The sequence below is a fragment of the Streptomyces sp. NPDC058985 genome, assembly GCF_042740985.1.
In the GTDB taxonomy this organism is placed as follows: Bacteria; Actinomycetota; Actinomycetes; order Streptomycetales; family Streptomycetaceae; genus Streptomyces.
This window is the reverse complement of the sequence record NZ_JBHYJX010000053.1, coordinates 1-55,025: the sequence shown is the minus strand read 5'-3', so window position 1 is coordinate 55,025 and position 55,025 is coordinate 1. Positions and strand designations below refer to the sequence as shown.

Below are 55,025 nucleotides of genomic sequence, written 5' to 3'. Positions count from 1 at the left end.
GCACGGCCTCCGGGGTCTCCGGGATCTCCGGGTTCTCCTGGGTGAGCTCCTCCGCCACGGTCATCCTCCTCGATACGGCACTGGACCACCCCCATCGTACGGTCGTACGGAAGGGGGCCCAGGGGCGAAGGGCCTGTTACCGGGGGGTGGCTACCGTCCGTTATCCGTGGCCTCCGAGGCGTCAGTGTCCGTTATTCGAACCGGACGGCCAGCAGGACGACGTCCTCCTCGGAGTCCTCGTCGGCCTTCCCGTCCGGCAGCACGGTGCGCAGGACGTGGTCGGCGACCGCGTCCGGATCGTGGCGCGCGGCCCTCGGTACACCGGCGGCGGCCGCGTGCAGCCGGGCGAAGGCGCGGTCGGCCCGGTCCCCGGTGCGGTGCAGCAGCCCGTCCGTGTACAGCAGAACCGTCTCTCCCGCTTCGGCCTGCAGTTCCACGCTGGGCGCCTCCCAGCAGGCGAGCATGCCGAGCGGCGCCGAGACGGAGGTCTCGACGAACTCCGTGCGCCGCTCCCCGATCAGCAGCGGCGGGCTGTGCCCGGCGCCGGCCAGGGTGATCCGGCGCAGCGCGGGCTCGCAGTAGCCGAACAGCGCCGTGGCCGAACGGGCGGGCTCGGTCAGGCGCAGCAGCAGCTCAAGGTCGGACAGGACGGCGACCGGGTCCTCGCCCTCCATCACGGCGTACGCCCGCAGCGAGGCGCGCATCCGCCCCATCGCGGCGACCGCGCTGGGCCCGGCCCCGGTGACGGAGCCGACGGAGAGACCGAGCGCGGCGTCCGGCAGCGGCAGCGCGTCGTACCAGTCGCCGCCGCCGAGCGGGCCGGTGCGGTGCCGGGCGGCGAGCTGGACGCCGGGCACCCGCGGCAGGCGGGAGGGCAGCAGTTCCTCGGCCATCGTCGCCATGCGGGTGCGCGCGCGTTCGACCTCCAGGAGGCGGGTCAGGTGGGGCGCGGCGTACCGGACGTAGAGGCCGGCCAGGTGGCGCTGGTGCTCGTCCGGTTCGGCGGGTTCGTCGTAGAGCCACGCGGCGGCGCCGAGACGTCCGGTGCCCTCGGCGGAGAGCGGGAGGGCGTAGCTGGCGGCGTAGCCGAGGCGGGCGGCGACCTCGCGGTGGCGCGGGTCGAGGCCCTTCTCGGCCAGCAGGTCGGGCTCGGCGACCCCGTCCTCGTCGACCGGCAGCCCGTCCAGGATCCGCCCGTAGGACAGGGAGGTCCGGGGCACGGTCTCGATGTGGCCGAGGTCGGCGCGGGCCAGCCCGAGGCCGATGGTGGTGTCCGGGCCGAGTCCGTCGGCCGGCTCCAGGGTGACGAGACCGCGCCGGGCGCCCACCAGGGCGGCACCGGCGCGCAGCAACTCCTGGAGGCCGTCGGAGAGGGTGTCCGTACGGACCAGGCGTTCGGTCAGTTCGTGCAGGGTCGTGAGGTCCGAGACCCAGCCGGCCAGCCGGTCCTGGAGGAGGAGGCCGGGGGCAGAGGCCTTGCCCGGGGCGTCGTCGGCGGCGGCCGCGGCGGCAGCGGCGTCCGAGGTGTTCGGCGGGGCGGCCGGGGCGGCGTCGGGGGCGGCGGGCGCGACAGTGTGTGCGGGGGACGGGACCGCTGAATCGATTCCGGCCACTTTCGGAGGGTGCGGGGCGTTCATGGCGTCCGGCTTTCCGACCGGCGCTTACTGCTCAAAAGCATCGCAAACCCCCATGTCATTCTGCGCCGCTAGCAGTGTCTCCACATGTACACGCACTCGTAAGGGGATGTCCAGCATTGTCCTGCCGGGATTCCTGGTGTCCGTGGGGTGCGAGCGGCCTCCTTCCGGAACTCTTGCGGAAAAGCTAGATTGGCTTGAAACTGCCCCAGAGGACGGCTTGTTGCGGTCGACTGGGGGTGCTTCACGGAGCGTCACAGCGGTCGTGATGGGTACGTACTCGGAGAAGGCCGGGGGTGGTTGGGGGCCACCCGGAACCTGGCGACGGACCCGGGCGTCCTATCCACCGACGACCGTGCCCCATCCTCCCGTGGCGGAGGCGGAGAGAAATACGCGGAACGGCAAACGCCAGACTTCGCCACCCCCGCGCCACGCCCATGCTTTTGCCAGACGCAGTGTGGACGGACCGTCACGGACGCAGTCAGTGCTCGACCCACAGGGGTTTCCCCTGCCCTTGGCAGAGGTGTTCCCCGGCAGGGTGCCGCTCGGGGGAGCGCGCCCTGGTGTGGGGGTCGTCCCGCGGCACGGATGTGATGCGCCACCAAGCTACGCACAGCGAATGCTCGACACATGGTGTGAGTGACCACGGTGTTGCCAGGCGTGCAACGGAAAGGAACGAGCGCTCATGCGCGAGATCCTCGGAAGGCGACGCAGGCTCCTGTCCCGGCACGACGACGGGCGGCCTGAGCTGATCGGCGCGGCCCTGACCTACGCGACGCAATGGCAGTGGCCCGTCCTCCCGGGCGTGGCGGCGGACCCGCAGGCGCGGAACCGCTGCGGCTGCCCCGATCCCGAGTGCACGGTGCCGGGCGCGCACCCCTTCGACCCCGGTCTCCTCGCGGCCACCACCGACGCGCGCATGGTGCGCTGGTGGTGGAGCAACCGGCCCTCCGCACCGATCGTCCTGGCCACCGGCGGCGGCGCCCCGTGCGCGGTCTCGCTGCCGGCCCTGCCGGCCGCCCACGCCCTCGCCGCGCTCGACCGCGCCGGCCTGCGGGTCGGCCCGGTCGTCGCCTCGCCCACCCGCTGGTCGCTGCTGGTGCGGCCCTACTCCATGGAGCAGCTGGGCGAACTGCTCTACGCGAAGGATTTCGTCCCCGGGTCCCTGCGTTTCCACGGCGACGGCGGCTACCTCGCCCTGCCGCCGTCCGAGACCGGCGGCGGCGCCGTCCGCTGGGAGCGGGCACCGCTGCCCGGCTCCGCCTCGCCCTGGGTGCCCGACGTGGAGGCCGTGGTGGACGCGGCCGTCGACGCCCTCACTCGTACGGGTGTGAGCGCGCCCGAGTTGTAGCGGTCTCCGGCGCGCGCGGAGGGTCTGTCCGGCCTTCGTCGTTATCGTCCGGACCATGCCGCTTCATGCAGGGGAGCACCGTGCCGCCGCGCCGCGCCGCGCCGGCCTGCACCGCGCCGGGCCGCGCCGAGGGGGGCCGGACAGCCGGCGCGTCCGTCTGTACGGCCTCGCCGGCGTCGTGGTCTGCGCGGTGGTGCTGCCGTTCGCCGTGGCGTCCGCGGGGCCGCCGCCCGGCCCCGGGCCGGACACCCCCGCGGCCGTCCGGCTCCTTTCGCAGGGCGGTGACTCCAAGGCGTCCGACGGCGCCGGTGGTGCCTCCGCGCCGAGCGGGGCCGCCTCTCCCCGTTCGCCGCTGCCGCCCGGTCCGGCCACGGCCGTGCGCTGCGGTCCCGAACTCACCTCGCCCGAAGGCGTCGAGGCGCAGACCTGCGTCCTGGCCCAGGGGCCGGAGACCTGGGCGCGGACCTACTACCGCAATGCCACCGGTGACCGGCTCGAATCCGTGCTGAGCCTCATGGGGCCCGACGGGCGCAGCCTGCGGACGCGGTGCGCCGTGAGCGCCGAGGACGCGCCGGGCACCTGCGAGACACCCCGGGAACGCGCTCGCGGCGGATTGGCCGGATACACCGCGGTCGCGGAGTTCGCGAGCCGGGCCGGGTACGGGCCGCTGCTGCTGCGCACCGGCAGCAACAGGGACACCGGACGCGACGCGGAGGGCCAGGATGGCGCGGGCGCCGGGCGTAGCGGAAGCAACGGCTTCGTCGGGAGCGCCGACCGCGGTCGAAGCAACTCACCTGCAGAAACGGGGAGTTGACCGCCGGTCGCGGTGTGTGCGCGACCCGGGACATGGAAAGACCCGGTTGCTGGCGACGGGGGATGCACCAGCAACCGGGCTACTCGAACGGTAACAAGAGATCGGCTGTTAGCAAATTCGATCTCCTGTTTTCCGGTCACCGACTGGCTTGTCCACGCCGTGAGTTGTGACCGGAGTCACCCATTCCACGGCGGGCGCTCCGGCTGACCGGTCGGTCAGCCGGGCCGGCCCGTGCCGCCGCGCGTCAGCTGAGGGTCACCTGCCGGTTGGTCAGGCCGCCGCGCGCCCGGCGCTCGTCGTGCGTGAGCGGAGCGTCCGCGGCCAGGGCCTCGGCGAGCCGCTCACCGAACTCGGCGGCGGGCTTCTCGACGTCCTGCGCGGTGACCTCGCTCGGCAGGTCCCACACCGGCACGGTGAGCCCGTGGGCACGGAAGGAGCCGACGAGGCGGGTGCCCTCGCCGAGCGACGACCGGCCGGCCGCGTGCAGCCGCGCGAGAGCGTCCAGAAGGCGCTCCTCCTCGTGTGGCATGACCCAGCGCAGGTGGTTCTTGTCCGGCGTCTCGCACCAGTACGCGGCGTCCACGCTCTGCAGCCGGACGGTCGGGATGGCCGCGGCGTTGGCCCGCTCCAGGGAGGCGGTCACCTCCGGCGTGGCGTTCTCCGGGTCCGGCACCCAGAACTCGAAACCCGTGTGGACCTCCGGCTCGAACGTCCCCCCGGGTGCGAGCAGGTCCTGCAGCCGGGGGCCCTCGGCCGGGGCGCGGCGGCCCTGCACCGGGGTGCCCGGCGCGGCCTCCAGCGCCTGCTGGACGGTGTCGGCGAGGTCGCGGCTGATGTCGCCCGAAGCCGTGTCGTTCTGCAGGCCGAGCAGGACCGAGCCGTCGTCGCGGCGCAGGGCCGGCCAGGCCATCGGGAGCACCGTGGCCAGGGTGACGGAGGGGACGCCCTCGGGCAGGCCGTCCCGCAGGGTCAGCTCCACCGTGGCGGCCGGGACCAGCTCCCGCAGGGCCACCCAGTCGCACTCGCCGGGCAGCCCCTCGAAGGGGCGGTGCACCAGCGCGGTCGTGGCCTGCGCGGCCGCTCGTCCGTGGCACGCCTTGTAGCGGCGGCCGCTGCCGCAGGGGCAGGGTTCGCGGGCACCGACGACCGGGATCTCTCCGGCGGTGGCCTGCGGGCGCTTGGCCTTCGTCTGGGGTCGCTTCTTGGCCATCGTGGGTGTCTCCCGGTGGGCGGCTCATCTCGTACGGCGCGAGCCTAGCCGTTCGTGCGGGGACCGACGGGAACCTGTGGACAACGGGGCGTCTGTGGACGGGGGGTGAGGTGGGCCTGCGGGCCTGTGGGCCTGTGGGCTGGGTGGGACTGGGTGGGACTGGGTAACGGGGCAGCTTCGCGAAGCCCGGGCCCCTGGCGAGGCCCGACGACGGGAGTCGGCCCGGCCCGCGTCCCGGATGGCCGCCTCTGTGCCCACCACCGCTGCGCCACCGCACCGCCGCGTCCCCGCGCCTCCGTACCACCGCACCGCCGCACCTCGCAGGTGCGAGGGACGCCGCGCCGAAGTCGGCGGGGTCAGCCGGCCTCTTCGACGGCGTCCGCGAAGTCCAGGCCGGGGATCTCCGACACCGCCGGTGCCGCGATCCGGGTGGCGAAGTCGTCGCGCCGATGTCCGGCCTCCGGGTCGTGCACGTCGTCGTGGACGACGACCCAGACCGTGACCTCGCCGCGCGCCTCGTCCCGTACGCCCCAGTCGTCGGCGAGCGCGGTGATGATGTTCAGCCCGCGGCCGCCGTGCGCGGTGACCGAGGGGGTCGCCGGCGTCGGACGGGTCGGACCGCCGCCGTCCGTGACCTCCACGACCAGGCGGCCGCGCGGGTCCACCTGCCACGCGGCGCGCACGTCGCCGTCGCCGGCGAGGGCGTCGCCCAGCGGGCGGCCGTGCTTGCACGCATTGCTCAAGAGTTCGGACAGGACCAGTACGGCGTCGTCGATGACCGGTTCCGCCACACCGCCGCTGCGCAACTGCTCGCGCATCCGGTGCCTTGCTCTCCCCACGCCCGCAGGGCCATGGGGAACGGCCATGCTCGACGACGTGGGCACTTCCTGTGCCACCACCAACGCCACCCCCGAGACCTCCTTCGCCCCACGCCACGGTGTGGATGCCCCTCTGGCCTGAACCGGAAACCGGCCCGTCCTCGCCCAGTGACGCATTCGACACGGTCGAACACGCAACGAACGCGCCGGAGCACTCCCTGTAATCATGTGGCTGGATTTCGTCGGTGTGGCCGAGACCGGAGAATGCGTCAGACGGGCCGCCGGGTCAAGGCCTGTGGACGAATCGGCCCCCGATTCAGCGCCCGACCCCGCACCCGATCAACGTCCGATCAACGTCCGAGGTGGTCCAGTACCGCGCGCGGCCGGTTGGTGATGATGGCGTCGACGCCCAGGTCCGCGCAGAGGTCCACGTCGTCGGTGTCGTTCACGGTCCAGACGTGCACCTGGTGGCCGGCGCGCTTCAGGCGCTCGATGTAGGCGGGGTGGTTGCGCACGATCCGGATCGAGGGGCCCGCGATCCGGACACCCGCGGGCAGCCGTCCGTCGCGCAGCCTGGGTGAGACGAACTGCATCAGGTAGACCGTCGGGAGCGTCGGCGAGGCGGCCCGTACCCGGTGCAGCGAACGGGCCGAGAAACTCATCACGCGCACCGGGGAGTCCGCGGCCGAGGCCGGTGCGTCGAGTCCGAACCGCTTCAGGAGCAGCAGCAGCCGCTCCTCCACCTGACCCGCCCACCGCGTGGGGTGCTTGGTCTCGATCGCCAGCTCCACCCGCCGTCCGGCGTCGGCCACCAGTTGGAGCAGCCGCTCCAGGGTCAGGACGGAGGTCTCCTCCCGGTCCTCGGGCCGGTGCTCCCAGTCCGGCTGCTCGTCGCGCGTGCGCCAGAACTCGCGGGTCCGGCGGGCCCCGAAGTCCAGCTCGGCCAGATCGGAGAGCTCCAGCGCGGACACCGCGCCGCGGCCGTTCGACGTACGGTTGACGCGCCAGTCGTGCACACAGACGAGATGACCGTCCGCCGTCAGGCGCACATCGCACTCGAGGGCGTCCGCCCCGTGCTCGATCGCCTTCCGGTAGGCGGCCAGCGTGTGCTCGGGGGCCTCCTCGGAGGCTCCACGGTGGGCGACGACCTGAATCCGGTGCTGTCGTGCGTGGGTCACCGCGTCATGGTGCCACCGCGGGCGGGTAGACGTGCCATCGGGTCGAATCGACAACGCGCCCGTTTAGTCTTAAATATCCCATGTAAGGGACGGTCCAGGACCCACAGCAACCGCTTATGGTGCTCTGACGGCCCGTGGGAAAAGCTGATGGCATACAAAAAGGCCAGCACATCCGCATCGCGCCGGACCGTGGACCACCGCGCGTGAGCGTGGCTGAGCGCGACCAGGGTGACCGACACACTGCCGTGGAACTAGGAGAGAAGCTGTGAGCACCGAGAACGAGGGCACCGCGGTACCCCCGGCCCCGTCCGCACCCCCCGTGCCGGTGGACGCTCCCGCTGCCTCCGCCCAGCCCCCTGCCCCGCAGCAGCCCTCGTCCCAAACTCCCCAGGACCCGGCCGCCACTCCCCAGGACCCGGCCGCCGCTCCGCCCGCCCAGGCCCCGGCAGCGCCCCAGGGCCACACGCCGCCCGACGCCTCCTGGCCCCCGCCGCCCCCGCCGCCCGGCACCCCGACGTACGGCGGCGGCGACGATGGCAGTCACGCCGGGCACGGCGGTCACGGCGGACATGGCTTCGGCCAAGGCCCGGGCGACGGTGCGGGAGGCGGCGGCTGGGGAGCCTCGTACCAGCAGCCCCCCGCGCCCAAGCCGGGCCGCGGCCGAGGTGGCCTGCTCGCCGGGATCCTGGTCGCGGCGCTGGTCGCCGGCGGTCTGGGAGGCGGCCTCGGCTACACCCTGGCCAAGAACAACGACGACAGCGGCTCCACGACCGTCTCCGCGTCCGACACCGGCGGCTCCGTCAAGCGCGAGGCGGGCACGGTGGCCGGTGTGTCCAACAAGGCCCTGCCCAGCACGGTCACCATCCAGGCCGAGGGAAGCAACGGCGAGGGCGGCACCGGCACCGGCTTCGTCTTCGACAAGCAGGGCCACATCGTCACCAACAACCACGTGGTGGCCGAGGCGGTCGACGGCGGCAAGCTCAGCGCGACCTTCCCCGACGGCAAGAAGTACGACGCGGAGGTCGTCGGCAACGCGCAGGGCTACGACGTCGCGGTCATCAAGCTGGAGAACGCCCCGTCCGACCTGAACCCGCTCCCCCTCGGCGACTCCGACAAGGTGGCCGTGGGCGACTCGACGATCGCCATCGGCGCCCCCTTCGGCCTGTCCAACACGGTCACCACGGGCATCATCAGCGCCAAGAACCGCCCCGTGGCCTCCAGCGACGGCGGCGCGGACAGCAAGGCGTCCTACATGAGCGCCCTCCAGACCGACGCGTCGATCAACCCGGGCAACTCCGGCGGCCCGCTGCTGGACGCCCAGGGCAACGTCATCGGGATCAACTCCGCGATCCAGTCCACGAGCAACGGCGGCTTCGGCGCCGGCCAGGCCGGCTCCATCGGCCTGGGCTTCGCGATCCCGGTCAACCAGGCGAAGTTCGTCGCCCAGCAGCTGATCAAGACCGGCAAGCCGGTCTACGCGAAGATCGGCGCCTCGGTCTCTTTGGAGGAGACGACGAACGGGGCGAAGCTCACCGAGCAGGGCGTGGGCGGCTCCGACCCCGTCGAGGCGGGCGGCCCCGCGGCCGACGCGGGCCTCAAGCCCGGCGACGTCATCACCAAGCTCGGCGACCGGGTGATCGACAGCGGCCCGACCCTGATCGGCGAGATCTGGACCCACAAGCCCGGCGACGAGGTCACGGTCACCTACGAGCGCGGCGGCAAGCAGCACACCACCGAACTCACCCTCGGCTCCAAGCTGGGCGACGACTGACCCACACCCCCGGACCGACCCGCTACCCTGGTCCCGCGCCACGATCACAACCGGCGCGGGGTGGGTTGCCCGAGCGGCCTAAGGGAACGGTCTTGAAAACCGTCGTGGCAGCGATGTCACCGTGGGTTCAAATCCCACACCCACCGCAGTGTTACGGCCCCTGACCAGGTACGACGGTCAGGGGCCGTCGCCGTACGCGCTACCCGCCGAACCCCGCCGTTCCCCGCGACTTCCCGGCCGTTCGGGCACGGAAGGGGCACGGCTGGGGCATGCCCTGAGGGGCCTGCCGCCTGGGGCGTGTCCGGTCGATCTTTAAGCCTCGGGATTGATTTCACAGTCGGAGTTGGGCCCGGGGTAAATCAGGCTTTGGTGACCGTCATCGAACATCACCAAGTACGGCGGTTCGCCGTTCTGCCCTTTCACCTCGACGATCTCACCGTCCGCTGAGGCGCCCGACTGGCTGCGCATTCGGATTCTGTCGCCGACAGTTGCTTGCATGAGTCGGGCTCCGTTCTTGGGTCGCGTTCTCAGACCGTGCCAGGGGGGAGCGGGCGCTCGTCCGCCCGCAAGGTACGTGGGGGCTCCATCAGCATGCGGGGCTTCAACGCCCGTCGCCTGGTGGCTCGGGTCAGAACTCGCCCGGGTGAGTGACGGCGGTCTACCGCGTGAGCGACCTACCGGCCACGCCGTCACCTACGCGCGGCTGATCGGAATCTCGTACACGATCTCGCAGTGAGCCGCGGGCACCACGATGTCCGCCGTCTCGACGGGCCGTCCCTGGTCGCTGTAGTACGTCCGCCGGATGTGCGTGACGAGAGCGGCTTTCTGGATGCCGAGGAGTGACGCCTCCTCGGCGGTTGCCTGCCTGGGCTCGGGCTGCTCGACGGCATGGCTGACGGTGATGCCGATGGCGGCCATTCGATTCACGACGCCTGCCCCGGCGTGCGGTCCTCCTTCGGGGAGGACGACGAGAGTGCCGGCGGTGAGGTCGTACGGCTCCCAACTGGTCGAGAGCTGCACGGGCCTGCCGTCGGCCAGGAACTCGTACGCGGTTCGGACGCATAGCTCGCCCTCGGCGATACCGAGTCGGGCGGCGACCTCCGCCGGGGCCGGCACCTTGGCGTCGGTCCTGCTCTCCCAGTCGCCCTGCCTGCCGACGGCCTTCATGTCGGCCCGGAACGGCGACTCTTCGGGCTGCTCGCGCGCCGACGACCGCACCACGCGCACGCGCTGCCGGGGCTCGGCGACGTAGGTGCCCGAACCGGCTCGGCCTTCCAGCACGCCTTGGGAGATCAGCAGCTCCTGAGCCCTGCGGACGACGTTCTCGCCCACGCCGTACTCCTGGCCGATCTGCGCGCGGGAGGGCAGCCGGTCCCCCGGTTCCCACACATGCTCCGCGATCCGCTGCCGTAGCTCGTCGGCGATGCGGAGATAGGGCGGCTGCTCAGGCATATGGAAAATCTAGTCCACTAGCTCTAATCTAGTTAACTAGCTTCACTCAAAGTGATCGCCGAGTGACGGAGGCTTCCCTGTGCCCGCTTCGCGAGTGAGCGCGGAGGCCATCGCCGCCCGGTTATCGGCGGTCGGGCTCACCACACGTGTGGAGGAGCGCGACCGGTGCACGTCGGTCGAGGCGGAGGTGCCGGAATCGCTCTCCGCCGCGTCATGGCGGGAGGTCCTGGAAGTCCTGGCGGAGGCCGATCGATTCGGGCTTCACGCCACCAACTTGAACGGCCGCACCCTTTGGGCGGTCGTACGCAAAGCGGCCCCCACGACGGGCGATGTCGGGGGACCGAGCTATCAGCGATAGGAGCTGAGCAGCGTGCTCAACCGTATCCGCCATGCCGTCTCGCTCACCAGAGCGCGGTACTTCCCCAAGGGCAGGCACCGCCGAGCCTTAATGCCGTCTCTGGCGGCTGTGGCGACGCCACCCGCGTTCGCCGTAGAGCCGCCGGCCGTGCCGGAATGGATGCCGGACACCGCTGACCGCCTTCACCTGCTCTTGGGCGAGGACAACGTGCTCGTCCGCCCGTACGTGCTGGCCTGGGAGCGGCAGCGTGCACGCCAGCGTTCGGTGGTTGTGGCACCGCGACTGTCGGCTGAGGCGTTCTCGGCCCTGGCAGGTGTCCGCTGATGCCTCCTCGTCAAGTGTCGGAAACCGCCGCTGATGCTTACCGGTCGACCGCATGCCGGGTCGGCACTCACACGTCCTGTGCGGAAGCGTCGCCGTCCGTGGCGCCAGTCGACCTGCCGGTGATTTACGAGACGTGCCTCTGCCCCTGCCACAGCCACGCCACGCGGTCGGCGGTGAAGCGGTGAGCAACTGGGCCCCCGGGAGTGTGCTGGTATCCAACGTCGAGATCACGGCCGCCACCGTCCTGCGCGGAGACATCATCCAAGTCGGCGGTCGGGCATGCCGGGTGAGCGACCTCTTCCAATTGTCCCAGGGCGCGAAACAACTCCTGTTCGAGTCGGGAGAGCTGCTGACCATCAATGGGCGGACCCGGCTCGTCGCCGTGCGGATGATGAGAAGGCGGTGACGGAGTTCATGACGTCCCGTCGCCTCGTCGTCGCTGACGACCTGAGACGCCAGATCACAACCGGTTGCATCAGACCTGGTGACCGGCTCCCGTCTGAGTCCGCCATGGCCGACCGGTACAAGGTCAGCACGGCGACGCTTCGAAGCGCCCTCGCTGTGCTCCAGGGAGAGGGCCTCGTCGAGAAGATCCACGGCAAGGGCAACTTCGTCCGACGCCCGCTGCGCAGGATCACGTACGTCGGTGGGTGGGGCACGCTGGATCCTCGGACTGCCGCAGACGTGGGCCTGCGCGTGACCGTTCGTACTACCGTGATGCGCGCACGGGGGCACCTCACAGCGCTTCTGAAGGTGAATGACGGAAGCCCACTCACCGAATTCCTCCGCCTCAGCTATGACGGCGAGTCTCCACACAGCCTTGCGCGCATCTACGTACCGCGAGATCTGACGCTGGCCACAGCACTGAGAGACCGGCCCTCAGAGGCGTGGGCGGAGGCCAGCTTCTCTGTGCCGGACCCGCCGCCCGCCGAGGTCCACGAGACGGTGTCTGCTCGCGCCCCAACGCCGGATGAGGCATCAACCCTGCGGATCAACAGAGCCTTGGCTGTCCTCGCGATCACCCGCATTGCGGCAGACAGCACCGGGCGAGTAGTTGAAGCGGCCCTGCTCGTGTTCCCCGGGGACCGTGTCGAGGCCGTATTCCGCACCCACCACGTGATCGAAGAAAGGCAGGCGCACAGATGATGCCGCAGAACGAGTTGCGACTCCTACCGTGGTCGGGGCCGGACGGTAAGCCCTGCTACCTGAGCACGGATGACAGCGGCGGCTACATGTCCCGCCTGGCGGACAACATCGAGGCGGTACAACTCGGGATGGCGGCTGATCTCTTGGAGCAGGTTTCGGCAGTACTCGGTGACCGGGATGCTGGCCCGGATGACGTGCGCCGCATGCTGACCGAGCTGACCGGGGCCCTGCGAAATGTGCTCCGGGTAGCAAACAGCCGCGGTCACCTCCTGGCCGTGAGCGGACTCCAGGCAGGGGCGCTCCGCAGGTGACACTCCTGCCAGCAATCGGATGCCCGTCTACTGATCACTGCATCCGCTGACCAGCGGGCCTGACTAAGCCCACGGCTCTGACCAGTTCAGATGCCGTGGGCTTCTGTCGTTGTCGGTCGGTGTCGGGTGACCTCGTATGGCCCAGGGACGGCCCAAGAGGAGGGCCGCTGCACAAGTTCCGCGCTCGCTGATGTCAACGTTGGATGCCAGCGGAACAGCTCCTGCACGAGGTAGGCCCATTCTCGTTGCCGTCAACCTCCCCGACAGCTAAACCGGAGTTACTGCTGGGTTGACTCAAAGGGCTCACATGACTAGCAGTCCTGCCTTATCATCCGCACATGACTGACATCGGGGTAGACCGTGAGATGCAAGCTCTGCAGGATTTCCGGAGGGCTCTACATCGATTCCAGGATGCAATGGACGCGATCGAGGATCTCTTTTCATTCGCCGAAGAGCACGCCCCCGATCGAATCAAGAAGTCTGATAACTTTGAGATTACTCTCTCTGTGCCCCCAGCTGGCGATATCCCAAAAGATAGAATCCACGCCGCCAATACGGCGCTGTACAATTTCTTCCGTCGGGCGGCAGAAACCATCCCGAACGAAGACCTGAAAGGCGCGGAGGAAGACGAGGGTATCAAGGCCTCCATTAACGGCCTAATGAAGGAGATGACTGCCGAACTGGATGCGGCATCAACCGACAGCTTTGATGCAGGCAAATATGCAATTCAGATGATGCATATGCGTACGAGTAGGAATCGACTCGAAGTCCTGCGTTCTTCCCTCCTTACGACCGCCGTGGGCGATTTCGAAGTTCTCTTTTCCAGCATTGTAGGTATGTATTACCACCTACGTCCAGAGGCGCTTATGAGCAAGGAGGCTCAATTCTCTTGGCAGGAAATCCAAGAGTTTGAGTCGCTCGACGATCTGCGTGAATTCCATGTGCAGCGTCAGGTTGATCAGCTGATGTGGAAGGGGTTGGATGACTGGACAGAGTGGCTTGAAAAGCGACTTAAGATTTACTTCGCAGACATTACGCTAGGCACCGACAGGGTGCGCGAGGTATTCCAACGGCGCCACATCATCGTTCACAATGGCGGCCAAGTCTCAAGGCAGTACTTGGCGAAGGCGCCCGCTTTATCCTCGCGTGACTTGGAGGTTGGCGATAGGCTAAGCGTCAATAAGAAGTACCTTTCAGAGGCACTCGACGAACTCTATTCGTTGGGGGTGCTGATGTCGGGAAATGTCGCAAACAAGCTTTTTAGGCGGTCTGATATTCGATCGGTCATTCATGATCATCTGCGGTCTGATATGGAGGCTCGTTGTCTTAATGGGGAGCGATGGGGGGTTGCAGCGAGGCTATCTTCCGCCTATGTCGACTTGTTCGACTCGGCGGCAGAGAAGACGGCCATGCAGATCAACTATTGGGTAGCCAAGAAGAATGCCGAAGAATTCGATGCCATACGTGGGGATGTGAAGTCCTGGGATGTGTCGTCCCTAAGAGACGACTTCAAGCTCGCCAAAATGCTCCTTCTTGACCAATTTGAGGATGCGTTCCCACTGGCCTGCTCCCTTAGTGAGCGTAGCGACCTGAAGGTGGATGAGTATCTTCACGGCCCGCTGTATAAGGATCTCCGGGAGTGGGTTAGTGCTGAGGGGCTTGAAAGCCCCTTTCCTGAAATGGAGCAAGCTAGGGTTTCCGAAATTGCAGCGATCGCAGAGGAAGCGATCAAAGCGGCCGACGAAGAGAACCCTTGATGCTGCGGATTAGGTGAGAGGTCGGCGGAGCGGCTTTGGGCTGGAGCTGCTTTGGGGCGAGTGATCTTGGCCCCGTAAGCTGATGGCGAGTCGGGCAGTCTGTGGACCTGCCCGTTAAGACACGACGTTGGGGCCAAGATCTTAGAGGCTCGCCCCAAAGTGGCTGCCTAAAGCCGTGGAGCCGACCGCCCCAGCCACGGAGGGTGTCTCCCCACTTCATGCCCGCAGCCGCCGAGCGCGCCGCCGGGCGCGGCCAGCCGGGGCGAAGACAGGAGGCGGGCCGCGCCGTACAGGCGGCGCGCGCCCGCGCCGTGCGCGGGCCTTGATGAAGTAGGGAAAGTCTTATCCCGCTGGGATGAGGTGCTTGCCGTCGTGGCTTCGTACATGGGGACCAGCCCCATCTAGGGCGTCCAGGAGCCTGATCGCGTAGACCTCGGCCATGCGGTCGCTGACCTCGTCGGGTGTGAGCCAGGAGACGGCAGTTGACTCGCTTGAGGTGCGTTCGGTGCCGCCGGAGGGCTTGCAGCGGAAGACCAGGGCGACGATGCCTCGGGTGGTGTTCTTGTAGACGCCGGTGAGTTCGTCGACCTCGACGTGGATGCCGGTCTCTTCCCAGACTTCGCGGGCTACGCCGGCCTCTGGGGTCTCGTTGAGTTCGAGTACGCCGCCGGGGAGTTCCCAGGTGCCGTTGTCGGCTCGGCGGATCGCTAGGAGGCGGCCGTCTTCGCGCACGACGACTCCGGCTACGGATACGGAGTGCAGGGGCGTCGACGTTGCTTCCTGTGGTTGACTCATGTACAGGAGCATAGGAGGCAGAGAAGGACTATGGGAACTGCGGTAGAGGGGGGCAGGTCCGGGCCTCGGTACGTGCAGATCGCGGACGAGATCGTGCAGCAGATCCGGGCGGGTGTGCTCAAGCCCGGTGACATGGTGCCGAGTGAATCGGAGCTGGTGGACCGCTACGGCGTGTCTGGGGGCACGATCCGCAAGGCGATGGTCGAGGTGCGGGCGAGCGGGCTCGTTGAGACCCGGCACGGCAAGGGGTCGATCGTGAAGGACCGGCCGCCGGTGCGGCACCGTTCCTCCGATCGCTTCCGGCGTTCGCTCCGTCAGGGCGGTAAGGCCGCTTACCTCGCGGAGTCCGCGCAGTCCGGCGCCACGGCCAAGGTGAGCGTCCTCTACATCGGCCCCATGGAGGCTCCCGCAGATGCCGCTCAGCGGCTAGGCGTCCCCGCCGGCACTCAGGTGCTCGCCCGGCGGCGCCTCTACTTCCGCAACGGCACCCCGGTCGAGACCGCCTCCTCCTACCTCCCGTGGGACGTGGTCAAGGACATCCCCGAGCTGTTCGCCGAGAACCCCGGCGGCGGTGGCATCTACGCCCGACTCGAAGACCACGGGCATGAGTTCGCGGAGTTCGTCGAGACGCTGCAAGCGCGGCCGGCCTCCAAGGCGGAAGCCTCCGAGCTGGCGCTGAGTCCGGGTGCGCCGGTGGTTCATCTGATCCGGGAGGCCCGTACGACGGCCGGAGTCGTGGTGGAGGTCTGCGACACGCTCATGGCTGCTGATCAGTTCGTTTTCGAGTACCGGATCCCAGCCGACGACTGACGCTCGCTCAACTTCTCGCAACCCGTCGTGACTTCGATGTCGCGACGGGTTGACTCATGTACAGGAGTGATGCACTCTTCTTCATGTCACTCATGTACATGAGTGACGGAGTTCAGCATCTATAGAGGAGTGTTCTGCTGTGCGTCAGATCCCCGTCGACACCTCCGCCGCGACCGTGATGGTCGCCAAGACCCCGCAGCCCAAGGTGCGTGACCGCCGTACCGGCGAGATCGCCACCGACGCCGAGACCGGCGCGAAGCTGATGACCGTGGACGTGATGTTCGCGGCCAACGACGAAGTCGAGATCCTGTCCGTCACCGTCCCGGAGACCGGCATCTCCGGTGACCTGACCATGGGCACCCCGGCCGCGCTCACGGGGCTGGTCGCCCGGCCGTGGGAGAACGAGTTCAACGGCCAGAAGCGGCACGGCATCGCCTTCCGCGCGGTCGCCGTCACCTCGCTGGCCACCACGGGTACAGGCTCGAAGGCGGCCTGAGCCATGGCGTGGCCGACGGTCTTACTGCTGGTGGTCGTCGCCGCTGCGGGTCTCCTGCGGTGGCGGCGTCCCGCCTGGTACTGGATGACCTTCGGGGTCACCTTCGCTGTCGTGCGCGTCCTGGTCCGCTACGCCTCCGTCATGGAGGCCTGCGGGCTGACGGTCCCGCCCTCGCGCTGGCGCCTCATGCTGGCCCGGATGGCCAACCGCCCCGCACCGGAGTCCCGCGCGCCGCGCATCCTGCGGCTGCGGCCCACCCACACCGGCCTGGCCCTCCGGCTCAAACTCCGCCCGGGACAGGACGCCTTCGACGTCGGCGCCGCCTCGGACCGGCTGCGCCACTCCTTCGGGATGTACGGCGTCACCTCCCGTGAGCTGCGCTCCGGCGTGGTCGAGATCCGGATGACCGGCTACGACGTACTCAAGCGGGTGCAGATGCCGGCCAAGACCGACACCCGTCCGATGCGTGTCCCCGTCGCACTGCGGGAGGACGGCTCGGTGCACTACCGCGACTACCGCGCCGTCCCGCACGGCCTGACCCTCGGCGCCACCGAGTCCGGCAAGTCCGTCTATCAACGCAACCTCGTCGCCGGGCTCGCCCCGCACCACGTCGCGCTGGTCGGCATCGACTGCAAGCAAGGGGTCGAGCTGTTCCCGCTGGCCCGACGGTTCTCCGCGCTTGCCGACAACCCGGATACCGCGCTGGAGCTGCTGGAAGCGCTGGTGTCCCACATGCAGGACGTGTATCAGCTCATCCGAGCCGAGCAGCGGATCAGCGTTGCCGTGCCGGATGCGGAGATCGCCGCCGACATCTGGGACCTGCCCGAGGACCTGCGGCCGGTGCCGGTCGTCGTTCTGGTCGACGAGGTCGCCGAACTCGCGCTCTTCGCCAGCAAGGAGGAAGAGAAGCGGCGGGACCGGATCGTCACCGCCCTGGTCCGCCTCGCCCAGCTCGGCCGCGCGGCCGGCGTCTACCTGGAGATCTGCGGGCAGCGCTTCGGCTCCGAACTCGGCAAGGGCATCACCATGCTCCGCGCCCAGCTCACCGGCCGTACCGCCCACCGCGTCAACGACGAGACGTCCGCGAACATGGCCTTCGGCGACATCGCCCCGGACGCCGTCCTCGCCGCCATCCAGATTCCCGCCGAGACACGCGGCATCGCCATCGCCGGGGACTCCACTGGCGGTTGGCACCGCATCCGCGCCCCGCACACCACGCTGCGCCAGGCTGTGAACGTCTGCAACAAGCACGCCGACCGCACCCCCGAGCTGCCCGCCTTGGCGCCCTTCCGGCCCGCGGTCGCTGCGCTGCCCCCGGCCCGCGTGCCGCTGTCCAAGACAGCCCCGGCCACCGCCTGACACCTCCCCCCTCCCACGGTCGGCGCGACCGCCCTTCGCGCCGGGTCCTTACCCCCGCCATGCCTGATCACAGGAAGGAGCCGTGATGGCCCGCCCCGCTCTCCGTATCGACGCCGTACTCGTTCAGGCCGTCATCGCCGGGGCGCTGTCCTTCGCCCACCTGCACGACCTCGCCGCCGCTGCTGGACAGAGCGGTTGGAAAGCCTGGGCCTATCCCGTCTCGGTCGATCTGCTCCTGGTCGCCGCCTGGCGACGGCTGCGGGCTGATGGGCCGTCCCGGTTGGCCTGGTGCTGGTTCCTCATCGCCCTGGTGGCCTCGCTCGGTGCCAACGTCGCCACCGCCGGGCTGCTCGACCTGGGCGACGTCCCGCCTTGGCTACGCATCCTCGTCGCGGCCTGGCCCGCCCTGGCCTTCATGGGCGGGACCCTCCTCGCCCACTCGCCCGCGGACCCCGTCCCGGATCCGCCGGCACCCTCCGTCCCGGTTCCGGACCCCGCGCCCGAAACAGCTGCCGCTGAGCCGCGCCCGGCGCCTGAACCCCCCGTCGGCCCGCAGATCGAGGAAACCCCTGCTCTGCCCACAGCCGTGCCGGTCCCTGCCGCGCTCGTCGACCACGCCCGCAAAGTCGCCGACGACCACCACGCCCGCACCGGCACCCCGATCGACATCGACACCCTCCGCGCCCGACTCGGCGTCCCGCCTCACCTCGCCGACGCCATCGCTGCCCACCTCGGATGACATGACCGCGACACGAAAGGAGATCGACTGACATGCCCGCCCGCGACTTCTTCCACTCCGTCATGCGGATCGGCCCCGTGCAGATCGGCACCCACCGCGATCGCCGGGGCCAGACCAAACACGCCGCTGTGTGCACCAACGACCGCTGTGGTTGGTCCGCCGACTATTCCAGCCAGTCCGCCGCACAGCTCGCCGCCCGCACCCACCGCTGCCGCGTCAGCTAGGAGGTCACCCGATGGACGTCCCGCTCTGGCTCGCGCTCCTCGCCGTCGGCTACCTCGGCGTCAAGCTCATCCGCCCGCCCTGGTGGCTCATCGCCGTACTGCTCCTCGGCGGCTTCCTCATCGCCGACAGCGTGCTGGCTTCCGTCGTCAACGGCTTCGTCAAGTAGCACGACCCGAAGGGAGAACACCGATGCTCCGCCCGAAGATCCCGACCAACCCCACGCCCGCCGGCCACCTCACACCGCCCGTGGTCGTCGAGCCGACCGCCGTCGTGCCGAGCGTGCAGGGGCCGCCTCCGGCTCCGGTCGCTCCCGCACCGACCCGGCCCACGGTGCAGCTCACCCCCGGCACCGCCCTCGCCCTCGTCGGCGGCGGAACAGTCGTCGTCCTGGTCGTCGGCGCCGTGCTCGTCTCGATGCTCCTGGCCGTCGCCATCACCGGCGCCTCGGTCGCCGTCTGTGCCCTTGTGATCCGCTCCCTCATCCACGCGGACGCCAAGCGACGCTGACCGGCCCCCGGGCGGCCTCGATACCGCCAAGCATCCGCCGCCCGGGCGCCGTCCCCAACCGATCTCACAACCGGAAGGAAGCACCCAGCATGGCGCACCGCGCCCCGACCGCGCATGCACCGCTGCTCGACCCGACGACCCTCGGCGACCTCCTTCGCGTCGCCTCGGCCCCCGACTACCCCCGCTGGGAAGACCAGATCCGCCGCACCGGCGGCTGCTCCGACCCCATCCACCTCACCGGCTGGACCCTCCACAAGGACAAGACCACCGGCGAAACCCTGCACCACTACACGACCGCCGTAGAGCCCGGCGGACGCCTCCGTCTCGCCTGCGGCAACCGCCGCGCCTCCCGCTGCCCCTCCTGCGCCTGGACCTACGCAGGCGACACCTACCACCTCATCCGCGCGGGCCTTGCCGGAGACGACCGCCGAGACGTCCCCACCACGGTGAGGGAGCACCCGCGCGTGTTCGCCACACTCACCGCTCCCTCCTTCGGCCCGGTCCACAATCGGCCCGACCGCGGCACCTGCCGCTGCGGCACCCAACACGCCCCGGACGCCCCGGAACTGGGCACGGCCCTCGACCCGGCGGCGTACGACTACGCGGGCGCAGTCCTGTTCAACAACCACGCTGGGCAGCTCTGGCAGCGGTTCACCACTCGCCTGCGTCGCGAACTCGCCGCCCGCGCCGGCCTCACCCGCCGGGAACTCGCCGACCGCGTTCGTGTCTCCTACGGCAAGGTCGCCGAGTTCCAGAAGCGCGGTGCCTTGCACTTCCATGCGGTGATCCGGCTCGACGGACCGGAGGGACCCGGAACGCCTCCGCCTGCCTGGGCAACGGTCGTCCTCCTCGCCGACGCGATCCACGCTGCTGCGGCGCACTCCTACACGTCCGTCTCCGTCCCGGCCGCCGGGGACCAACCGGCCCGGTCCTTCCGCTGGGGCACACAGCTCGACGTGCGCCCGGTAAAGGCGTTCGGCGACGGCTCCGACATCACCGAACAGGCCGTCGCCTCGTACGTCGCCAAGTACTCCACCAAAGCCGCCGAGAACACCGGCACGCTTGACCGCCGAATCGGCGAACTCACGGAACTCGACCGCCACCAGGTCCCGGACCACACCCGCCGACTCATCACCGCATGCCGGGAACTGGACCGCCTCTACCCGGACCGGCGCCTGTGGGCCTGGGCTCACATGCTCGGCTTCCGCGGCCACTTCTCCTCCAAGTCCCGCCGCTACTCCACCACCCTCGGGGCCCTGCGCCAGACACGCGCCGACTACCGCGCCGCCCAGGAACACACCGCCCTCGCCTTGGACGACCGCGAGCCGGACACCGTCCTCGTCCTCACCGACTGGCAGTACGCCGGACACGGCCACAGCCCTGGTGAATCCGTCCTCGCCGACACGATCGCGCGTGGGCTCCAGACGAATCGTGAAACTGCCCGCGACGCCTTGACCGGACTGGCCGCAGACGAGGGGGAGTGGTGACTGTGGACCGGCTTCTAACCGTGGACCAGGTCGCCGAACGCCTTGGTACGGGGGTCCGCTTTCCTCGGCGCCTCATCGAGGAGCGACGTATCACCTTCGTGAAGGTCGGCCGGCACGTCCGTATCCCGGAGACCGCCGTAGAGGAGTACGTGAGTGCCAACACCGTGCAACCGATCCTCCTGCGGTCCACGGGACTCAGGAGGGCTGCCTGATGGCTGGCAAGCGCAAGTCCCGGCGGGGCTTCGGCCGTGTCCGCAAGCTGCCGTCCGGCCGGTTCCAAGCTCGCTATCCGGGGCCTGACGGTGTGCTGCGCCCTGCGGACCGGACGTTCGCCACGACCACGGACGCGGATCGCTGGCTCATGCGGAAACGCGTCGAGATCGAAGAGGGGCGCTGGCTCGACCCGGCCGAGGGGCAGACGACCGTTCGCGACTGGGCGGCTCGCTGGCTCGCGGCGGTGTCGCCTCAGCTCAAGCACAAGACTCAGGCGTCGTACCGGTCTCTGATCAACTCGCTGATCAATCCGGCACTCGGTGACCGTGAACTCTCCAGCCTTCGGCCCATCACGATCACCGAGTGGGTGGGTGCGATGCGGACCAAGGGGCTCAGCGCCTCGCGTATTCGGCAGGCGTACCGGGTGCTGTCGCAGATCATGCGCTCTGCCGTCGACAACGACATGATCTCGCAGACACCGTGCAGGGGAGTGAGGCTGCCTCGGATGCCGCAGACGGAGCCGCACATCCTCACGCCGCTCGAGGCGTCGCGGATCGTCCAGGGCGCGACCAAGCCGCATGACCTGCTGATCGCGCTCCTCGCGTACGCAGGTTTGCGGGTGGGCGAAGCGTTCGCCCTGCGGCGCGTGGACATCGACGTGCCCGGCGGCTTCGTCCTGGTCGACGAGAACCTGGCAGAGGCGAACGGCACGCTGGTCTTCGACACTCCCAAGTCTCATCAGAAGCGACTGCTCCGCGTGGGCCCGTCCCTCGCCAAGCGGCTCGGCCGGCACCTGGAGACCCTGCCCGGCAGAGATGACGCGCTCCTCTTCACGGCCCCCGGCGGCAAGCCCTTGCGCTACAACCAGTGGCGCAAGGCGTACTTCGACCCCGCAGTGACGGCGGCCGGGCTGACCGACGTTACGCCGCACGACCTCCGGGCCTCGCACGGCACGTGGGTCGCCGACCGGTACGGCGTGATGACCGCCGCTCACCGGCTCGGCCACTCGAACGCGAGCGTGACTACCCGGCACTACGCCCGACCTCTCGCTGGCCGTGACGACCAGGTCGCCGAAGCTGCGGACTCATGGCTCGGCGGCCACGAAGACGATGACGGTGTCCCTGAAGGGCCTGTCACGCGTCCTTGACCTGCTGAAACGCAGCCGCGTCGAGCAACCATCAGTCGTGGGGAACGCCGTTCGGTCGAGTGGTCGAACGGTGTTCCATGATCATTTTTCCGGTTCTCAGATAACGGGCTTTCCTGCAGTCCGAGTTGTTGTATCCTCGGAATGCATCGGCTCGCCGCCAAGGGACCGATGCATTCGGAAAGGTGAAAGCCTGTCCCGGCAGACGATGGCTGCCGTCAGTAGGACGGGCACGAGCGGGTGATGGCAGCAGAATCCGTTCGGAAAGTGCGTCTCTGTGTACGCGCATTCGGCTGCCACAGCGTTACCTGAGTTCTGTCACCATCGGGCAGTCTCAACCGAAGTAACCCCTGTAAGTACCGCATTGGGGTAGTTCGGTTGAGAACTGCCCTAGAGGCTTCTCGACTGAATCCCCATCCTTGGATGAAGGAGAGAAGTATATGGCCAACAATAGCAACCCTCGCGACAAGGCTCGAACGATAGTCATGATTCTCATGGCTGCCGTGATCCTTGCGTTTCTCGCAGGCATGCTCGGCCATATGTTTCAGCGAGACCCAGTTGAATGGGGTGCCTGGACGTTTACGACCGTTTCTACGCTAGGCGTCGTGATCATGTTCGGTCTCTGGGCCGGTATGCCCTGACGTACTCAGATTGTGGTCGTGTTGACGGGTTTCTCTCTGAGGGGGCGGGCCGTCGAGCCTTCCTGCTGAGTGATGAGTCGACCGAGGCCCAGGCATCCGTGTAGCGAGGGTGGCGTCCACTGGGGCACGTAGCGGGCACGATAACTTTGGCGATGGTTTCGACGGCGCCCTCACACTCGTCTGACCTGCGACGGAGCGTACCGCCTGCCAAACCCCCAAAAGGTCTTGAAAACCGTCGTGGCAGCGATGTCACCGTGGGTTCAAATCCCACACCCACCGCCCAGGTCAGAGACCTAGCGGGTCAGAAGGGGTGCAGTTCTCCGGAGCTGCACCCCTTCCGCGTGATCTTGTCTAACCCTGAATCTCCGGTCTCCCACCCCGACCAGGGCGTGCGGCCAATCTGCGCCTAGGACCGCCGGGCCTGAGTCCGCGTGCACGGAGTTGGCAGCGGGTGGGGGTGACCGTCCGGGGCCGGGTGCCACCGGTAGACCGGAGCCAGCGGGTTCGCGCGAGGAAGCGGGCAAGATGGGCCCCAATCGGTTGGGGGAGGGGCCGCAGGGTTGGGTTACGCGTTGCAGGCAGTGATCGCGACGGACGAATGGCTGCGGGCCGCGTCGCGGGAGGTGCCGGGAGCCCGAGTGGTGCATCTCCGGCAGGGTCTTTCGCTGATGCCGATGACCGATGAGGTCTTCGACGGCGTCACGGATGGCAGCGACGGAGGCGATCTTGGGTTTTGGAAACTGCCGGGAGGTTTCGAGACGAGGCTCGCCCAGTGGTCCTCAGCTGGGCCGGTCGCCTATGTGGAAGCCGAGTACTTCGGCGGAGTCGGCGAGCAACGCGCCGCCGTCTGGGCTGACGGCTCGCTGGCTCTGGGACCACTGGACGAGCCGGAAAAGAAGCGGTTCACTCGTGCAGTGAGCCCCATCTCACAGGCATTGCGGTGGCTTGGCGCACGAAGGAGCCTGGGCGAGGACGAGTTCGAGGCGGTCGGACTGGACCGTCACCGGAACACTGACGAGTGGGTCGCGTCCAGCATTGCCTGAGCCCGCGCAAGCAGGCAGCGACGGCGACTTCCGTGGTCTCGCATCGCCGTCCGCAGTCGTTGCCGTCCCTGCCGTCGGACTCGCCGGCGTAGGTCTGACGTACGCGCGCGCCGGTCTCGTCTTCGTCCACGTGCCTGCCCCCGCGTCCCCAAGCGTCCTGAACCAGCACGGGCGACCTACCCGCCACAGCACCGCTCCTCTGGCTTCTTCGTCCCGAGGCAACTTGGCCGAGTTCGAGTACCCGACCTTGGGTCGCTGCCTCCTCCAGCTGATCTGACGGTCCGCAGGTGCCCACGCCCGTCCGCCGCTGTCCGTCGGCGTCGTCACGCAGTTGGACACTCACCCGGCAGTCGTGCCGTGAGCCTCAGTAGCCCCCGAATGACAGGTAATTGCCGGGGTTCGCAGCGCACTCACCCAGCATCGTCGTGAGGTCGTCCAGGGCTGTGAGCTGACGTTCGTCACCCGCCCCTGGCCGAGAACATGGCCGGGGGCGCCGCGTCGCAGGGCATCCCAGTGCCGCTCTACCGCTCGGTGGTGCGGCCCTCACCGCCGATCTCGTACATCCGCCCCTCAAGCCGTTCACCGGCCCAGTCCAGCTCGACGTTCAGGTCGAACCAGTGCCGGTCCTTGCGGACTCCGGGTGGGGAGAGATCGACCGCCGCCCAGGAGAACACTCCCAGCAGGACGGAACGGCCGTGCTGCGCCGTGCGTACGGACAAGGCGAACGGCGCGGCGAGTGCCGCGCGGGTGACCAACATGGCCTGGGCGTTCTCGGAATGCTGACGCCCGGCCGTCAGAAACCGGGGCGTTTCAAGGATCTTGATCCACTCGACCACCGCGTCAGCCACCTGGGCCCGCAAGGACTCTTCGATGCCCTTCCGGACGGCGGCCGCGGGGTCATCGCCCAGCCAGCCGAGCCAGTGATCCGGCTCGGTGAGTTTGCCGAAGTCGTCTTGCGGCGCCCCGTGGCGGGGATTCTCCTGGTACTCCCCTGTCAGTTTTCCGCTGCCGTCCACCAACCACGCGCCGCGGATTGCTTCCGGAGGTACGTAGCCGTTCGGGTCGTCGATATACGCCGAATCGATCTCCGCGACGCTGCCACCGGGGTGCTCAGCAGCCGCGGCCAGTAGTGCCGGTTCAGTCGGTATGCCCTTGCGTTGGCTGCGCCAGCTGAAACGCCCCACGTCCCCACCCCTGCCAATTGCCCGCCCAGTTGTCGCGATTCTGCCTCATCGGTCAGGACCGGATGAGGGGCGTCTGTGACGGTGAGAGGTGGGTGGGGTCTGCCCGGGGGCACATGGCGGGCACGGCAAACGCGGTGGAGGCTGCCGCGAGGCGGTCTGCTACGCCTGGCCTGCGCGGGAGCTGCCCCTGATCAGGCTTCACGGTCGGGGGCCGTTGTCCCGGAGCCATGGTGGGAGGGACTCACGGTCGTACCTCGTGGTCCCGGGCCAGAGTGAGCCAGTCGAGGTCCCGTAAGGCCTGGGTCGTGTCGTGGGGGTTGGGGAGGTGCGGGGTGGGCTGGAACCAGAGGACGGTGAGGGTGGAGTGGTAGAGGAGGGGGTCGTGGGTGGGGTTCAGGGGTGGGGAGGAGAGGCGGGCCACGCAGGCGACTCGGGGGAGGAACTCGACGGGGCCGTGGGGGCCCGCGTAGTGGTCGGGGTATTCGCGGGGTGGGGGGATCAGGTGTACCGGTGTGGTGGGGGACATGCGCTCGGCGGTGTGGAGGAGGGTCTTGATGCGCAGGTCGTTGACGGGGCGGCACGGGTAGGTGTCCAGCAGGGTGCCGTAGGTCGGGGTGAGGTGCAGTTCGGCCAGGTCGACGGTGCGGCCGGAGGACAGGACGACCCGGGTCAGTGACGTGGTCGGCACGCTGGGGCGGTTGTGCATGGGGGTCTTTCGGTTCTTGTGCCGAGTGGGTCAGGGGCGGTGGCCGGTCATGCGGGCCGCCGAGGCGATGGTCGTGCGGGCCTCGCGTTCCGTCAGGCCGGTGGCCTGCGCGGCTTCCAGGAGGGGGCCGAGGAGGGCCGGGCCGATGCCGTTCTCGTAGGCGCGGCAGGCCGCCCAGAAGAGGCGGGTGTTGCGCTGGCCCTCGTGCGCGGCGAGGACGAAGTGGATGAGGCCCCGGCCGTCGGGTGTGTCGGGTGTGTCAGGTGTGTCGGGGGTGCGGGGTGTGGGGCGGTGGGGGCGGGGTGGGGGGAGTAGGAGGCGGAGCAGGGCGGGTGGGCAGGGGGCGGGGGCCAGGTGGGACGTGCCGGGGGCGGTGGTGTAGACGCCGTGGCGGGTGCGGGAGCCGGGGCCGACCAGGTAGCCGCCCGCGCCCCGGACGTCGATGCCCGGAGCGAGGCGGCCGGCGGAGTTGGGGACCACGGAGTCGGGCGGGCCGGTGAGCCAGAGGTGGCGGCCGCCGCTGGGGGTCAGGACGACGACCGTGGGCGGGATCGTGAACAGGTGGCGCAGGGCCAGTTCGCGCAGGGCGGCCGAGGAGTCCGTCTCCGACTTCGTGTCCAGGTCGACGCCGACGAGGTGGTGCGGGGGCAGGCCGCAGGCGATGCCGTAGCCCGTGGCCCAGGGGGCGGCGGCGAAGAGCTCGCGGATGCGGGCCGGGTCGGTGGAGGCGTCGTAGACACCGTGGCCGAAGCGGCCGCACTCGCCGTGGCAGGAGAGCGGTTCCGCCGGTGGGCCGGCGCGGTGCGGGGAGCGCAGAGCCGGGAGCTTCGTCCGGGACAGGGGGATGACCGCCAGTCCGCGTTCCGCGGCGGACAGGGCGTGTGCGAGGGCCAGCGTCGTGGCCCGCCGGTCGGTGGTGGCCATGGATCCATGTTCGTACGTATGTTCGAGAAAGGGAAGGGTGGGGGAGGGTGACGCGCCGGGGAAGGGGGTGGAGTTCGCGGATGTGGCGGAACGCTTCAGCTGTTGTCGGGCTTGGGGTGGGAGTGTCCGTGCTGCGCCGAGGTGAGCGGTGAAGACGGTCAAAGGGGTTTATCGACTTGTCCTCACGCTTGAGGGCGAATCGGGGCTTCCGGGGTGGTTCGTCGGGGATTCGGTGGGCAACTCTGATCACGCGACGTCGTGCACAGCGTCGGGGCGGTCGGCCAACTGCCTTGGCAATAGCCAGAGTTCAGAGTGGATCACGCAGCTTCACGCAGGCCCACGCAGCTTCAGTCCTGGAGGAACAAACATGGCAAGCATCCGTACCGCCCGTGTCGTCGCCGCCGTCGCCGCCCTTCCGCTCGCAGCCGCGCTCCTCGGTGGTGTGGCGGCGGCGGACAACGGTGCCTTCGCGGACGACGGATCGAGCGCGACCGCCGCCAGTGCCAACGCCGGCATCCTCGGCAGCGGCGTCGGTGGCAACAACAACGGCAACTCGTCCACCACGCAGCAGCAGGCCGTCGGCTCGGGGGCCTCGAACCAGAGCAACACCGCGCAGGTCGACGGCTCCGCGTTCACGGCGATCCAGCAGGGCAACGAGAACGTGGCCGTCACCTTCTCCCCGCTGTGGTGGTGAGCTGAGGGGCCGGCGCGGGAGCGCTGCCGCGCCGGCCCTCGATCGCTCGCGGGTGTGCTTCATGGGGTCGCAGTGCGTCTGGGCGGCGGTGCTTCGGTGCCGCCGCCCAGACGCGTCTCCCGTCGTCAGCGGCCCAGGGGGCAGGCGTCTCCCGTCGTGAGCGGTCCGGAGCGCAGGCGTTTCCCGTCGTCAGTGGCCTGGGTCGGGCCCTGCGGCTGCAGAGGCCGGGGGCCGCCCGCGGGGAAGCCCCCAAGGGGGAACCCGCAGTGTCCCTCCTCCGCTCGTCCACCTACAGGAGGTGCACCTGGCACCACCCCTACAACCTGAGGCGGACTCTGCTTCGGGACCTGCGGCCGATCCGCCGGACACCCCCTCGCGCATAGCGTTGAGCCATGACCACACCCGTCTGCACCAGCGCTTCCGAAGCCGCCACAGCCACGGCGCCAGCAAGGGCGCAGACCTTCCCGTACCCGTCGTTCTCGTCGTACGTGAAGGCGCGCCAGCCGGTGCTGCTGCGTACCGCCCGGTCGCTCACCGCGAACCCGAGCGACGCGGAGGACCTGCTGCAGACCGCGCTCACCAAGACGTACGTCGCCTGGGAACGTATCGAGGACCACCGCGCCCTGGACGGCTACGTGCGCCGGGCCCTGCTGAACACCCGGACGTCGCAGTGGCGCAAGCGCAAGGTGGACGAGTTCGCGTGCGAGGAGCTGCCCGAGCCGGAGCCCCTGCCTGCCGGTGACGATCCGGCGGAGCGGCAGGCGCTGCACGACGCGATGTGGCGAGCGATCATGAAGCTGCCCGCCCGGCAGCGTGCGATGGTCGTCCTCAGGTACTACGAGGACCTCAGCGAGGCCCAGACGGCCGAAGTGCTCGGCGTCTCCGTGGGCACCGTGAAGTCGGCGGTCTCCCGAGCGCTCGGCAAACTCCGCGAGGACCCTGAGCTGGGGATTGTCCGGAAATGAGGGCCAACGGTCCCTTTGGGGGCGCCCTCTGCGGGTGTCTCTCTGGACGTTCCTTGGAGAAACCGTACTGATCGATCACCCGGGAGTAGTGACATACCAAGCGGTATGTGCGCAGAATCAGCGCAAACCTTACCGCCGCGTAGGCAATGTCGCCCCGGGAGGACACCGTGCTGAGCACGATGCAGGACGTACCGCTGCTGATCTCGAGGATCCTGACCCACGGGTCGACGATCCACGGCAGCTCGCAGGTGACCACCTGGACCGGTGAGGACGAGCCGCACCGCCGCTCCTTCGCCGAGATCGGCGCCCGCGCCGCCCAGCTCGCGCACGCCCTGCGCGAGGACCTCGCGGTCGGCGAGGACGAGCGTGTGGCGACTCTGGCCTGGAACAACGCCGAGCACGTCGAGGCCTACTTCGCGATCCCCTCCATGGGCGCGGTCCTCCACACCCTCAATCTCCGCCTCCCGCCCGAGCAGCTGGCCTGGATCGTGAACCACGCCGCCGACCGCGTCGTGATCGCCAACGGTTCGCTGCTGCCGCTGCTCGCGCCGCTGCTGCCGCACCTGAAGACGGTCGAACACGTCGTCGTCACCGGCCCCGGCGACCGCTCCCTGCTGGAGGGCGCGTCGGCCCAGGTGCACGAGTACGAGGACCTGATCGCGGGGAAGCCGGCCACGTACGACTGGCCCGAGCTGGACGAGCGCGCCGCCGCCGCCATGTGCTACACCTCCGGCACCACCGGCGACCCCAAGGGCGTGGTCTACAGCCACCGTTCCATCTACCTGCACTCCATGCAGGTCAACATGGCGCAGTCGATGGGCCTGACCGACCAGGACACCTCGCTGGTCGTGGTCCCGCAGTTCCACGTCAACGCCTGGGGGCTGCCGCACGCCACCTTCATGACCGGCGTGAACATGCTGATGCCGGACCGCTTCCTGCAGCCCGCCCCGCTCGCCGCGATGATCGAGGGCGAGCGGCCGACGCACGCCGCCGCCGTCCCCACCATCTGGCAGGGGCTCCTCGCGGAGCTGACCGCCAAGCCCCGCGACGTCTCCTCCCTCACCCAGGTCACCATCGGCGGCTCCGCCTGTCCCCCGTCCCTGATGGAGGCGTTCGACTCGCTCGGCATGCGGGTCTGCCATGCCTGGGGCATGACGGAGACCTCCCCGCTCGGCACCATCGCCCGGCCGCCGGCCCACGCGATCGGCACGCCCGAGGAGTTCGCGTACCGCCTCACCCAGGGCCGCTTCCCGGCCGGCGTCGAGGCGCGCCTCACCGGTCCCGGCGGCGAGCGGCTGCCCTGGGACGGCGAGTCCGCCGGTGAGCTGGAGGTGCGCGGCAACTGGATCGCCGGCGCCTACTACAACGGACCGGGTACCGAGCCGCTGCGTCCCGACGACAAGTTCAGCGAGGACGGCTGGCTGAAGACGGGTGACGTCGGCACCATCTCCCCCGACGGCTTCCTGACCCTGACCGACCGGGCCAAGGACGTCATCAAGTCCGGCGGTGAGTGGATCTCCTCGGTCGAGCTGGAGAACGCCCTGATGTCCCACCCGGACGTCGCCGAGGCCGCCGTGGTCGCCGTCCCGGACGACAAGTGGGGCGAGCGTCCGCTGGCCACCGTCGTCCTCAAGGAGGGCGCGAGCGTCGGCTTCGAGGAGCTGCGCGCCTTCCTCGCCGAGGACGGCAAGATCGCCAAGTGGCAGCTGCCGGAGCGGTGGACGGTCATCGAGACGGTGCCGAAGACGAGCGTGGGCAAGTTCGACAAGAAGGTGCTGCGCAGGCAGTACGCGGAGGGCGGGCTGGACGTCACGCGGCTCTGACCGTCAGGCCGACGCCGGGCGGCCCCGAGGGCGGCCCCGAGGGCGGCCCCGTGGGCGATCCCGTGGGTGACCCCTTGGGTGACCCCGGCGCCTGCCGCCCGGCATCGGGGTCGTCACCCGTGCACCGCCTCGAACACCGCCCCCGCCGCCGCACTCACCTCCCCCGCGCTCATCTCCCCCGCACCACCGTCCCCGTCCACCCCACCACCAGATCCGCTCCCGCCCCCGCCCTCGCCCCCGCCCGCGAAGCCGGAGACGACGTACGCCGTGCTGGCGGTGGCCGGGGCGGAGATGGCGGTCAGGGCGATGGTCGGGTTGGCGGCGTGGGAGGTGACCAACGCGGCGTGCAGTTGAAGCGCATCATGGTCGGCGGCGCGGACACCGACGCCGACGCCTGCGCACGTCGATCAAGCAGGCGGCGCGCCGGATCGTCGGCATCCAGGGTCTGTCGTTACGTCAGTTGGTCCCGATCCGCGAGAGCAGCTCGACGATCCGGCCCTGCACCTCGCCGCTGGTGGAACGCTCCGCCAGGAACAGCACCGTCTCGCCCGACGCGAGCCGCGGCAGGTCGGCCTGGTCGACGGCGGCGGTGTAGACGACGAGCGGGGTGCGGTTGAGCTGCCCGTTCGCGCGCAGCCAGCCGACGATGCCGGCGGAGCCGTCCTGGCGCCGCTGCACCTGCATCAGGTCCATCACCACCAGGTTCGGCCGGAACTGCCCGGCCAGCGTGACCGCGTCGGCGTCGCTCGCCGCCCGCGCCACCTGCATCCCGCGCCGCTCCAGCGTCGAGGTCAGCGCCAGCGCGATCTCCGCGTGCTCCTCGATCAGCAGCACGCGCGGCGGGTGCTGCTCGGTGTCCCGGGGCGCGAGCGCCTTCAGCAGTACGGCCGGATCGGCGCCGTAGGCGGCGTCCCGCGAGGCCTGTCCGAGGCCGGCCGTGACCAGCACCGGCACCTCGGCGGCCACCGCCGCCTGCCGCAGCGACTGGAGTGCGGTGCGGGTGATCGGCCCGGTCAGCGGGTCCACGAACAGCGCGGCCGGGAACGCGGCGATCTGGGCGTCTACCTCCTCGCGCGAGTGCACGATCACCGGCCGGTAGCCGCGGTCGCTGAGCGCCTGCTGCGTGGAGACGTCCGGCGCGGGCCACACCAGCAGCCGGCGCGGGTTGTCCAGCGGCTCCGGCGGCAGCTCGTCGTCCATGGGCTGCGGACGCGGCGGGTCCGCCACCTCGACGGCCCCTCCGGGTCCGTCCAGCGGCTCGGGCCCCTCGGCGGCGTCCTTGTCCGGCGCTCCTATGGCGTACGACCGTCCGGCGCCCTCGGTGAGGGGCGCGAGCCGCTGCTGTCCGCCGCCCAGCGAGGTCTGTTCCTGTCCTGGCGCCGGCGGCTGCGGCTGGGGCTGCTGCTTCGGCTGCGTGGTGGCGGTCGGCTGCTCGGTCGCCGGGTGCGGGCGCGCCGCCTGGTCCGCGCGCGGGTCGGGCGGCGTACCCAGCTTGCGGCGCCGACCCGGCTGCTGCGGCGCGGGGGCGCCCGTCGGCTGCTGCACCTGGACCGCCTGCCGGTTGAACGGCACGCCCTGGCCCAGTGTCCGGACGCTGATCGACCGTCCCTGGGTCGAGTTCGGGTCGACGGGCGCGGACGTCTCGGCGGGCAGGGGCTGCGCCACGCGGGGTGCGGGCGCGTTCTCGGGCGGCAGCGGCGTGCCCCGGCTCGGCGTGGTGCCGGGGACGCCCTGCGGGGGCGTCGGGGTGGTGCCGTCGGCCGGTACCGGGGCGCCCTCGGGCTGGGGCGCGGCGGTCGCGGGCCAGGGCTGCGGGGCGTCGGGTGCGGACGGGGCGTCGGAAACGTCCTGACCCACGGTGTGCTGCGGCGGCACCGGGGAGTCCGGCACGGGCGGCGGGGCCTGCGCCGGGCCACCCTGCGCCGGCACCGGCGCCGCTTCGTCGGCGGGACGGGCGGCCCCGGCCCGGCGGCGCCGCCCGGTGGGTGCGTCGGCCGGGTGCGGCTGGGGCGGCGTGTGGTCCTCGGCCTGGTCGTGCGGTACGGCGTCGTGGCGGCCCTCGTCGAGCGGGGCGTCACCGAGGGCGGCCGGGCCGGGCACCTGAGTCTGCGTCTGTGTCTGCGTCTGCGGCGTGGCCTGTGCCTGTGAGTGTGCCTGCGCCTGTGTCTGGACCTGGCCGATGTGACCGGCCGCGGCCGGAGTGCCCTGCGCCGGGCCTTGGGCCGGTCCCTGTCCCGTCGCCGTGTCGTCGTCGGCCGGCCGGTCCGCGTCGGCGGGCGGCAGGGCGAACACCTGACGCGGCGCCGCCTCCTGGGCGGCGGCCCGCTCGTTCGCGGAGGCCAGGGCACGGCGTCGGCGGCCGGTCGGCCGGTCGGCGTCCGCCGGGTCCGACTCGCCGGCCTGCGCGGGCAGCGCCGGGGGCAGCACCTGCTGCTCCCCGCCGTCCTGCCGGGCACGTCCTCCCGCGGGCGCGGGCACGCCCTGCGGCGGTACGGTCCCGCCCAGTCCGGTGTTGGAGGCCGCGGCCCCGCCCCGGTCCCCGGCCATGACGACGGCGCCCTCGGACACCCCGGCCCGCGCTCCCGGCGGCAACTGGGCGACGTCGGTGCCCGCGGCCTCGGCGGGCCGCCCGCGCCGACGCCCGGTACCGCCGGACCCGGCCACGTCACCCGGCGCCGCCTGCGCGGGCACCGGAAGGGGGGCCGAGGACGGGGCGCCCGGCGCCTGGGCGACGTACCCCTGGGCGACCTGCTCCCGCGCGACCTGTTCCGGCCCGGTCTGCTCCTGCGTCTGGGCCGCGCGCCGCCTGCGCCGCCCGGTCGGTGCGGTGCCCTCGCCCTCGGGCCCGCCCGGCTCCTCGCCGCCCGCGACCTCGCTCTCCAGGAACGCGTCCACGGAGGACGCCGCCCGCCGGGCGCGCCGCCGCCCGCCCCCGGCAGCCGGCTCGCGAACGGCGAGCGCGTTGTCCGCACCCGCGCCACCCGCGCCACCCTCGCCCCCGCCGCCCTGCGCCGGGATCTGTGCCGCCGCCGGATCCGCCGCCTGATCCGTGGCCGGCGCCTGGGCCGCCACGGCCCCGGCCCCGCCTCCGATCGGCACCTCCAGCACGTACGCGCTGCCGCTCATGCCCGGCATCTCGTGCGTCTGGAGCACGCCGCCGTGCGCCCGCACGATCCCGCGCACGATCGGCTCGTGCACCGGGTCTCCCCCGGCGTACGGCCCGCGCACCTCGATGCGGACGACCGCGCCGCGCTGCGCCGCCGCGACCACGACGGTGTTGTCCAGGTAGCCGCCCGTCGCCGACACGGGCGAGTTGCCGGTGGCGTCGACACCCGCGACGTCCGCGACGAGGTGGGCCAGCGCGGTGGCCAGCAGCCGGACATCGACCTCGGCCTCGATGGGCGGCGCGTGCACGGCGAACTGCACCCGCCCGGGACCGATCAGCTCCACGGCCCCGTCGACACCGGCGGCGACGACGGCGTCGAGCATCACCTTCGTACGGGCGACCTGCTCGCTGCCGACGTCGAGGCGCTGGAAGCCGAGGACGTTGTCGATGAGCGTGGTGATGCGGGAGTAACCGGCCGACAGGTGGTGCAGCACCTGGTTGGCCTCGGGCCACAGCTGCCCGGCGTCGTCCGAGGCCAGCGCGGCCAGTTCCCGGCGCAGTTCGTCCAGCGGCCCGCGCAGGGAGCCGCCGAGGAGGGTGAGCAGCTGCTCGTGCCGGGCGGCGATCGCCTCGTACCGGTCCTTCTCCCGCTCGCCGAGCGCGGCGTAGCGGTCGGCGTCCGCGGCGATCTCCTCCGCGTGCTTCTCGCGCAGCTCCTCCAGCTCGGCCTCGTGCTGGCGGCGCAGCGCGGTCAGCTCGGAGGCGTGCTCCTCGGCGAGCCGCTCCAGTTCCTCCGCGTGCCGCTGCTCCGCCTCCTCGTGCTCCTTGGCCAGCGTCTCGTGGGGGCGGCGGTCGGTGAAGGTCATCACGGCGCCGACGAGCTGGTCGCCGTCCCGCACGGGCGCCGTCGTCAGGTCGACGGACACCTGGTCGCCGTTCTTGGAGAACAGCACCTGCCCGCGCACCCGGTGCTTGCGCCCGGAGCGCAGGGTGTCGGCGAGCGGGGACTCGTCGTACGGGAAGGGCGAGCCGTCGGCCCGCGAGTGCAGGACGAGGGTGTGCAGCTCACGGCCGCCGAGTTCGCCGGCGCGGTAGCCCAGTATCTGGGCGGCGGCCGGGTTGACGAGGACGATCCGCCCGTCGGTGTCGGTGCCGACGACGCCCTCGGACGCGGCCCGCAGGATCATCTCGGTCTGGCGCTGCGAACGGGCCAGCTCGGCCTCGGTGTCGACGGTGCCGGAGAGGTCGCGGACGACGAGCATCAGCAGTTCGTCGCCGGTGTAGCCGTAGGTGTCGTAGGCCTGCTGGCCGGTCTCCAGGTTGGCGCTGGTGACCTCGACGGGGAACTCGGAGCCGTCGGTGCGCCGGGCGACCATCCGGGTCGGCTTGGTCCGCGCCCGCGGGTCGACGTGGTCGGGCCGCCGCATGGAGCCGGGGATCAGCCGCGAGTCGAACTGCGGGAGCAGGTCCAGCAGTCCGCGGCCCACCAGCGCGGTGCCCGGAGTCTCGAACGCCTCCAGCGCGATGGTGTTCGCGTTGACCACGGTGCCGTTGGCGTTGACCAGTACCAACGCGTCGGGCAGCGCGTCCAGTATGGCTGCGAGGCGAGCAGTGCCTCGGGATGGCCTGCTGCTCACGAGACGCTTCCCTCCTGTTACCGCACTTGCCGACCGCCTGGGCCATCTTGCCAACCGGCCCCCAGGGTGTCACGCGAGGGAGTCTAAGGGTTGGGCCCCGGCGGGCGGCGTGGGATGCGACGGAGGTCGCACGAGGAAGTGACGTAGAACGTGTGAGCGGTGACCGCCGGGCGGGCGGGCGCCCGCGACGGAGGCCCGCGCCCCTTAGGACGGAGGCCCGCGCCCCTTACGACCGTCCGGGCGCCCCCACCTCGGGCAGCAGCGGCACCATGCGGTTCCAGCGGGAGATCTCGCAGCCGTCGCGCCGGTCGTACGTCACGTCGACGGGGCGTCCGGCCCAGACGCCGGTGACGTGGGCGGTGGCCGGGCCGCCGTACTGCATGGTGCAGAGGCTGCCCTCCGGGACCGGGGCGAAGGTGTCCTGACCCCAGCGGGTGTCGCGCTCGGCCACGGCACAGGCGCCGGCCGGGTCGGGGTGGCTGCCGCCGGCCGGGTGGCAGTACAGCTCGAACGTCCCGTCGGCGGCCGGACCGGCGTTCCGCACGGTGACGGCCAGGTGGTCACCGTGCGGAACGTCGGCACCGGCACCGGCACCGGCACCGGCACTGGCACTGGCACCGGTGCCGACGGCCGCGGCCGGGTGGGCGGCGGAGAGGGAGGCGAGGGTCGCGACGGACAGGGCGGCGGCGCCGAGGAGGCGGGCGGCGGGGATGCGGGTGACCTGGAACATGACCTGACCAACGCGCGGGCGCGCCGGACGTTGCGCGGCGGCCCGCCGACCGGGCCGTAAGGGCTTTGCCCTGCGGCCCGCCCGCCTAGTACCGTGGGGGTCGATTGGTGACAGCGCGCTCAACTGTGTCATCATCGGCACGCACCGCTCGCGCTCGCCCGCGAGATGGTGATGTTGTCTGGAGGCGTCGCCTAGTCCGGTCTATGGCGCCGCACTGCTAATGCGGTTTGGGTTTTAAAGCCCATCGAGGGTTCAAATCCCTCCGCCTCCGCACCGATCACCGAAGCCCCGGCCATCCGGCCGGGGCTTCGCTGTCGTCTGCGGTCGCGCACCCTGCCGACCCTGCCCTGAAGACCGTTTTCGCAGCTCACAACGGGTGCGGCCAATGGATTTCACATGGCGGCGGCAGTCATGTAATGTTCTTCCTGTCGCCGCGAGCGGGCCGGAAGGGCCGGGAGCGGCGGTAAAACTGAAGAAGACAAGCACTCGTAGCTTAACGGATAGAGCATCTGACTACGGATCAGAAGGTTGCAGGTTCGAATCCTGCCGAGTGCACATCTGTCGAAGGCCCGTCGAATCGCCGACGGGCCTTCGGTGTTTTCTGGTCGGCGTGATCGTCTTTCGCAAGTGTGTCTAGGGTGTGCCCATGTTGCGAGGACGCATCTTCTTCATATCCGACCGGCCGAGCCTCGACGGAGGCACCCGGTGAACAAGCCGCTGAGGGCCGTGGCGATCTTCTGCGGGCTGCTGGTGCTCGGTCTGCTGATCCGGGCGAACTGGCTGCAGTACGTCCGTGCCCCGGAGCTCGCCTCCGACGACAAGAACCGGCGGGTCCAGATCGAGCAGTTCGCCACCCCGCGCGGCGACATCGTCGTCGGCGGCCGGGCCATCACCGGCTCCGCCGAGGTGAAGGGCACCGACCTCAAGTTCAAGCGCACCTACACCAACGGGCCGATGTACGCGCCGGTGACGGGATACGCGTCGCAGGCCCAGGGCATGACGCTGCTGGAGAAGACCTACGACTCCATCCTCACCGGCAAGGACGACCGGCTGGCCTTCCAGCGGTTCGCCGACGTCGTCAGTGGTGAGGGACGGCGGGCCGGCTCGGTGGTCACCACCATCGACCCGAAGGCGCAGAAGGCCGCCTGGGACGGGCTGACCGACCTGAAGGGCGCCCGGGGCGCCGTGGTCGCGCTGGACCCGCAGACGGGGAAGGTGCTGGCGCTGGTCTCGGCGCCCTCCTACGATCCGTCGAAGTTCGCGGGCAGCACCTTCAAGGAGTCCGACCGCTTCGTGGCGCTGGACAAGCAGAAGAACAAGCCGCTGGCCAACCGCGCGCTGCGGGAGACCTACCCGCCGGGCTCGACCTTCAAGATCCTCACCGCGGCCGCCGCCCTGGAGCACGGGATCGTCTCGGACGTCGACGCCCGCTCGGACGCCGCCTCCCCCTACCAACTGCCGCAGGCCAGCAACAAGATCGGCAGCGAGGCCGGCGACGCGGTCTGCGACAAGGCCTCGATGAAGACCGCCATGCAGTACTCCTGCAACAACGTCTTCCTGGACGCCGCCTCCAAGCTGGGGCAGGACAAGATGCGCGAGACGGCGCAGAAGTTCGGGTTCAACGAGAACGTCTACTCCGAGGACTTCGGCGACCTGCTCGCCACCAAGAGCCTCTACCCCGAGGACCTCGACGCACCGGGCACCGCGCTCACCGGCATGGGGCAGGGCAGCCTGACCAGTACGCCGATGCAGATGGCCATGGTCACCGCCGGGCTGGCCAATGACGGCAAGGTGATGCAGCCGTACATCGTGGACGAGGTCAAGGGACCGGATCTCGGCACGCTGGAGAAGACCGAGCCCAAGGTGATGAGCGAGGCCGTCTCCGCCGAGACCGCGCAGAAGGTCCAGGAGATGATGGAGTTCACCGCCAAGGAGGGCAGCGCCCGCCGCGCCCAGATCGAGGGCCTCACGGTCGGCGGCAAGACCGGTACCGCGCAGCGCGGTGTCGACGTGAACGACGAGGTGCCCTACGGCTGGTTCGTCTCCTACGGCAAGAAGGACGACGGGTCCTCCGTCGCCGTGGCCGTCTTCATCGACCCGACCGACATGGACATCTCCCGTGAGGACATCTCCGGTGGCGGTCTCGGCGCGCCGATCGCCAAGAGCGTCATGGAGGCGGTCCTGAAGCAGTGACGCCGGTGCCGGTGCCGGTGCCGGTGCCGGTGCCGGTGGAGGCGGTGGTGGCGGAGGCGGTGGTGGTTCAGGCTCCCGCGGCGTCGTACGCCTCGCGGGCCCGCTCGACCGCCGCCATCCGCCGCTCCGTCCACAGCGCCAGGTCCCTGACCTGCTCGGCGGCCTCGCGGCCGAGGGCGGTCAGGGAGTAGTCGACGCGGGGCGGGATCACCGGCTTGGCGTCCCGGTGGACCAGGCCGTCGCGCTCCAGGGTGCGCAGGGTCTGCGCCAGCATCTTCTCGCTGACGCTGCCGATCTCGCGGCGCAGCTCGCTGAAGCGGTAGGGGCGCTCCAGCAGCGCGATCAGGGCCAGCGTGCCCCAGCGGCTGGTGACGTGCTCCATGACCAGGCGCTCGGGGCACAGCGGGTCGATGTCTGCCATGCCCATACGGTACTTCCGCCGTTGTCAGTGCCGGCCTCTAGTCTCGACGGTGATGGCACAGGCATGGAAGTGCGCGGGGCTGCGCTGGACGGGCGAGGGTCCGGTGCTGACGTGGGCCGGAGGGCGCAGCAGTGCCCTGGCCCGGGGGAGACGGGTGGCCTTCGCGGTTGCCGAGGGGGGTGTCCGGACCTGCGTGGGAGCACGGGGGAACGCGTGCCCGGTGCGCGCCGCCGTGCCGGGGCGGAGCACGGGGGCGCGGTGCGAGGAGTGCGCGCGGCTGGACCGGGCGCACTCCGTGGCCGCCGACACCCTCGCGGACGACCCGCGGCCCTACCGCGTCTACCTGGCCTGGTTCGGGCCCGGCCTGGTCAAGGTGGGGATCACCGCGCAGGCTCGGGGCGCGGCCCGGCTCCTTGAGCAGGGCGCCGTCTGCTTCAGCTGGCTCGGCTGCGGGCCCCTGATGGCGGCCCGGCGGACCGAGGAGCTGCTGCGGGCCGCGCTGGGCGTCCCGGACCGGATTCCGTACGCCCACAAGCGGGCGGTGCGCGCCGCGCTGCCCGGGACGGGGGCGGAGCGGTCGGCCGAGATCGCGGAGCTGCACGCGCGGGCGGTGGCGCTCGGCGGCTGGCCGGAGTCGCTGACGCCGGAGCCGTTCCGGGGTGTGGACCACGCGGGCGTCTTCGGGATCGAGGGTCCGGACCGGTGCCCGGCCGCCGTGGGAGAGGTGGCCGAGCTGGTGGCGGGCGGGGCGGTCGGGGGCGCGCTGGTGGCGGCCGCCGGGCCGGATCTGCATCTGGCGACGGAGCGCGGGGTCGTCGTCCTCGACACCCGGCTGATGACGGGGTGGGAGCTGGTGTCCGCCGGCGGACAGCCCTGTGCCGTGCCGGTGCGTGCGTACAGGGAGGCGGCCGGGGTCCAGGACGAGCTGTTCTGAGACCCGCCCCCACCCCCTCCCCACCCCCTCCACCCCCTCCCCACCCCCCGCCCCGCCCCCTTGTCCGGGGGCGGGCCGGGCGCGATCGTGGCCCCATGAGTGATCACGAGGCCGGGCAGGTCCGGCGGTTCTGGGAGGGGCTCGGGCTGCCCGGGCTGGTCGACGTGCACACCCACTTCATGCCCGAGCGGGTGCTGGCCAAGGTCTGGGCCTACTTCGACGGCCTCGGCGCGCTGACCGGCGGACTCGACTGGCCGATCACCTACCGGCAGGAGGAGGACGAACGCGCGGCGCTGCTGCGGGAGTTCGGCGTGCGCGCCTTCACGGCCATGCTCTACCCGCACAAGGCCGGCATGGCCGAGTGGCTGAACGGCTGGGCGGTGGACTTCGCCCGCCGCACACCCGACTGCCTGCACACCTCCACCCTCTTCCCCGAGCCGGGCGTCGAGGCGTACGTCCGCCGGGCCGTCGAATCGGGGGCGCGGGTCTTCAAGGCCCATGTGCAGGTGGGGGCGTACGACCCGGCCGACCCACTCCTCGACGGGGCCTGGGGCGTGCTCGCGGAGGCGGGGGTCCCGGTCGTCGTCCACTGCGGGTCGGGGCCCGCGCCCGGCAAGCACACCGGGCCCGAGCCGATCGCCCGGGTGCTGGCCCGGCACCCCCGGCTGCGGCTGATCGTCGCGCACCTCGGGATGCCCGAGTACGAGGACTTCCTGGACCTCGCCGAGCGGTACGGCGAGGTGCGGCTGGACACGACCGTGGCCTTCACCGACTTCAGCGAACGCCTCGCTCCCTTTCCCCGCCGGGCGCTGCCCAGGCTGGCGGACCTCGGCGGCCGGGTCCTGCTCGGCTCGGACTTTCCCAACATCCCGTACCCCTACCTGCACCAGCTGCACGCCCTGGAGCGGCTGGACCTGGGCGACGCGTGGCTGCGCGGGGTGTGCCACGACAACGCGGCCCGGCTGTTCGGCCTGGCGGAGGGCTGAGGCGCGCCGGGGTTTCTCAGAGAATTCACAGCTCGGGGCAAGGGCGTTCTCAGAGCGCCCCGACATCGTGTCCGGTATGACCACGACCTCGCCCCAGGGGCGCACCGAACTGCTGAGGCCGGACGGGAGCCCCGTCCGGGTGCTTGTGGTGGACGACGAGCAGTCCATCACCGAACTGCTCTCCATGGCCCTGCGCTACGAGGGCTGGCAGATCCGCAGCGCCGGTGACGGCCACGGCGCCGTCCAGTCCGCGCGGGACTTCCGGCCCGACGCCGTCGTGCTGGACATGATGCTGCCCGACATGGACGGCCTGAGTGTGCTGGGGCGGCTGCGCCGCGACCTGCCGGACGTGCCGGTGCTGTTCCTGACCGCCAAGGACGCGGTCGAGGACCGTATCGCCGGGCTGACCGCCGGCGGGGACGACTACGTCACCAAGCCGTTCAGCCTGGAGGAGGTCGTCGCCCGGCTGCGCGGCCTGATCCGGCGCTCGGGCGCCGCCGACCGGCGTTCCGAGTCCGTCCTCGTCGTCGGCGACCTCACGCTGGACGAGGACAGCCACGAGGTCACCCGCGGCGGCGACGGCATCCACCTCACCGCCACCGAGTTCGAGCTGCTGCGGTTCCTGATGCGCAACCCGCGGCGCGTGCTGAGCAAGGCGCAGATCCTGGACCGCGTGTGGTCGTACGACTTCGGCGGTCAGGCCAACGTCGTCGAGCTGTACATCTCGTACCTGCGGCGGAAGATCGACGCCGGGCGCGAGCCGATGATCCACACCCGGCGCGGAGCCGGTTACCTGATCAAGCCCGCCGCCTCGTGAGCCGACGGCGACGACCGCGGCCGCGGACCCTGCGGACCCGGCTCGTTGTCGCGTCGGTGGCGCTGATCGCCGTGGTCTGCGCGGTGATCGGGGCCGTGACGACGGTGGCGCTGCGCTCCCATCTGTACGAGCAGCTGGACAAGCAGGTGGACGAGGTCGCGATGCGGGTGTCCGGTTTCGGGCCGCCCGGTGACCACCAGCCGGGCGGCGGCGAGGGCCCGCAGAGGATGGACCTCGACGAGTTCGTCACCCGCGGACCGCAGCCTCGCGGCACGATCGTCGCCGAGGTCCGGGACGGTGTCGTCGTCGACGCCAAGTACGGCGAGAAGGACGAGGACAGCACCAACTTCAGCGGCACCAGCCCGGTCGCCCTCACCGAGGCGGAGCGCGCGGCGCTGGCGTCCGTCCCCCGGGACGGCGGCCGGCACACCGTCGAGATCGGCGGCCTCGGCGACTACCGCGTGGAGTACAAGGACGGCTACTACGCCGCCGTTCCGACCTCCGAGGCCGACAGCACCGTCACCACCCTGATCCTGGTGGAGGCCAGCGTCACCGCCGCCGGTCTCATCGCCGCCTCCCTCGCCGGGACCGTCATCGTCGGCGTCGCCACCCGCCCCCTGCGCCGCGTCGCCGCCACCGCCGGCCGGGTCTCCGAACTCCCCCTGCACGCGGGCGAGGTGAACCTCGACGAACGCGTCCCGGAGTCCGAGTGCGACCCGCACACCGAGGTCGGCCGGGTCGGGTCCGCCCTCAACCGGATGCTCGACCACGTGCACGGGGCGCTGCACGCACGGCAGGAGAGCGAGACGCGGGTACGGCAGTTCGTCGCGGACGCCAGCCACGAGCTGCGCACCCCGCTGTCCTCCATCCGCGGGTACGCCGAACTCACCCGCAGGGGACGCGAACAGGTCGGCCCCGACACCCGGCACGCGCTCGGCCGTATCGAATCCGAGGCCGGGCGGATGACCCTCCTGGTCGAGGATCTGCTGCTGCTCGCCCGCCTGGACGCCGGGCGGCCGCTGCGGTTCGAACGGACCGACCTCGTACCGCTGGTCGTGGACTGCGTCAGCGACGCCCGCGCGGCCGGGCTCGACCACAACTGGCGGCTCGACCTGCCGGAGCAGCCGGCACCGGTCTCGGCGGACGCCGCCCGCCTCCAGCAGGTGCTGGTCAACCTGCTGGGCAACGCCCGCAACCACACCCCGCCCGGCACCACCGTCACCGCGCGGGTGCGGGCGAGCGGCGGGTGGCTGTGCGTGGACGTCGAGGACAACGGGCCCGGGATCCCCGCCCCGTTGCTGCCGCACGTCTTCGAACGGTTCGCGCGGGGCGACTTGGCGCGCTCCCGGGCCACCGGCTCGACGGGGCTCGGGCTCGCCATCGTGCACGCCGTGACGACCGCGCACGGCGGTGGGGTGACCGTTGCGAGCGTGCCGGGGCGGACGGTCTTCACCGTGCGTCTGCCCGCGCCGCCGGACCCGGCCGGCGACCGGGCGCACTCACAGGCACGGCACAGCCTCACCACACGGGTGCGACAGGGGAGTTGAGAAGAGTCGGTGTCATGCGAACCGACTCTTCTCCCGGCTCCCTGCCGGCGCGGGAGCATCTCCCGGCCACAGGAGCCGGTACGCCTGTCCTGGACGTAGTGGTCCCCGTCTACAACGAGGAGAAGGACCTCGGGCCGTGCGTGCGACGGCTGCACGAGCACCTCACCCGGACGTTCCCCTACGCCTTCCGCATCACCGTCGCGGACAACGCCTCCACCGACGCCACCGGGCACGTCGCGGCCCGGCTGGCGGCGGACCTCGTGGAGGTCAGGTCCGTCCGTCTTGAGCAGAAGGGCCGGGGCCGGGCCCTGCGGACCGTCTGGTCCGCCTCGGACGCCCCGGTCCTCGCCTACATGGACGTGGACCTCTCCACCGACCTCAACGCGCTGCTGCCGCTGGTGGCGCCGCTGATCTCCGGGCACTCCGACCTCGCGATCGGCTCGCGGCTCGCCCGCAGCTCGCGGGTCGTGCGCGGCGCCAAGCGGGAGTTCATCTCCCGCACCTACAACCTCATCCTGCGCGGCTCCCTCCAGGCCCGCTTCTCCGACGCCCAGTGCGGCTTCAAGGCGATCCGCCGGGACGTCGCCCAGGTGCTGCTGCCGCTGGTGGAGGACACCGGCTGGTTCTTCGACACCGAGATGCTGGTGCTCGCCGAGCGTGCCGGGTGCCGGATCCACGAGGTCCCGGTCGACTGGGTCGACGACCCCGACTCCACCGTGCACATCGTCCGGACCGCGACCGACGACCTCAAGGGCGTGTGGCGGGTCGGCAGGGCGCTGGCCACCGGGTCGCTGCCGCTGGACCGGCTGGCCCGGCCCTTCGGCGACGACCCGCGCGACCGTGAGCTGACGGGCGTACCGCAGGGGCTGGCCCGGCAGCTCGTCGGGTTCTGCGCCGTGGGCGTCCTGTCCACCCTCTGCTACCTGCTCCTCTACAGCGGCTTCCGCGTCTTCGCCGGTTCCCAGGTCGCCAACGCGCTCGCCCTGCTCGTCTCGGCGGTCGCCAACACCGCCGCCAACCGGCGGCTGACCTTCGGGGTGCGGGGCCGGGGCGGTGCTGTGCGGCACCAGGCGCAGGGGCTGGTCGTCTTCGGCATCGGCCTCGCGCTGACCAGCGGCTCGCTCGTCGCCCTGAGCGCGGCGACGACCGACCCGGACCACTCCACCGAGCTGGCGGTGCTGATCGCGGCCAACCTCGCGGCCACCGTCCTGCGCTTCCTGCTCTTCCGCGCCTGGGTGTTCCCGGAGACGCCGGCCACCGGCACCGGCCGGATACCGGAGCCCGGGGTTCCTGATCAGTACCTCGTCTGGAGCGACGCGACCGCGCGCCTCCAGCCGGTCCACCCCGCCGCCGACACCGACCCGAGGGACGGACGATGACGACGCACTACGAACGGCCCGCGCCCGCGGGGGACACCCGGACCCCGGGCGTCGAGGACGGGGAGCCGCCGTCCCGCGCACCGTCCGCGCACCGCGGCACCCGCCGGTCCCGGCCGCACGGACTGTGGCGGGGCCGCCCCGAGGACCCCCGCTGGGTCCGCCCGGCCTTCCTCGGCCTGCTGCTGGCCACCGCGCTGCTCTACCTCTGCAACCTGAGCGCCTCCGGCTACGCCAACTCCTTCTACTCGGCGGCCGTGCAGGCGGGCAGCGAGTCCTGGAAGGCGTTCTTCTTCGGCTCGCTCGACGCGGGCAACGCCATCACCGTCGACAAGCCCCCGGCCGCCCTGTGGCCGATGGCGCTGGCGGTGCGGATCTTCGGGCTCTCCTCCTGGTCGATCCTCGTCCCCGAGGTGCTGATGGGCGTCGGGACGGTCGCCGTCGTGTACGCGGCCGTGCGCCGCCGGTTCAGCCCCGCGGCCGGCCTGATCGCCGGTGCGGTGCTGGCGCTCACGCCGGTCGCCGCGCTGATGTTCCGCTTCAACAACCCGGACGCGCTGCTGGCGCTGCTGATGTCCGTCGCCTGCTACCTCGTCGTACGGGCGCTGGAGGACGGCCGGACCAAGTGGCTGGTGTGGGCGGGGGTCGCGATCGGCTTCGCGTTCCTGGCGAAGACCCTCCAGGCCTTCCTGATCCTGCCCGCGCTCGCCCTCGTCTACGGCGTCTGCGCGCCGGTGCGGCTGCGCAGGCGGCTCGGGCAGCTCGCGCTGGCGACCCTCGCCATCGTCGTCTCCGGCGGCTGGTGGGTCGCGGTCGTGGAGCTGTGGCCCGCGTCGTCCCGCCCGTACGTCGGCGGCTCGCAGAACAACAGCTTCCTGGAGCTGACCTTCGGCTACAACGGCCTCGGCCGGCTCAACGGCGAGGAGACCGGCAGCGTCGGCGGCGGCGGGGGCCCCGGTGGCGGGGGCGGCGGGATGTGGGGCGAGACCGGCTGGGACCGGATGTTCAACTCCGAGATCGGCGGCCAGATCTCCTGGCTGCTGCCGGCCGCCCTGATCCTGCTCGTCGCGGGCCTGGTCGCCACGCGCCGCGCGGGCCGCACGGACACCGCACGCGGGTCCTTCCTGGTCTGGGGTGGTTCGCTGCTGATGACCATGGCCGTCTTCAGCTACATGGCCGGCATCTTCCACCAGTACTACACGGTGGCCCTCGCGCCGTACCTGGCGGCCGTGGTGGGCATGGGCGCCGCGGCGCTGTGGGAGCGGCGGGAGCGGATCTGGGCCTCGCTGGCCCTCGCGGCGGCCGTCACGGCTACCGCGGCGTGGGGATACGTGCTGCTCAACCGCACGCCGGACTACCTGCCGTGGCTGAAGTGGCTGGTCCTGGTCGGCGGCCTGGTCGCCGCGCTCGGGCTGGTCTTCGCCGGGCGGCTGGGGCGCCGGATCGTCCTCGCGGTCGCCGGCCTGGGCCTCGTGGCCTCGCTGGCGGCGCCGACGGCGTACACGCTGAGCACCGTGCGGGAGGGGCACAGCGGCTCCATCGTCACGGCCGGTCCGTCCGGCGCGAGCATGATGGGCGGCCCGGGCGGTGGCGGCGGCGGCCGGGGCGGCGGTGGTTTCCCCGGCGACGGGAACGCACCCGGGCAGGGCCAAGGACAGGGACGGGGACAGGGGCAGGGCCAAGGTCAGGGCCAGGGCGGTCCCGGGGGCGGCGGAGGATTCCCCGGCGGCGGGGGCGGCACCGCTCCCGGCCAGAACCAGCAGGGCAACGGCGCCCCCGGCACCGGCACGGCCCCGGGCGGCCAGGCAGGCGAAGGCGGCCGCACGGGCGCCGGCGGGATGGGTGGCGGCGCGGGCGGGCTGCTCAACGGCGCCCAGGTCGGCTCCGAGGCCAAGAAGCTCCTGGAGACGGACGCCGGGGACTACACCTGGGCGGCCGCCGCGATCGGCTCCCAGAACGCCGCGAGCTACCAGCTCAGCACCGGCGACCCGGTGATGGCGATCGGCGGCTTCAACGGCACGGACCCGTCACCGACCCTGGCCCAGTTCAAGAAGTACGTGGCCGACGGCAGGATCCACTACTTCATCGGCGGCGGTGGCATGGGCGGCGGCATGGGAGGCGACTCCGGCACCGCGTCGCAGATCACCTCTTGGGTCGAGGCCAACTTCAAGGAGGTCACGGCCGGCTCGGCCACCTTCTACGACCTCACCCAGCCGACGAGCTGACCGGAGGCCCGGCGCGAAGGCGTCTGCTGTGCAGCGCATGGGAAGCCCTATGCGCTGTACGGCATGACGACGTCCTCCCAGGAACAGAAGACCGCTCCCACGGTCCAGGGCCACCCGCGGCGCCGGCTGATCCTCGGCGTCATCAGCCTCGCCCAGCTCCCGGTGGCCCTGGACAACACCGTGCTCAACGTGGCCATCCCTCGCTCACCGGTGAACCGGGCGCGGCGCAGTCAGTCGGTGGGGGCGGTGGCCGTATTGCTCGGTGGGGTGGTGGCGGCGGTGCTGCTGCGGCGGGCGGAGAAGCTGGCCGCCTGAGGGGCGGGGTGGCAGGGTAGTCGTGCGGCTGACGGTCCGTCGTGGCTGGTCGCGCCGTTCCCCGCGCCCTCCACGGGGCGTCCGGCCGACCGGCGTTCGACGAGTCGAGGAGAAGACGCGCATGGCGAAGGCAGGACGGCGGGAGCCGCGGGCCAGTGTCTGGATGGCGGACACGGAGCGCCGCGGCGGCCGGCGTGGCGGGCAGCCGTCAGGGCTGGACCGGGAGCGGATCACCGCGGCCACGGTCCGGCTGCTGGACGCCGAGGGGCTGGCGGGCTTCTCCATGCGCCGCCTGGCCGCCGAGCTGAACGTCACCGCGATGTCCGTCTACTGGTACGTCGACACCAAGGACGAGCTGCTCGAACTCGCCCTGGACGCGGTCTTCGGCGAGCTGCGCCACCCCGGCCCGGAGGCCGGCCAGGACTGGCGCGCGCGGCTGCGCACGCTGGCCAGGGAGAACCGCGCCCTGCTGGTGCGCCACCCGTGGCTGGCCCCGCTGCTCGGCACGTACCTCAACATCGGGCCGCACTCGCTCGCGTTCTCCCGGGCCGTGCAGGCCGTCATGCGCGGCAGCGGTCTGCCCGAGCACCGGCTGACGGGGGCCATCTCCGCCGTCTTCCAGTTCGTCAACGGCTACGGCACCGTCGAGGGCCGCTTCCTCGCCCGGGCGGCGGACCGCGGCCGGAGTCCGGACGAGTACTTCCAGGACTCGATGGAAGCGGCGACCGAGGTGCCGGACACCGCGGGCGTCATCGGGGAGGCCCAGGAGATCATGGCGGCCCGCGGCGGCGGCAGCGTCGCGGAGATGCTCGACCGGGACTTCGAGTTCGCGCTCGACCTGCTGGTCGCGGGTATCGAGGCGATGGTCGAACGCGGCTGACCCCACGTCGGCCGTCGCTCCCCCGGGGCGTTCTCAGTCGTCCGCCGCCAGCCGCGCCGGGAAGCCGCCGGTCGCCACCGGCCCCCACCGCTCCGGCGTCACCCGGACGATCGACTTGCCCTGCCGGACCATGGCCTCGCGGTACTCGTCCCAGTCGGGGTGCTCGCCGGAGATGTTGCGGAAGTACTCCACCAACGGCTCCACGGAGTCGGGCGAGTCGATGACCTCCGCCGTGCCGTCGATCTGGACCCACGGGCCGTTCCACTCGTCGCTGAGCACGAGGAGGCTGACCCGCGGGTCGCGGCGCGCGTTACGGGTCTTGGCCCGCTCCGGGTAGGTGGAGACGACGATCCGGCCGGAGTCGTCGACCCCGCAGGTCAGCGGCGACGCCTGGGGGCCGCCGTCGCCCCGCCGGGTGAGCAGGATCGCCCGGTGCCGGGGGCGGACGAAGTCCAGCAACTCGGCGAGGGAGACACGGGTGTTCGTCGCGATGTTCGGTGCCATACCACCAGCCTAGGTCGTGTCCGCAAAGTCCTGCCGTCCGCCCGCGGGGCAGGCAGGACTTTGCGGACACGGCCTAGGCCGCCACGCCCCGGCGAGGGGCCCGCCGGCCCGCCGGGCGGCGCACCGTCGCGCAGGCCCTCAAGCCACCGTGTCACTCTCCGCGCGCACCGCCTCCGCGAGGTTGTCGTGCACCGGGACGTCACGGCGCAGGCCGGAGAGTTCCAGGACGCGGCTCGGGACGGTCTTCGGGGCGGCCACCACCCGTAGGCGGGCCCCGGCGGGGAGGCGGTGGCGTACCGCGGTGAGGAGACGGACGCCCTGGGAGTCCATGAAGCGGGTCGCGGACAGGTCCAGGACGAGGAGGCGGAAGTCGGCGGACCGCTGGTCCACGGCGGCCATGATCATCGGCAGCAGAGCCGAGGCGTTGCAGAAGTCGATCTCGCCGGGCATGTCGAGCACCGCGCAGCCGGGGGGATCACACGGCTCGCGCGGCCCGCAGGGCTGGGGGAGGAAGGTCACAGCACTCACCTGACAGATGTCCGTCCGGTTTCGGCCGGGCCGCTTCCTGACCCGCTCCCCATTCCATCACGCGCCCGAGCGGCACGGAAGGCGGCCGCCCGCTCCTTCGGCCGGGCGTCACCGGCACGCAACCAAGCAGCTAAAGTGCTGTTCGTCCTGTGCTCGCAGTCGGGAATGTGCTGCGGAGCTCTCCTGCGCACGGCCGTTTGGCCGGGCATGCCGAAGAGGTTCGTGGTGGCTGCGTCCGAATTTCCTGATTTGCCGCGTTTTCCGGTGGGCTTCGAGCTGGCCGAGTCCCTGACGGCGGCCGCACGCCACCTGCACGGGACGGGCACCCCCGACGACACCATGCACGCCGCCGTCGAACTGGCGGTGCGCCTGCTCCCCGACGCCGAGCACGCGGGCATCGCGGAGATCCAGCGCGGCGGCCGGCTGCGCACTCTCGCCTGGACCGACGAGACCGTACGGTTCGCCGCCGACCCCCGCCACGGCGGCGGCCACACCCCGCACCCGGACTGGGAGCACCTGTGGACCACGCCGGTGGTGCGAACGGCCGACAGCGAGGCCGACGGCGGCGCCAACGCCCTGTCCGGCCTCGGCCTGCGCTCGGCACTCTCGCTCCGGCTGCGCGCCGACCGGCGCCGCCTGACCGTGCTGACGGCGTACGCGCGTAAACCGCAGGCCTTCGACGAGGACGCCACCCGCATCGGACGGCTGTTCACCGCGCACGTCTCGCTCGCCCTGGACTCGGCGACCGTGCGCGAGCAGCTCACCGAGGCGATGCGCACCCGGGACCTGATCGGCCAGGCCACCGGCATCCTCATGGAACGCCTGGACATCGACGCGGCCGGCGCCTTCGATTCCCTGGTCAAGGCGTCCCAGCGGGAGAACGTGAAACTGCGCGACCTGGCCCGGCGCATCGTCGACGCGAACACGGGTTCGGGCGGCCGAGGCGTCAATGAGCGGTGACGGGACAGACGTAGGGGCATGACCTCGGAGATCCCCGACACCCTCGACCGGGCGATGGCACGCAGCCAGGGACTCGACACCCTGCTGCGCGACGTGACCGACCGCGCCGTCGCGGAGGTGACCGGCGCCGCCGCCTGCTCCGTCACGGTGCGCCGGTCCGACCGGCTGATGACCCTGGCGGGCAGCACCGGTCTGCCCAGCGGCCTGGACCTGCGCCAGTACGAGAACGGCTCGGGCCCCTGTGTGGACGCCGCCGAGACGCAGACCCCGATGTACTCGGCAGATCTGGCGAACGAGAGCCGCTGGCCCGCGTACACCGCGTACGCGCTGGGCACCGGTGTGCGCTGCGTGCTGGCGCTGCCGCTGCCGGTCGACGGCGAGCCGGACGCCGCGCTCAACCTCTACGGCCTGGAACCGGACTCGCTCGCCGAGGGGCGGGACGCCGCCCGCGCCTTCGTGGAGCGGACGGCGGCGGCCGTGAACGAGGCCCTGCGGATCGAGCGGGAGCAGGCCTCGGCGGCCGACGTGCGCACCGCTCTGCTCTCCCGCAGCGTGATCGACCAGGCGGTCGGCATGGTCATGGCCGGGGAGCGGGTGGACGCCCGCCAGGCCATGGAGCGGCTGCGCCGGGCCTCGCAGAACCGGAACGTCAAGCTCCGGGATCTCTGCGCCGAACTGGTGGCCCGGGCGCCCCGCGACGGCTCAGACGGCCGGCAGTGACTCCCCCTGGACCGCCTGGATGTCCAGCTCGACCCTGAGGGTCGTCCCGATGGCGGCGATGCCGGCCTGGACGACCTGGTTGTAGTTCATGGCGAAGTCCTCGCGGTGCAGCTCGGTCGTCGCGCGGAACGCGGCCCGGGTGCCGCCCCAGGGGTCGGCGCCGGTGCCGAGGTAGGCCAGGTCCAGGTCGACCGGGCGGACGACGCCGTGCAGCCCCAGTTCGCCGTGGACGGTCCAGCGGTCGGGGCCGGCCTCGGACACCCCGGTGGAGCGGTAGGTGATCTCCGGGAAGCGCTCGACGTCCAGGAAGTCCGGCGAGCGCAGGTGGGTGTCGCGCATGCCGTTGCCGGTGTCGATGGAGGCGGCCCGGATCACCGCCTCGACCCGGGACTTGGCGACGTCGTCCGGCGCGATCTCGACCAGGGCGGCGAAGTCGGTGAAGCGGCCCCGCACGCTGGAGATGCCGAGGTGCTGCGCGACGGCGGAGACGGCGGAGTGCGCCGGGTCGACCGTCCACGGTCCGGGCGGCGGCAGTTCGGTGCCGCCGTGCCGGGCCAGCGTCACCGTGCCGACCTCGGCCCGGCCGCTCGCGGTGACGATCGCGCTGGACGCGGCGGGCGCGTACCCGACCGCGGTGACGATGACGGTGTACGCCCCCGGCGTGAGCGGGGTGGCGTCGCGCACGGTGCCCTCGGTGTCCGCCTCGGCGCGCAGCACCTGGGCGCCGGTCATGTCGGTCACCGTGACGACCGCGTGCGACACGGCCCATCCGTCCCGCGTTCGGATCCTCGCGGTCAGTCCCATCCCGTTTTCTCCCTGCAAAGGCTCAGAAAGTGGTCGTAAAGAAGCCGGCCCGTGGTGGGCGGGCGCACCTCCGCTCAGAGCGCGCACGCCACCACGGGCCGGGGACTCGCTACTCGCCGGGGTGGGCGAGTTCGATGTCGTGGCCGTCGGCACCCTGGCCGGCGACCGTCAGGGCCGTCGCCACCGGCGGGTAGCCGGTCGCGATGACGGTGTACTCACCGGCGTCCAGGTCGGTGAAGGCGTACGCCCCGTCCGCGCCGGTGGTGGCCGTGCCGACCACGTTGCCCGCCGCGTCGACCAGGGTGACGCGGGCGTCGGCCAGCGCGCCGTGCGGCGCCTTGACGACGCCCTGGACCCGGGCTCCGGCCTGGAGGTCGACCTCGACCCGGGTGACCCCGGCGCCGCCGACCTCGACCGGCAGGGCGCGCGGCCGGTAGCCGACGGCGTTGACCGCGACGGTCACCGTGCCCGGCACCAGCTCGGCGAAGGAGAACTCGCCCTGCTCACCGGTGGCGGCGCTGGCCAGCAGGTCGCCGCGCACATCGGTCACGATCACCATGGCGTCCTTGACCGGCAGCCCGTTCTCCAGCGCCCGGACCAGGCCGGTCAGGCCGCTGGTGCCGCTGAGCAGGATGTCGAAGGCGACCGGCTCGTCGTTGACGACGATGGTGGACGCCTGCGGCTGGAAGCCGTCGGCGGAGGCGATCAGGACGTACGATCCCGCGCTCGGCGCGTCCAGCACGTAGGAGCCGTCGGCCTGGGCGACCGACCGGCCCAGCTGCCGGCCCGCCAGCGAGATCAGCGTGACGGCGGCCTGCGGGACCGGGGCGGACTCGGCGCCGCGGACGAAGCCGCGGACCGCGATGCCACCGGCCACGGACGCCGTCGGCTCACCCGGACCGGTCGCCGTCGCGACGGCACCGAGCCGCTGGGTGGCCGCGTCCGCGGCGACCTGGGTGTCCGAGACGGCCGACGGAGCGGCGGGCGCCGCCACGGCCGCCATCGCACCGGCCGGAACCGGCTCCCCGGCGACCCGGGTGGCCTCGGCCGGGGAGCCCGCCGTGGGCGGGGCGGCCTCGGCGGCGGCCTCCGCGGCCTGGGCGAGGGCGCCCGAGGTGCGCAGCGGAACCTCCTTGATGAACAGGGTCACCAGGAAACCGATCAGGGCGATCGGCGCGACGTACAGGAAGATGTCGGCGATGCCGTGCCCGTAGGCGCTCTCCAGCCACTCGCGGATGCCGGGGGGCAGCATGTCCATGTCGGGGATGGCGCCGCTGCCGGAGGCCTTGGCGGCCGCCGCCTGCTCCTGCGGGCTGAGCTGTCCGATGGTGTCGGAGGCGTAGTGGCTGATCCGGGACGACATGATTGAGCCGAGCACCGACACGCCCACCGCGCCGCCGAGGGACCGGAAGAAGGTCACCGTGGAGGAGGCCGCGCCCAGGTCGCCCGGGGCCACCTGGTTCTGCGTGCAGAGCACCAGGTTCTGCATCATCATGCCGACGCCGAGACCCATCAGCGCCATGAAGATCGCGATGTGCCAGTACGCGGTGTCGTAGCGCATGGTGCTGAGCAGGCCCAGGCCCGCCGTGAGCAGCACGCCGCCGGCCAGCAGCCAGCGCTTCCACTTGCCGGTCTTGGTGATGACGATGCCGGAGACCGTGGACGAGACGAACAGGCCGCCGATCATCGGGATCGTCATGAGCCCGGACATCGTCGGGGACTTGTCCCGGGCCAGCTGGAAGTACTGGCTGAAGTAGACGGTGCCCGCGAACATCGCGATACCGACGAACAGCGAGGCCAGCGAGGCCAGCGTGATGGTGCGGTTCTTGAACAGGCGCAGCGGGATGATCGGCTCGCTGGCCTTCGACTCGACGAAGAGGAAGATCAGGGTCAGGAGGACGGCACCGCCGACCATGACACCCGTCTGCCAGGACATCCAGGAGTACTTGTCGTCGGCGAAGGTGACCCAGATGAGCAGCAGGCAGACGGCCGCGGTGATGAAGAAGGCGCCGGTCCAGTCGACCTTGACCTTCCGCTTGTTCACCGGCAGGTGCAGCGTCTTCTGCAGCACGATCAGCGCGATGATCGCGAAGGGCACGCCGACGTAGAGGCACCAGCGCCAGCCGAGCCAGCTGGTGTCGGTGATGACGCCGCCGAGCAGCGGGCCGCCGACGGTGGCGACGGCGAAGGTGGCGCCGAGGTAGCCGGAGTAGCGCCCGCGCTCACGCGGGGCGATCATCGCGGCCATGATGATCTGCGCCAGGGCGGAGAGACCGCCGCCGCCGAGGCCCTGGATGGCGCGGGCGGTGATCAGCATCGCCGGGTTCTGTGCCAGACCGGCGATGACGGAGCCTATGACGAAGACGACGAGGGCCGTCTGGACCAGCGCCTTCTTGCTGATCTGGTCGGCGAGCTTGCCCCACAGGGGGGTCGAGGCCGTCATCGTCAGCAGCGAGGCGGTGACGACCCAGGTGTAGGCGCTCTGGCCGCCGCCGAGGTCGCCGATGATCTCGGGCAGCGCGTTGGTGACGATGGTCGAGGACAGAATGGCGCAGAACATGCCGAGCAGCAGCCCGGACAGCGCTTCCATGATCTGCCGGTGCGTCATCGGAGCGTCTCCGGTGGAGCCTCCCCCGTGCTTGGCATGAGCCCGCACACCGGCTGGTGTGGTCGTTGCCATGGACTTCCTTTGCTTACGTGGTGATCGCGGGTGTACGGGTGGACTGTTCGTCCCCGGACAGGGCGGGAGGCCGGGCCGCGGGGGCCCGGCAGTCGTCGAAGCTGGCCCTGAGGCGGGCCATGAGCCGGGAGAGCTGACCGACCTCGTCGTCGGACCAGTCGCTCAGCCGGTGGGCGAGCAGCTGGGTGGTCCGCTCGGCGATGTCGTCGAGCTGGGCCTGCCCCTCGGGCGTCAGACGCAGGATGCGCGAGCGCTTGTCGGCGGGGTCGGGGGAGCGTTCGATCCAGCCCCGGTCCGCGACGTGGGCGACATGGCGGCTGGTCACCGACATGTCCACGGCGAGTAGCTCGGCGAGCTTGCTCATGCGCATGTCCCCGTGCCGGCCGAGCAGGGTCATGACGGCGGCGGAGCCGCCGGGGCAGTCGGCGGGCAGCAGTCGGCCCATCTCCCGCTTGACGGCGCCGAAGGCGCTGAACTGACGGATCAGCTCCTCGTACTGCGCCTTCCCGGCCATGCGCGCACCTCCCGATTCGTTGCTTAGGGCAACGATAAGTTCCGTTGGTTGCTACAGGCAAACAAAAACGGTCGTTGCGCCATAAAAAGTTGGCAAAGGCAAGTATTACGAAAGTAAACGCGCAGGTGGCGGCCTGTGGGGCGGGGCAAGGTCGGTCAAGAGCCCCGCACTTGGGCGGCACCCGCGGATTCGCTAGTGTCTCGGCCCATGGCTAACAACCAGGGCCCCCAGGGCACCAACGACCCCGCAGGCAGCACCCAGATGTTCCGCGCGTTCGTCGACGACGCCCCGCAGACCCGCCAGGCGGCCCCCGCCGCCTCCTCCGGCCCCCGCGTCGGCCTGATCGTCGGCATCGTGGCCGCCGTGATCGTCGTCGCGGCGGTGGCCTGGCTGGCGCTGGGCTAGACAACACGGGGCTCGCCCCTCGGGCGGGCAGATCTCCCCACGGGCGCGGGCCCGGCCGGCTCGGTGCGCCCGTGGCCCCGGCGTCCGGGTGGGCTCCGTATCCCCTCGGCCCGGGCACGGACCGCTGCCGCCTCGCCCTGGCGACCGGCGCCCGGTGGCCCGGTGGGTCCGTGGTCCGGCACCCCGGTACCCCGTACTCGGGCGGGGCAGTCAGCCCCCGGAGCCGGCCCTGGGCGCCCGGCCCAGCATCCGCTGCCCCGGGTGAAACGGGCACTCGCGCCTGGGCGGGGGAGCAGGCACCCGGTACGGCATCCGCGCCCGGCCGCAACGGGTACCCGGCACGGCACCCGCGCCCGGCCGGGACGGCCACCCGGCCCAGCACCCGCTGCCCTGAGTGGGACTGGCACCTGCACCTGGGCCGGGACAGGTACCCGGCACGCACCCGCGCCCTGAGTGGGACGGGCACCCGCGCCCGGCCGGGACGGCCACCCGGCCCAGCACCCGCTGCCCTGAGTGGGACTGGCACCTGCACCTGGGCCGGGACGGGTACCCGGTACGGCACCCGCGCCCTGAGTGGGTCAGGCACCTGCACCTGAGCCGGGACAGGCACCCGCCCCCAGCACCCGCGCCCTGAGTGGGTCAGGCACCCGCATCTGGGCCGGGACGGGCACCCGTCCCAGCACCCGCACCCGGCACGGCAACCGCACCCGGCCCCGACAGGCACCGGCACCTGGGAGCGGCACCCGGCATACGACGGCGGGCGCCGCGGCCCCCCCCGCGGGCCCCGGCCGCCGCCGCGGCGGTGTGCCCCGAGCCGCCGCTCCGCCGCCCAGCAGCGTGGATTATACACAAAAACAAAAACAC

Annotated in this window: 55 protein-coding genes and 3 tRNA genes (1 of these 58 running past the window's edge); 38 read left to right on the top strand and 20 right to left on the bottom strand. The window is 71.3% G+C overall.

Features of this window, described 5'->3' with window-relative positions; genetic code table 11:
- Positions 1-58 carry the beginning of an aminopeptidase P family protein gene (locus ACFW01_RS32960; RefSeq protein ID WP_234956379.1) on the bottom strand. Its footprint begins 1,445 nt before the window's first position, so only the first 58 of its 1,503 coding nucleotides appear in the window; its start codon is at positions 56-58; its stop codon lies off the left edge, out of view.
- Between the two features lie 133 nt (positions 59-191).
- Complete coding sequence (locus ACFW01_RS32955) at positions 192-1,637, bottom strand: PP2C family protein-serine/threonine phosphatase (protein ID WP_384509790.1); 1,446 nt, start codon at positions 1,635-1,637, stop codon at positions 192-194.
- A 682-nt stretch (positions 1,638-2,319) separates the two neighbouring features.
- Between ACFW01_RS32955 and ACFW01_RS32950 the strand changes: the two genes are divergently transcribed.
- Together ACFW01_RS32950 and ACFW01_RS32945 are read left to right on the top strand one after the other, a co-directional pair.
- Positions 2,320-2,985: a bifunctional DNA primase/polymerase gene (locus tag ACFW01_RS32950; RefSeq protein WP_384509787.1), complete on the top strand. Its 666-nt coding sequence runs from the start codon at positions 2,320-2,322 to the stop codon at positions 2,983-2,985.
- 55 nt (positions 2,986-3,040) lie between these two features.
- Positions 3,041-3,799, top strand: a complete 759-nt coding sequence (locus ACFW01_RS32945) for a hypothetical protein (RefSeq protein WP_384509784.1) — start codon at positions 3,041-3,043, stop codon at positions 3,797-3,799.
- 244 nt (positions 3,800-4,043) lie between these two features.
- Here the strand turns inward: ACFW01_RS32945 and ACFW01_RS32940 are convergent, their stop codons facing one another.
- From ACFW01_RS32940 to ACFW01_RS32930, 3 genes are all read right to left on the bottom strand, one after another.
- Positions 4,044-5,009: a DUF5926 family protein gene (locus tag ACFW01_RS32940; RefSeq protein WP_384509781.1), complete on the bottom strand. Its 966-nt coding sequence runs from the start codon at positions 5,007-5,009 to the stop codon at positions 4,044-4,046.
- Positions 5,010-5,365: 356 nt separating this feature from the next.
- On the bottom strand, positions 5,366-6,004 hold the full coding sequence (locus tag ACFW01_RS32935) for an ATP-binding protein (RefSeq protein WP_234956369.1): 639 nt from the start codon (positions 6,002-6,004) through the stop codon (positions 5,366-5,368).
- Positions 6,005-6,177: 173 nt separating this feature from the next.
- Positions 6,178-7,005, bottom strand: a complete 828-nt coding sequence (locus ACFW01_RS32930; protein WP_384509777.1) for a glycerophosphodiester phosphodiesterase — start codon at positions 7,003-7,005, stop codon at positions 6,178-6,180.
- 265 nt (positions 7,006-7,270) lie between these two features.
- On the opposite strand from ACFW01_RS32930, the gene ACFW01_RS32925 reads away from it, so the two are divergent.
- Positions 7,271-8,776: a S1C family serine protease gene (locus ACFW01_RS32925; protein ID WP_384509774.1), complete on the top strand. Its 1,506-nt coding sequence runs from the start codon at positions 7,271-7,273 to the stop codon at positions 8,774-8,776.
- A 59-nt stretch (positions 8,777-8,835) separates the two neighbouring features.
- Positions 8,836-8,922 (top strand) — tRNA-Ser (locus ACFW01_RS32920).
- 166 nt (positions 8,923-9,088) lie between these two features.
- On the opposite strand, the gene ACFW01_RS32915 is transcribed toward ACFW01_RS32920, so the two are convergent.
- Together ACFW01_RS32915 and ACFW01_RS32910 are read right to left on the bottom strand one after the other, a co-directional pair.
- A complete protein-coding gene (locus ACFW01_RS32915; RefSeq protein WP_142199725.1) occupies positions 9,089-9,274 on the bottom strand; it encodes a DUF1918 domain-containing protein in 186 nt (61 codons plus the stop codon).
- A 195-nt stretch (positions 9,275-9,469) separates the two neighbouring features.
- Complete coding sequence (locus ACFW01_RS32910; protein WP_234956363.1) at positions 9,470-10,228, bottom strand: GntR family transcriptional regulator; 759 nt, start codon at positions 10,226-10,228, stop codon at positions 9,470-9,472.
- A 79-nt stretch (positions 10,229-10,307) separates the two neighbouring features.
- Between ACFW01_RS32910 and ACFW01_RS32905 the strand changes: the two genes are divergently transcribed.
- The 6 genes from ACFW01_RS32905 to ACFW01_RS32880 all read left to right on the top strand — a co-directional run bounded on the left by ACFW01_RS32905 (position 10,308) and on the right by ACFW01_RS32880 (position 14,124).
- The gene (locus ACFW01_RS32905; protein ID WP_384509770.1) at positions 10,308-10,586 is read left to right on the top strand and encodes a hypothetical protein; all 279 of its coding nucleotides are present in this window, start codon (positions 10,308-10,310) and stop codon (positions 10,584-10,586) included.
- Between the two features lie 12 nt (positions 10,587-10,598).
- Positions 10,599-10,910: a hypothetical protein gene (locus ACFW01_RS32900; RefSeq protein WP_384509767.1), complete on the top strand. Its 312-nt coding sequence runs from the start codon at positions 10,599-10,601 to the stop codon at positions 10,908-10,910.
- A gap of 181 nt (positions 10,911-11,091) precedes the next feature.
- Positions 11,092-11,316 (top strand): hypothetical protein, encoded by a 225-nt coding sequence (locus tag ACFW01_RS32895; RefSeq protein ID WP_234956358.1) that lies wholly within the window; start codon positions 11,092-11,094, stop codon positions 11,314-11,316.
- Positions 11,317-11,324: 8 nt separating this feature from the next.
- Complete coding sequence (locus tag ACFW01_RS32890; RefSeq protein ID WP_234956654.1) at positions 11,325-12,056, top strand: GntR family transcriptional regulator; 732 nt, start codon at positions 11,325-11,327, stop codon at positions 12,054-12,056.
- Positions 12,053-12,367: a hypothetical protein gene (locus ACFW01_RS32885; protein ID WP_234956356.1), complete on the top strand. Its 315-nt coding sequence runs from the start codon at positions 12,053-12,055 to the stop codon at positions 12,365-12,367. Before ACFW01_RS32890 ends, ACFW01_RS32885 begins: the two co-directional genes overlap by 4 nt.
- Before the next feature lie 338 nt (positions 12,368-12,705).
- A complete protein-coding gene (locus ACFW01_RS32880; protein ID WP_234956354.1) occupies positions 12,706-14,124 on the top strand; it encodes a hypothetical protein in 1,419 nt (472 codons plus the stop codon).
- Between the two features lie 342 nt (positions 14,125-14,466).
- Here ACFW01_RS32880 and ACFW01_RS32875 read toward each other — a convergent pair whose 3' ends face one another.
- Positions 14,467-14,931 (bottom strand): NUDIX hydrolase, encoded by a 465-nt coding sequence (locus ACFW01_RS32875; protein WP_031186072.1) that lies wholly within the window; start codon positions 14,929-14,931, stop codon positions 14,467-14,469.
- Between the two features lie 18 nt (positions 14,932-14,949).
- Between ACFW01_RS32875 and ACFW01_RS32870 the strand changes: the two genes are divergently transcribed.
- From ACFW01_RS32870 to ACFW01_RS32820, 11 genes are all read left to right on the top strand, one after another.
- Positions 14,950-15,729 (top strand): GntR family transcriptional regulator, encoded by a 780-nt coding sequence (locus ACFW01_RS32870; RefSeq protein WP_224291038.1) that lies wholly within the window; start codon positions 14,950-14,952, stop codon positions 15,727-15,729.
- A 139-nt stretch (positions 15,730-15,868) separates the two neighbouring features.
- Complete coding sequence (locus ACFW01_RS32865) at positions 15,869-16,225, top strand: hypothetical protein (RefSeq protein WP_003950171.1); 357 nt, start codon at positions 15,869-15,871, stop codon at positions 16,223-16,225.
- 3 nt (positions 16,226-16,228) lie between these two features.
- Positions 16,229-17,584 (top strand): FtsK/SpoIIIE domain-containing protein, encoded by a 1,356-nt coding sequence (locus ACFW01_RS32860; RefSeq protein WP_384509760.1) that lies wholly within the window; start codon positions 16,229-16,231, stop codon positions 17,582-17,584.
- Positions 17,585-17,669: 85 nt separating this feature from the next.
- Entirely contained in the window at positions 17,670-18,323 is a 654-nt protein-coding gene (locus ACFW01_RS32855) for a DUF2637 domain-containing protein (RefSeq protein WP_234956350.1), read from the top strand.
- Positions 18,324-18,355: 32 nt separating this feature from the next.
- Positions 18,356-18,547 carry a mobile element transfer protein gene (locus tag ACFW01_RS32850; RefSeq protein WP_007388789.1) on the top strand — a complete coding sequence of 64 codons (192 nt, stop codon included), beginning with the start codon at positions 18,356-18,358 and terminating at the stop codon, positions 18,545-18,547.
- 11 nt (positions 18,548-18,558) lie between these two features.
- A complete protein-coding gene (locus ACFW01_RS32845) occupies positions 18,559-18,714 on the top strand; it encodes a hypothetical protein (RefSeq protein WP_234956348.1) in 156 nt (51 codons plus the stop codon).
- Between the two features lie 23 nt (positions 18,715-18,737).
- Positions 18,738-19,055, top strand: a complete 318-nt coding sequence (locus ACFW01_RS32840; protein WP_234956346.1) for a SpdD-like protein — start codon at positions 18,738-18,740, stop codon at positions 19,053-19,055.
- A gap of 89 nt (positions 19,056-19,144) precedes the next feature.
- Positions 19,145-20,542 (top strand): replication initiator protein RepSA, encoded by a 1,398-nt coding sequence (gene repSA, locus ACFW01_RS32835; RefSeq protein WP_234956345.1) that lies wholly within the window; start codon positions 19,145-19,147, stop codon positions 20,540-20,542.
- Positions 20,536-20,754, top strand: a complete 219-nt coding sequence (locus tag ACFW01_RS32830) for a helix-turn-helix domain-containing protein (RefSeq protein WP_234956343.1) — start codon at positions 20,536-20,538, stop codon at positions 20,752-20,754. Before repSA ends, ACFW01_RS32830 begins: the two co-directional genes overlap by 7 nt.
- Positions 20,754-21,902 (top strand): site-specific integrase, encoded by a 1,149-nt coding sequence (locus ACFW01_RS32825; protein WP_234956341.1) that lies wholly within the window; start codon positions 20,754-20,756, stop codon positions 21,900-21,902. The genes ACFW01_RS32830 and ACFW01_RS32825 overlap by 1 nt, the downstream gene beginning before the upstream one ends.
- A 1,312-nt stretch (positions 21,903-23,214) precedes the next feature.
- Positions 23,215-23,583: a hypothetical protein gene (locus ACFW01_RS32820; protein WP_234956337.1), complete on the top strand. Its 369-nt coding sequence runs from the start codon at positions 23,215-23,217 to the stop codon at positions 23,581-23,583.
- Between the two features lie 521 nt (positions 23,584-24,104).
- Here ACFW01_RS32820 and ACFW01_RS32815 read toward each other — a convergent pair.
- From ACFW01_RS32815 to ACFW01_RS32805, 3 genes are all read right to left on the bottom strand, one after another.
- Positions 24,105-24,767, bottom strand: coding sequence for a hypothetical protein (locus tag ACFW01_RS32815; protein ID WP_234956336.1), 663 nt, complete (start codon positions 24,765-24,767; stop codon positions 24,105-24,107).
- Between the two features lie 241 nt (positions 24,768-25,008).
- The gene (locus ACFW01_RS32810; protein ID WP_234956335.1) at positions 25,009-25,473 is read right to left on the bottom strand and encodes a hypothetical protein; all 465 of its coding nucleotides are present in this window, start codon (positions 25,471-25,473) and stop codon (positions 25,009-25,011) included.
- A gap of 30 nt (positions 25,474-25,503) precedes the next feature.
- Positions 25,504-26,397 (bottom strand): bifunctional DNA primase/polymerase, encoded by an 894-nt coding sequence (locus tag ACFW01_RS32805; RefSeq protein ID WP_234956334.1) that lies wholly within the window; start codon positions 26,395-26,397, stop codon positions 25,504-25,506.
- Between the two features lie 367 nt (positions 26,398-26,764).
- On the opposite strand from ACFW01_RS32805, the gene ACFW01_RS32800 reads away from it, so the two are divergent.
- The 3 genes from ACFW01_RS32800 (at position 26,765) to ACFW01_RS32790 (ending at position 29,879) form a co-directional block, all read left to right on the top strand.
- Positions 26,765-27,091 (top strand): hypothetical protein, encoded by a 327-nt coding sequence (locus ACFW01_RS32800; RefSeq protein ID WP_125495747.1) that lies wholly within the window; start codon positions 26,765-26,767, stop codon positions 27,089-27,091.
- 392 nt (positions 27,092-27,483) lie between these two features.
- Entirely contained in the window at positions 27,484-28,056 is a 573-nt protein-coding gene (locus ACFW01_RS32795; protein ID WP_234956333.1) for a SigE family RNA polymerase sigma factor, read from the top strand.
- A 146-nt stretch (positions 28,057-28,202) separates the two neighbouring features.
- Complete coding sequence (locus tag ACFW01_RS32790) at positions 28,203-29,879, top strand: long-chain fatty acid--CoA ligase (RefSeq protein WP_234956332.1); 1,677 nt, start codon at positions 28,203-28,205, stop codon at positions 29,877-29,879.
- 113 nt (positions 29,880-29,992) lie between these two features.
- Here the strand turns inward: ACFW01_RS32790 and ACFW01_RS32785 are convergent, their stop codons facing one another.
- From ACFW01_RS32785 to ACFW01_RS32775, 3 genes are all read right to left on the bottom strand, one after another.
- Entirely contained in the window at positions 29,993-30,217 is a 225-nt protein-coding gene (locus ACFW01_RS32785) for a hypothetical protein (protein WP_384509749.1), read from the bottom strand.
- A 118-nt stretch (positions 30,218-30,335) separates the two neighbouring features.
- The gene (locus ACFW01_RS32780) at positions 30,336-34,622 is read right to left on the bottom strand and encodes a PAS domain-containing protein (protein WP_384509746.1); all 4,287 of its coding nucleotides are present in this window, start codon (positions 34,620-34,622) and stop codon (positions 30,336-30,338) included.
- Between the two features lie 226 nt (positions 34,623-34,848).
- A complete protein-coding gene (locus tag ACFW01_RS32775; protein WP_384509743.1) occupies positions 34,849-35,352 on the bottom strand; it encodes an SSI family serine proteinase inhibitor in 504 nt (167 codons plus the stop codon).
- Positions 35,353-35,532: 180 nt separating this feature from the next.
- On the opposite strand from ACFW01_RS32775, the gene ACFW01_RS32770 reads away from it, so the two are divergent.
- The 3 genes from ACFW01_RS32770 (at position 35,533) to ACFW01_RS32760 (ending at position 37,545) form a co-directional block, all read left to right on the top strand.
- Positions 35,533-35,623: transfer RNA gene (locus tag ACFW01_RS32770), tRNA-Ser, on the top strand.
- A 211-nt stretch (positions 35,624-35,834) separates the two neighbouring features.
- Positions 35,835-35,907, top strand: a tRNA-Arg gene (locus tag ACFW01_RS32765).
- Positions 35,908-36,057: 150 nt separating this feature from the next.
- Positions 36,058-37,545: a peptidoglycan D,D-transpeptidase FtsI family protein gene (locus ACFW01_RS32760; protein WP_384509740.1), complete on the top strand. Its 1,488-nt coding sequence runs from the start codon at positions 36,058-36,060 to the stop codon at positions 37,543-37,545.
- Positions 37,546-37,612: 67 nt separating this feature from the next.
- Here ACFW01_RS32760 and ACFW01_RS32755 read toward each other — a convergent pair whose 3' ends face one another.
- A complete protein-coding gene (locus ACFW01_RS32755; RefSeq protein ID WP_234956327.1) occupies positions 37,613-37,972 on the bottom strand; it encodes a helix-turn-helix domain-containing protein in 360 nt (119 codons plus the stop codon).
- 46 nt (positions 37,973-38,018) lie between these two features.
- On the opposite strand from ACFW01_RS32755, the gene ACFW01_RS32750 reads away from it, so the two are divergent.
- The 8 genes from ACFW01_RS32750 (at position 38,019) to ACFW01_RS32715 (ending at position 47,046) form a co-directional block, all read left to right on the top strand.
- Positions 38,019-38,900 (top strand): DUF2797 domain-containing protein, encoded by an 882-nt coding sequence (locus ACFW01_RS32750; protein ID WP_384509735.1) that lies wholly within the window; start codon positions 38,019-38,021, stop codon positions 38,898-38,900.
- Between the two features lie 95 nt (positions 38,901-38,995).
- Positions 38,996-39,886, top strand: coding sequence for an amidohydrolase family protein (locus tag ACFW01_RS32745; RefSeq protein ID WP_384509733.1), 891 nt, complete (start codon positions 38,996-38,998; stop codon positions 39,884-39,886).
- 76 nt (positions 39,887-39,962) lie between these two features.
- A complete protein-coding gene (locus tag ACFW01_RS32740; RefSeq protein ID WP_234956323.1) occupies positions 39,963-40,703 on the top strand; it encodes a response regulator transcription factor in 741 nt (246 codons plus the stop codon).
- Entirely contained in the window at positions 40,700-42,250 is a 1,551-nt protein-coding gene (locus ACFW01_RS32735; RefSeq protein ID WP_384509729.1) for a sensor histidine kinase, read from the top strand. Before ACFW01_RS32740 ends, ACFW01_RS32735 begins: the two co-directional genes overlap by 4 nt.
- 14 nt (positions 42,251-42,264) lie before the next feature.
- On the top strand, positions 42,265-43,629 hold the full coding sequence (locus ACFW01_RS32730) for a bifunctional glycosyltransferase family 2/GtrA family protein (protein WP_234956321.1): 1,365 nt from the start codon (positions 42,265-42,267) through the stop codon (positions 43,627-43,629).
- The gene (locus tag ACFW01_RS32725) at positions 43,626-45,851 is read left to right on the top strand and encodes an ArnT family glycosyltransferase (RefSeq protein ID WP_384509725.1); all 2,226 of its coding nucleotides are present in this window, start codon (positions 43,626-43,628) and stop codon (positions 45,849-45,851) included. The genes ACFW01_RS32730 and ACFW01_RS32725 overlap by 4 nt, the downstream gene beginning before the upstream one ends.
- 63 nt (positions 45,852-45,914) lie before the next feature.
- Positions 45,915-46,166: a hypothetical protein gene (locus tag ACFW01_RS32720; protein WP_384509795.1), complete on the top strand. Its 252-nt coding sequence runs from the start codon at positions 45,915-45,917 to the stop codon at positions 46,164-46,166.
- 121 nt (positions 46,167-46,287) lie between these two features.
- Positions 46,288-47,046 (top strand): TetR/AcrR family transcriptional regulator, encoded by a 759-nt coding sequence (locus ACFW01_RS32715; RefSeq protein ID WP_384509722.1) that lies wholly within the window; start codon positions 46,288-46,290, stop codon positions 47,044-47,046.
- Positions 47,047-47,079: 33 nt separating this feature from the next.
- On the opposite strand, the gene ACFW01_RS32710 is transcribed toward ACFW01_RS32715, so the two are convergent.
- On the bottom strand, positions 47,080-47,550 hold the full coding sequence (locus ACFW01_RS32710) for a PPOX class F420-dependent oxidoreductase (RefSeq protein WP_122616469.1): 471 nt from the start codon (positions 47,548-47,550) through the stop codon (positions 47,080-47,082).
- A 138-nt stretch (positions 47,551-47,688) separates the two neighbouring features.
- Positions 47,689-48,069 carry an STAS domain-containing protein gene (locus ACFW01_RS32705; RefSeq protein WP_234956318.1) on the bottom strand — a complete coding sequence of 127 codons (381 nt, stop codon included), beginning with the start codon at positions 48,067-48,069 and terminating at the stop codon, positions 47,689-47,691.
- A gap of 216 nt (positions 48,070-48,285) precedes the next feature.
- Between ACFW01_RS32705 and ACFW01_RS32700 the strand changes: the two genes are divergently transcribed.
- Positions 48,286-49,038 (top strand): ANTAR domain-containing protein, encoded by a 753-nt coding sequence (locus tag ACFW01_RS32700; protein ID WP_384509719.1) that lies wholly within the window; start codon positions 48,286-48,288, stop codon positions 49,036-49,038.
- A gap of 18 nt (positions 49,039-49,056) precedes the next feature.
- A complete protein-coding gene (locus ACFW01_RS32695) occupies positions 49,057-49,758 on the top strand; it encodes a GAF and ANTAR domain-containing protein (RefSeq protein ID WP_384509716.1) in 702 nt (233 codons plus the stop codon).
- Here the strand turns inward: ACFW01_RS32695 and ACFW01_RS32690 are convergent.
- The 3 genes from ACFW01_RS32690 to ACFW01_RS32680 form a co-directional block, all read right to left on the bottom strand.
- A complete protein-coding gene (locus ACFW01_RS32690; protein ID WP_384509713.1) occupies positions 49,741-50,562 on the bottom strand; it encodes a YceI family protein in 822 nt (273 codons plus the stop codon). The genes ACFW01_RS32695 and ACFW01_RS32690 overlap by 18 nt on opposite strands.
- A 109-nt stretch (positions 50,563-50,671) precedes the next feature.
- On the bottom strand, positions 50,672-53,242 hold the full coding sequence (locus ACFW01_RS32685) for an MFS transporter (protein ID WP_234956312.1): 2,571 nt from the start codon (positions 53,240-53,242) through the stop codon (positions 50,672-50,674).
- Between the two features lie 13 nt (positions 53,243-53,255).
- The gene (locus ACFW01_RS32680; RefSeq protein ID WP_234956310.1) at positions 53,256-53,756 is read right to left on the bottom strand and encodes a MarR family transcriptional regulator; all 501 of its coding nucleotides are present in this window, start codon (positions 53,754-53,756) and stop codon (positions 53,256-53,258) included.
- A 207-nt stretch (positions 53,757-53,963) separates the two neighbouring features.
- Between ACFW01_RS32680 and ACFW01_RS32675 the strand changes: the two genes are divergently transcribed.
- Positions 53,964-54,161: a hypothetical protein gene (locus ACFW01_RS32675; RefSeq protein ID WP_163015840.1), complete on the top strand. Its 198-nt coding sequence runs from the start codon at positions 53,964-53,966 to the stop codon at positions 54,159-54,161.
- Positions 54,162-55,025 lie beyond the last annotated feature (864 nt).

Coding starts and splice junctions, on each gene's coding strand:
- ACFW01_RS32820 (WP_234956337.1), top strand. CDS start 23,215: ATGACCGATGAGGTCTTCGACGGCGTCACGGATGGCAGCGACGGAGGC.
- ACFW01_RS32880 (WP_234956354.1), top strand. CDS start 12,706: ATGACTGACATCGGGGTAGACCGTGAGATGCAAGCTCTGCAGGATTTC.
- ACFW01_RS32675 (WP_163015840.1), top strand. CDS start 53,964: ATGGCTAACAACCAGGGCCCCCAGGGCACCAACGACCCCGCAGGCAGC.
- ACFW01_RS32845 (WP_234956348.1), top strand. CDS start 18,559: ATGGACGTCCCGCTCTGGCTCGCGCTCCTCGCCGTCGGCTACCTCGGC.
- ACFW01_RS32855 (WP_234956350.1), top strand. CDS start 17,670: ATGGCCCGCCCCGCTCTCCGTATCGACGCCGTACTCGTTCAGGCCGTC.
- ACFW01_RS32795 (WP_234956333.1), top strand. CDS start 27,484: ATGACCACACCCGTCTGCACCAGCGCTTCCGAAGCCGCCACAGCCACG.
- ACFW01_RS32790 (WP_234956332.1), top strand. CDS start 28,203: ATGTCGCCCCGGGAGGACACCGTGCTGAGCACGATGCAGGACGTACCG.
- ACFW01_RS32715 (WP_384509722.1), top strand. CDS start 46,288: ATGGCGAAGGCAGGACGGCGGGAGCCGCGGGCCAGTGTCTGGATGGCG.
- ACFW01_RS32955 (WP_384509790.1), bottom strand. CDS start 1,637: ATGAACGCCCCGCACCCTCCGAAAGTGGCCGGAATCGATTCAGCGGTC.
- ACFW01_RS32860 (WP_384509760.1), top strand. CDS start 16,229: ATGGCGTGGCCGACGGTCTTACTGCTGGTGGTCGTCGCCGCTGCGGGT.
- ACFW01_RS32935 (WP_234956369.1), bottom strand. CDS start 6,004: ATGCGTCACTGGGCGAGGACGGGCCGGTTTCCGGTTCAGGCCAGAGGG.
- ACFW01_RS32755 (WP_234956327.1), bottom strand. CDS start 37,972: ATGGGCATGGCAGACATCGACCCGCTGTGCCCCGAGCGCCTGGTCATG.
- ACFW01_RS32850 (WP_007388789.1), top strand. CDS start 18,356: ATGCCCGCCCGCGACTTCTTCCACTCCGTCATGCGGATCGGCCCCGTG.
- ACFW01_RS32740 (WP_234956323.1), top strand. CDS start 39,963: ATGACCACGACCTCGCCCCAGGGGCGCACCGAACTGCTGAGGCCGGAC.
- ACFW01_RS32685 (WP_234956312.1), bottom strand. CDS start 53,242: ATGGCAACGACCACACCAGCCGGTGTGCGGGCTCATGCCAAGCACGGG.
- ACFW01_RS32940 (WP_384509781.1), bottom strand. CDS start 5,009: ATGGCCAAGAAGCGACCCCAGACGAAGGCCAAGCGCCCGCAGGCCACC.
- ACFW01_RS32775 (WP_384509743.1), bottom strand. CDS start 35,352: ATGTTCCAGGTCACCCGCATCCCCGCCGCCCGCCTCCTCGGCGCCGCC.
- ACFW01_RS32915 (WP_142199725.1), bottom strand. CDS start 9,274: ATGCAAGCAACTGTCGGCGACAGAATCCGAATGCGCAGCCAGTCGGGC.
- ACFW01_RS32750 (WP_384509735.1), top strand. CDS start 38,019: ATGGCACAGGCATGGAAGTGCGCGGGGCTGCGCTGGACGGGCGAGGGT.
- ACFW01_RS32870 (WP_224291038.1), top strand. CDS start 14,950: ATGGGAACTGCGGTAGAGGGGGGCAGGTCCGGGCCTCGGTACGTGCAG.
- ACFW01_RS32695 (WP_384509716.1), top strand. CDS start 49,057: ATGACCTCGGAGATCCCCGACACCCTCGACCGGGCGATGGCACGCAGC.
- ACFW01_RS32800 (WP_125495747.1), top strand. CDS start 26,765: ATGGCAAGCATCCGTACCGCCCGTGTCGTCGCCGCCGTCGCCGCCCTT.
- ACFW01_RS32890 (WP_234956654.1), top strand. CDS start 11,325: ATGACGTCCCGTCGCCTCGTCGTCGCTGACGACCTGAGACGCCAGATC.
- repSA (WP_234956345.1), top strand. CDS start 19,145: ATGGCGCACCGCGCCCCGACCGCGCATGCACCGCTGCTCGACCCGACG.
- ACFW01_RS32700 (WP_384509719.1), top strand. CDS start 48,286: ATGCCGAAGAGGTTCGTGGTGGCTGCGTCCGAATTTCCTGATTTGCCG.
- ACFW01_RS32825 (WP_234956341.1), top strand. CDS start 20,754: ATGGCTGGCAAGCGCAAGTCCCGGCGGGGCTTCGGCCGTGTCCGCAAG.
- ACFW01_RS32840 (WP_234956346.1), top strand. CDS start 18,738: ATGCTCCGCCCGAAGATCCCGACCAACCCCACGCCCGCCGGCCACCTC.
- ACFW01_RS32680 (WP_234956310.1), bottom strand. CDS start 53,756: ATGGCCGGGAAGGCGCAGTACGAGGAGCTGATCCGTCAGTTCAGCGCC.
- ACFW01_RS32945 (WP_384509784.1), top strand. CDS start 3,041: ATGCCGCTTCATGCAGGGGAGCACCGTGCCGCCGCGCCGCGCCGCGCC.
- ACFW01_RS32690 (WP_384509713.1), bottom strand. CDS start 50,562: ATGGGACTGACCGCGAGGATCCGAACGCGGGACGGATGGGCCGTGTCG.
- ACFW01_RS32875 (WP_031186072.1), bottom strand. CDS start 14,931: ATGCTCCTGTACATGAGTCAACCACAGGAAGCAACGTCGACGCCCCTG.
- ACFW01_RS32720 (WP_384509795.1), top strand. CDS start 45,915: ATGACGACGTCCTCCCAGGAACAGAAGACCGCTCCCACGGTCCAGGGC.
- ACFW01_RS32745 (WP_384509733.1), top strand. CDS start 38,996: ATGAGTGATCACGAGGCCGGGCAGGTCCGGCGGTTCTGGGAGGGGCTC.
- ACFW01_RS32725 (WP_384509725.1), top strand. CDS start 43,626: ATGACGACGCACTACGAACGGCCCGCGCCCGCGGGGGACACCCGGACC.
- ACFW01_RS32910 (WP_234956363.1), bottom strand. CDS start 10,228: ATGCCTGAGCAGCCGCCCTATCTCCGCATCGCCGACGAGCTACGGCAG.
- ACFW01_RS32810 (WP_234956335.1), bottom strand. CDS start 25,473: ATGCACAACCGCCCCAGCGTGCCGACCACGTCACTGACCCGGGTCGTC.
- ACFW01_RS32805 (WP_234956334.1), bottom strand. CDS start 26,397: ATGGCCACCACCGACCGGCGGGCCACGACGCTGGCCCTCGCACACGCC.
- ACFW01_RS32710 (WP_122616469.1), bottom strand. CDS start 47,550: ATGGCACCGAACATCGCGACGAACACCCGTGTCTCCCTCGCCGAGTTG.
- ACFW01_RS32885 (WP_234956356.1), top strand. CDS start 12,053: ATGATGCCGCAGAACGAGTTGCGACTCCTACCGTGGTCGGGGCCGGAC.
- ACFW01_RS32730 (WP_234956321.1), top strand. CDS start 42,265: ATGCGAACCGACTCTTCTCCCGGCTCCCTGCCGGCGCGGGAGCATCTC.
- ACFW01_RS32950 (WP_384509787.1), top strand. CDS start 2,320: ATGCGCGAGATCCTCGGAAGGCGACGCAGGCTCCTGTCCCGGCACGAC.